This window comes from Phenylobacterium sp., assembly GCF_041919955.1.
In the GTDB taxonomy this organism is placed as follows: domain Bacteria; phylum Pseudomonadota; class Alphaproteobacteria; order Caulobacterales; family Caulobacteraceae; genus Phenylobacterium.
This window is the reverse complement of sequence record NZ_JAYRSU010000001.1, coordinates 113,095-167,259: the sequence shown is the minus strand read 5'-3', so window position 1 is coordinate 167,259 and position 54,165 is coordinate 113,095. Positions and strand designations below refer to the sequence as shown.

At 68.8% G+C, this 54,165-nt stretch carries 55 protein-coding genes, 1 other RNA gene and 1 pseudogene (2 of these 57 cut by a window edge); 35 read left to right on the top strand and 22 right to left on the bottom strand.

Going from position 1 to position 54,165, the window contains the following annotated elements; all coding sequences use genetic code 11:
• Both ACE3T2_RS00780 and ACE3T2_RS00775 read left to right on the top strand, forming a co-directional pair.
• Window positions 1-127, top strand: partial view of a hypothetical protein gene (locus ACE3T2_RS00780; RefSeq protein ID WP_374653672.1) — the 3' portion only. Its footprint begins 119 nt before the window's first position; 127 of the gene's 246 nt are visible here — the last part of the coding sequence; its start codon lies beyond the left edge, outside the window; its stop codon occupies window positions 125-127.
• Between the two features lie 4 nt (window positions 128-131).
• Complete coding sequence (locus ACE3T2_RS00775; RefSeq protein ID WP_374653670.1) at window positions 132-578, top strand: GNAT family N-acetyltransferase; 447 nt, start codon at window positions 132-134, stop codon at window positions 576-578.
• Here ACE3T2_RS00775 and ACE3T2_RS00770 read toward each other — a convergent pair.
• From ACE3T2_RS00770 to ACE3T2_RS00760, 3 genes are read right to left on the bottom strand one after another with little or no spacing between them, the layout of a single operon-like run.
• Window positions 575-1,033, bottom strand: a complete 459-nt coding sequence (locus ACE3T2_RS00770; protein ID WP_374653668.1) for a hypothetical protein — start codon at window positions 1,031-1,033, stop codon at window positions 575-577. The genes ACE3T2_RS00775 and ACE3T2_RS00770 overlap by 4 nt on opposite strands.
• Window positions 1,030-1,650 (bottom strand): glutathione S-transferase family protein, encoded by a 621-nt coding sequence (locus ACE3T2_RS00765; protein WP_374653666.1) that lies wholly within the window; start codon window positions 1,648-1,650, stop codon window positions 1,030-1,032. The genes ACE3T2_RS00770 and ACE3T2_RS00765 overlap by 4 nt, the downstream gene beginning before the upstream one ends.
• Before the next feature lie 14 nt (window positions 1,651-1,664).
• Window positions 1,665-2,942 carry a NupC/NupG family nucleoside CNT transporter gene (locus ACE3T2_RS00760; protein WP_374653664.1) on the bottom strand — a complete coding sequence of 426 codons (1,278 nt, stop codon included), beginning with the start codon at window positions 2,940-2,942 and terminating at the stop codon, window positions 1,665-1,667.
• Window positions 2,943-3,135: 193 nt separating this feature from the next.
• Between ACE3T2_RS00760 and ACE3T2_RS00755 the strand changes: the two genes are divergently transcribed.
• Together ACE3T2_RS00755 and ACE3T2_RS00750 are read left to right on the top strand one after the other, a co-directional pair.
• Complete coding sequence (locus ACE3T2_RS00755) at window positions 3,136-3,555, top strand: organic hydroperoxide resistance protein (protein ID WP_374653662.1); 420 nt, start codon at window positions 3,136-3,138, stop codon at window positions 3,553-3,555.
• Window positions 3,552-4,025 carry a MarR family winged helix-turn-helix transcriptional regulator gene (locus ACE3T2_RS00750; protein WP_374653660.1) on the top strand — a complete coding sequence of 158 codons (474 nt, stop codon included), beginning with the start codon at window positions 3,552-3,554 and terminating at the stop codon, window positions 4,023-4,025. Before ACE3T2_RS00755 ends, ACE3T2_RS00750 begins: the two co-directional genes overlap by 4 nt.
• Here ACE3T2_RS00750 and ACE3T2_RS00745 read toward each other — a convergent pair.
• From ACE3T2_RS00745 to ACE3T2_RS00735, 3 genes are all read right to left on the bottom strand, one after another.
• Entirely contained in the window at window positions 4,022-5,449 is a 1,428-nt protein-coding gene (locus ACE3T2_RS00745; protein ID WP_374653658.1) for an APC family permease, read from the bottom strand. The genes ACE3T2_RS00750 and ACE3T2_RS00745 overlap by 4 nt on opposite strands.
• Before the next feature lie 94 nt (window positions 5,450-5,543).
• Entirely contained in the window at window positions 5,544-5,864 is a 321-nt protein-coding gene (locus tag ACE3T2_RS00740; protein ID WP_374653656.1) for a DUF6665 family protein, read from the bottom strand.
• A gap of 40 nt (window positions 5,865-5,904) precedes the next feature.
• A complete protein-coding gene (locus ACE3T2_RS00735; protein WP_374653654.1) occupies window positions 5,905-7,977 on the bottom strand; it encodes a S46 family peptidase in 2,073 nt (690 codons plus the stop codon).
• Window positions 7,978-8,143: 166 nt separating this feature from the next.
• Between ACE3T2_RS00735 and ACE3T2_RS00730 the strand changes: the two genes are divergently transcribed.
• The 6 genes and pseudogenes from ACE3T2_RS00730 to ACE3T2_RS00705 all read left to right on the top strand — a co-directional run bounded on the left by ACE3T2_RS00730 (window position 8,144) and on the right by ACE3T2_RS00705 (window position 15,123).
• Window positions 8,144-9,286 (top strand): ABC transporter permease, encoded by a 1,143-nt coding sequence (locus ACE3T2_RS00730; RefSeq protein ID WP_374653652.1) that lies wholly within the window; start codon window positions 8,144-8,146, stop codon window positions 9,284-9,286.
• Window positions 9,283-10,015, top strand: a pseudogene (locus ACE3T2_RS00725) (ABC transporter ATP-binding protein); the annotation flags it as partial. The gene ACE3T2_RS00730 and the pseudogene ACE3T2_RS00725, both read left to right, overlap by 4 nt.
• A gap of 31 nt (window positions 10,016-10,046) precedes the next feature.
• Window positions 10,047-11,012 carry an HlyD family secretion protein gene (locus ACE3T2_RS00720; protein WP_374653650.1) on the top strand — a complete coding sequence of 322 codons (966 nt, stop codon included), beginning with the start codon at window positions 10,047-10,049 and terminating at the stop codon, window positions 11,010-11,012.
• A gap of 99 nt (window positions 11,013-11,111) precedes the next feature.
• Entirely contained in the window at window positions 11,112-12,017 is a 906-nt protein-coding gene (locus tag ACE3T2_RS00715; protein ID WP_374653648.1) for an SDR family NAD(P)-dependent oxidoreductase, read from the top strand.
• Between the two features lie 166 nt (window positions 12,018-12,183).
• Entirely contained in the window at window positions 12,184-13,614 is a 1,431-nt protein-coding gene (locus ACE3T2_RS00710; RefSeq protein WP_374653646.1) for an MFS transporter, read from the top strand.
• A gap of 90 nt (window positions 13,615-13,704) precedes the next feature.
• Window positions 13,705-15,123, top strand: a complete 1,419-nt coding sequence (locus tag ACE3T2_RS00705; RefSeq protein WP_374653644.1) for an MFS transporter — start codon at window positions 13,705-13,707, stop codon at window positions 15,121-15,123.
• Window positions 15,124-15,130: 7 nt separating this feature from the next.
• Here the strand turns inward: ACE3T2_RS00705 and ACE3T2_RS00700 are convergent, their stop codons facing one another.
• Window positions 15,131-16,240, bottom strand: a complete 1,110-nt coding sequence (locus tag ACE3T2_RS00700) for an Mrp/NBP35 family ATP-binding protein (RefSeq protein WP_374653642.1) — start codon at window positions 16,238-16,240, stop codon at window positions 15,131-15,133.
• 122 nt (window positions 16,241-16,362) lie between these two features.
• Here ACE3T2_RS00700 and hflK point away from each other — a divergent pair, with 122 nt between their 5' ends.
• From hflK to ACE3T2_RS00680, 4 genes are all read left to right on the top strand, one after another.
• Window positions 16,363-17,562, top strand: a complete 1,200-nt coding sequence (gene hflK, locus ACE3T2_RS00695) for an FtsH protease activity modulator HflK (protein ID WP_374653640.1) — start codon at window positions 16,363-16,365, stop codon at window positions 17,560-17,562.
• The gene (hflC, locus tag ACE3T2_RS00690) at window positions 17,559-18,449 is read left to right on the top strand and encodes a protease modulator HflC (RefSeq protein ID WP_374653638.1); all 891 of its coding nucleotides are present in this window, start codon (window positions 17,559-17,561) and stop codon (window positions 18,447-18,449) included. The genes hflK and hflC overlap by 4 nt, the downstream gene beginning before the upstream one ends.
• A gap of 4 nt (window positions 18,450-18,453) precedes the next feature.
• Window positions 18,454-18,993, top strand: coding sequence for a GNAT family N-acetyltransferase (locus ACE3T2_RS00685; RefSeq protein ID WP_374653636.1), 540 nt, complete (start codon window positions 18,454-18,456; stop codon window positions 18,991-18,993).
• Window positions 18,994-19,063: 70 nt separating this feature from the next.
• On the top strand, window positions 19,064-19,864 hold the full coding sequence (locus tag ACE3T2_RS00680) for a S1C family serine protease (protein ID WP_374653634.1): 801 nt from the start codon (window positions 19,064-19,066) through the stop codon (window positions 19,862-19,864).
• Here ACE3T2_RS00680 and ACE3T2_RS00675 read toward each other — a convergent pair.
• Together ACE3T2_RS00675 and serB are read right to left on the bottom strand one after the other, a co-directional pair.
• The gene (locus tag ACE3T2_RS00675) at window positions 19,848-20,513 is read right to left on the bottom strand and encodes an HAD family hydrolase (RefSeq protein WP_374653632.1); all 666 of its coding nucleotides are present in this window, start codon (window positions 20,511-20,513) and stop codon (window positions 19,848-19,850) included. The genes ACE3T2_RS00680 and ACE3T2_RS00675 overlap by 17 nt on opposite strands.
• Before the next feature lie 49 nt (window positions 20,514-20,562).
• Window positions 20,563-21,456, bottom strand: a complete 894-nt coding sequence (gene serB, locus ACE3T2_RS00670; RefSeq protein ID WP_374653630.1) for a phosphoserine phosphatase SerB — start codon at window positions 21,454-21,456, stop codon at window positions 20,563-20,565.
• Here serB and miaA point away from each other — a divergent pair.
• Window positions 21,455-22,384: a tRNA (adenosine(37)-N6)-dimethylallyltransferase MiaA gene (gene miaA / locus ACE3T2_RS00665; protein WP_374653628.1), complete on the top strand. Its 930-nt coding sequence runs from the start codon at window positions 21,455-21,457 to the stop codon at window positions 22,382-22,384. The genes serB and miaA overlap by 2 nt on opposite strands.
• Before the next feature lie 172 nt (window positions 22,385-22,556).
• The gene (locus tag ACE3T2_RS00660; RefSeq protein ID WP_374653626.1) at window positions 22,557-24,353 is read left to right on the top strand and encodes an acetolactate synthase 3 large subunit; all 1,797 of its coding nucleotides are present in this window, start codon (window positions 22,557-22,559) and stop codon (window positions 24,351-24,353) included.
• 21 nt (window positions 24,354-24,374) lie between these two features.
• Here ACE3T2_RS00660 and ACE3T2_RS00655 read toward each other — a convergent pair whose 3' ends face one another.
• The 4 genes from ACE3T2_RS00655 to ACE3T2_RS00640 all read right to left on the bottom strand — a co-directional run bounded on the left by ACE3T2_RS00655 (window position 24,375) and on the right by ACE3T2_RS00640 (window position 27,003).
• A complete protein-coding gene (locus ACE3T2_RS00655) occupies window positions 24,375-25,394 on the bottom strand; it encodes a hypothetical protein (protein ID WP_374653624.1) in 1,020 nt (339 codons plus the stop codon).
• 285 nt (window positions 25,395-25,679) lie between these two features.
• The gene (locus tag ACE3T2_RS00650; protein WP_374653622.1) at window positions 25,680-26,039 is read right to left on the bottom strand and encodes a SnoaL-like domain-containing protein; all 360 of its coding nucleotides are present in this window, start codon (window positions 26,037-26,039) and stop codon (window positions 25,680-25,682) included.
• 152 nt (window positions 26,040-26,191) lie between these two features.
• Window positions 26,192-26,668 (bottom strand): SRPBCC domain-containing protein, encoded by a 477-nt coding sequence (locus ACE3T2_RS00645; protein WP_374653620.1) that lies wholly within the window; start codon window positions 26,666-26,668, stop codon window positions 26,192-26,194.
• Entirely contained in the window at window positions 26,665-27,003 is a 339-nt protein-coding gene (locus tag ACE3T2_RS00640) for an ArsR/SmtB family transcription factor (RefSeq protein ID WP_374653618.1), read from the bottom strand. The genes ACE3T2_RS00645 and ACE3T2_RS00640 overlap by 4 nt, the downstream gene beginning before the upstream one ends.
• Before the next feature lie 130 nt (window positions 27,004-27,133).
• Between ACE3T2_RS00640 and ilvN the strand changes: the two genes are divergently transcribed.
• Window positions 27,134-27,682, top strand: a complete 549-nt coding sequence (gene ilvN, locus ACE3T2_RS00635; protein WP_374653616.1) for an acetolactate synthase small subunit — start codon at window positions 27,134-27,136, stop codon at window positions 27,680-27,682.
• An 11-nt stretch (window positions 27,683-27,693) separates the two neighbouring features.
• Window positions 27,694-28,569 (top strand): hypothetical protein, encoded by an 876-nt coding sequence (locus tag ACE3T2_RS00630; RefSeq protein WP_374653614.1) that lies wholly within the window; start codon window positions 27,694-27,696, stop codon window positions 28,567-28,569.
• On the opposite strand, the gene ACE3T2_RS00625 is transcribed toward ACE3T2_RS00630, so the two are convergent.
• Window positions 28,553-29,206, bottom strand: a complete 654-nt coding sequence (locus ACE3T2_RS00625) for an aquaporin (RefSeq protein WP_374653612.1) — start codon at window positions 29,204-29,206, stop codon at window positions 28,553-28,555. The two genes, ACE3T2_RS00630 and ACE3T2_RS00625, sit on opposite strands and share 17 nt — an antisense overlap.
• Before the next feature lie 201 nt (window positions 29,207-29,407).
• On the opposite strand from ACE3T2_RS00625, the gene ACE3T2_RS00620 reads away from it, so the two are divergent.
• Window positions 29,408-29,845 (top strand): universal stress protein, encoded by a 438-nt coding sequence (locus ACE3T2_RS00620; protein WP_374653610.1) that lies wholly within the window; start codon window positions 29,408-29,410, stop codon window positions 29,843-29,845.
• A 3-nt stretch (window positions 29,846-29,848) separates the two neighbouring features.
• Here the strand turns inward: ACE3T2_RS00620 and ACE3T2_RS00615 are convergent, their stop codons facing one another.
• Window positions 29,849-30,433, bottom strand: coding sequence for an inner membrane-spanning protein YciB (locus ACE3T2_RS00615; protein ID WP_374653608.1), 585 nt, complete (start codon window positions 30,431-30,433; stop codon window positions 29,849-29,851).
• Between the two features lie 150 nt (window positions 30,434-30,583).
• Here ACE3T2_RS00615 and ssrA point away from each other — a divergent pair.
• The 11 genes from ssrA (at window position 30,584) to flhA (ending at window position 42,480) form a co-directional block, all read left to right on the top strand.
• Window positions 30,584-30,947: a transfer-messenger RNA gene (gene ssrA, locus ACE3T2_RS00610) on the top strand.
• Between the two features lie 106 nt (window positions 30,948-31,053).
• The gene (locus ACE3T2_RS00605; RefSeq protein ID WP_374653606.1) at window positions 31,054-31,545 is read left to right on the top strand and encodes an SspB family protein; all 492 of its coding nucleotides are present in this window, start codon (window positions 31,054-31,056) and stop codon (window positions 31,543-31,545) included.
• Between the two features lie 10 nt (window positions 31,546-31,555).
• The gene (locus tag ACE3T2_RS00600) at window positions 31,556-32,023 is read left to right on the top strand and encodes a PaaI family thioesterase (protein WP_374653604.1); all 468 of its coding nucleotides are present in this window, start codon (window positions 31,556-31,558) and stop codon (window positions 32,021-32,023) included.
• Window position 32,024: 1 nt separating this feature from the next.
• Window positions 32,025-32,798: a C13 family peptidase gene (locus ACE3T2_RS00595; RefSeq protein WP_374653602.1), complete on the top strand. Its 774-nt coding sequence runs from the start codon at window positions 32,025-32,027 to the stop codon at window positions 32,796-32,798.
• 109 nt (window positions 32,799-32,907) lie between these two features.
• Window positions 32,908-35,094 (top strand): serine hydrolase domain-containing protein, encoded by a 2,187-nt coding sequence (locus ACE3T2_RS00590; protein WP_374653600.1) that lies wholly within the window; start codon window positions 32,908-32,910, stop codon window positions 35,092-35,094.
• Window positions 35,095-35,246: 152 nt separating this feature from the next.
• Window positions 35,247-36,890: a flagellar basal-body MS-ring/collar protein FliF gene (fliF, locus tag ACE3T2_RS00585; protein WP_374653598.1), complete on the top strand. Its 1,644-nt coding sequence runs from the start codon at window positions 35,247-35,249 to the stop codon at window positions 36,888-36,890.
• 8 nt (window positions 36,891-36,898) lie between these two features.
• Entirely contained in the window at window positions 36,899-37,912 is a 1,014-nt protein-coding gene (fliG, locus tag ACE3T2_RS00580) for a flagellar motor switch protein FliG (RefSeq protein ID WP_374654043.1), read from the top strand.
• Entirely contained in the window at window positions 37,912-38,556 is a 645-nt protein-coding gene (locus ACE3T2_RS00575; RefSeq protein WP_374653596.1) for a flagellar assembly protein FliH, read from the top strand. Before fliG ends, ACE3T2_RS00575 begins: the two co-directional genes overlap by 1 nt.
• A 5-nt stretch (window positions 38,557-38,561) precedes the next feature.
• Complete coding sequence (gene fliN, locus ACE3T2_RS00570; RefSeq protein WP_374653594.1) at window positions 38,562-38,900, top strand: flagellar motor switch protein FliN; 339 nt, start codon at window positions 38,562-38,564, stop codon at window positions 38,898-38,900.
• A 30-nt stretch (window positions 38,901-38,930) separates the two neighbouring features.
• Entirely contained in the window at window positions 38,931-40,298 is a 1,368-nt protein-coding gene (locus tag ACE3T2_RS00565; protein WP_374653592.1) for a sigma-54 interaction domain-containing protein, read from the top strand.
• Between the two features lie 85 nt (window positions 40,299-40,383).
• Window positions 40,384-42,480 carry a flagellar biosynthesis protein FlhA gene (gene flhA / locus ACE3T2_RS00560; RefSeq protein WP_374653590.1) on the top strand — a complete coding sequence of 699 codons (2,097 nt, stop codon included), beginning with the start codon at window positions 40,384-40,386 and terminating at the stop codon, window positions 42,478-42,480.
• A 7-nt stretch (window positions 42,481-42,487) separates the two neighbouring features.
• On the opposite strand, the gene ACE3T2_RS00555 is transcribed toward flhA, so the two are convergent.
• Complete coding sequence (locus ACE3T2_RS00555) at window positions 42,488-43,549, bottom strand: tetratricopeptide repeat protein (protein WP_374653588.1); 1,062 nt, start codon at window positions 43,547-43,549, stop codon at window positions 42,488-42,490.
• Between the two features lie 53 nt (window positions 43,550-43,602).
• A complete protein-coding gene (locus ACE3T2_RS00550; RefSeq protein WP_374653586.1) occupies window positions 43,603-44,106 on the bottom strand; it encodes a GNAT family N-acetyltransferase in 504 nt (167 codons plus the stop codon).
• Between the two features lie 225 nt (window positions 44,107-44,331).
• Between ACE3T2_RS00550 and ACE3T2_RS00545 the strand changes: the two genes are divergently transcribed.
• Window positions 44,332-44,718 carry a DUF4282 domain-containing protein gene (locus ACE3T2_RS00545; protein ID WP_374653584.1) on the top strand — a complete coding sequence of 129 codons (387 nt, stop codon included), beginning with the start codon at window positions 44,332-44,334 and terminating at the stop codon, window positions 44,716-44,718.
• Here the strand turns inward: ACE3T2_RS00545 and ACE3T2_RS00540 are convergent.
• From ACE3T2_RS00540 to ACE3T2_RS00525, 4 genes are all read right to left on the bottom strand, one after another.
• Complete coding sequence (locus ACE3T2_RS00540; RefSeq protein ID WP_374653582.1) at window positions 44,715-45,743, bottom strand: endo-1,4-beta-xylanase; 1,029 nt, start codon at window positions 45,741-45,743, stop codon at window positions 44,715-44,717. The genes ACE3T2_RS00545 and ACE3T2_RS00540 overlap by 4 nt on opposite strands.
• A 38-nt stretch (window positions 45,744-45,781) precedes the next feature.
• On the bottom strand, window positions 45,782-46,198 hold the full coding sequence (locus ACE3T2_RS00535; RefSeq protein WP_374653580.1) for a flagellar export protein FliJ: 417 nt from the start codon (window positions 46,196-46,198) through the stop codon (window positions 45,782-45,784).
• Window positions 46,195-47,532, bottom strand: a complete 1,338-nt coding sequence (gene fliI / locus ACE3T2_RS00530) for a flagellar protein export ATPase FliI (RefSeq protein ID WP_374653578.1) — start codon at window positions 47,530-47,532, stop codon at window positions 46,195-46,197. The genes ACE3T2_RS00535 and fliI overlap by 4 nt, the downstream gene beginning before the upstream one ends.
• Window positions 47,533-47,616: 84 nt before the next feature.
• The gene (locus ACE3T2_RS00525; protein ID WP_374653576.1) at window positions 47,617-48,747 is read right to left on the bottom strand and encodes an SDR family oxidoreductase; all 1,131 of its coding nucleotides are present in this window, start codon (window positions 48,745-48,747) and stop codon (window positions 47,617-47,619) included.
• A 322-nt stretch (window positions 48,748-49,069) separates the two neighbouring features.
• Here ACE3T2_RS00525 and ctrA point away from each other — a divergent pair, with 322 nt between their 5' ends.
• Together ctrA and ACE3T2_RS00515 are read left to right on the top strand one after the other, a co-directional pair.
• Window positions 49,070-49,765 (top strand): response regulator transcription factor CtrA, encoded by a 696-nt coding sequence (gene ctrA / locus ACE3T2_RS00520; protein ID WP_374653574.1) that lies wholly within the window; start codon window positions 49,070-49,072, stop codon window positions 49,763-49,765.
• Window positions 49,766-49,883: 118 nt separating this feature from the next.
• Entirely contained in the window at window positions 49,884-52,274 is a 2,391-nt protein-coding gene (locus ACE3T2_RS00515; protein ID WP_374653572.1) for a M20/M25/M40 family metallo-hydrolase, read from the top strand.
• Window positions 52,275-52,278: 4 nt separating this feature from the next.
• On the opposite strand, the gene ACE3T2_RS00510 is transcribed toward ACE3T2_RS00515, so the two are convergent.
• Window positions 52,279-52,884: a YceI family protein gene (locus ACE3T2_RS00510; RefSeq protein WP_374653570.1), complete on the bottom strand. Its 606-nt coding sequence runs from the start codon at window positions 52,882-52,884 to the stop codon at window positions 52,279-52,281.
• Window positions 52,885-53,080: 196 nt separating this feature from the next.
• Here ACE3T2_RS00510 and arsC point away from each other — a divergent pair, with 196 nt between their 5' ends.
• Window positions 53,081-53,440 (top strand): arsenate reductase (glutaredoxin), encoded by a 360-nt coding sequence (gene arsC / locus ACE3T2_RS00505; protein WP_374653568.1) that lies wholly within the window; start codon window positions 53,081-53,083, stop codon window positions 53,438-53,440.
• 134 nt (window positions 53,441-53,574) lie between these two features.
• Window positions 53,575-54,165, top strand: partial view of a peptidoglycan DD-metalloendopeptidase family protein gene (locus ACE3T2_RS00500; RefSeq protein ID WP_374653566.1) — the beginning only. It continues 768 nt past the right edge of the window; the window shows 591 of its 1,359 coding nt (coding positions 1-591); its start codon is at window positions 53,575-53,577; its stop codon lies off the right edge, out of view.

Here is a 54,165-nt window from a genome sequence, read left to right as displayed (position 1 = left end):
CGGCGCGCGCAAGCCGACCGCCGCGACCCAGGTCGCCGACCTCTCCATGGAGATCGTCATGTGCATCTTCGCCGCGCTGATGGCCTCGTTCGGCGCGCGCAACATCTGGCGCGCCCTCAAGGACTAGGCCGATGCCGGCGCTCTCGGCTCTCACGACCGCCGACATCGCCGAGGTCATGCGCATCGAGCGCCTGCCCGGTTACGACGCCTTCGTCGGCGCCTTCACCGCGGATGAACACGCCGCTGAGCTCGCCTCGCCGGACGCGATCTATCTGGGCTTTCGTGAAGGCGCCGGTCTGGCGGGCTTCGTGATCCTGCAGGCGTTTCGCGAACCCGTGGTGCTGCTGCGCCGCATCGCGGTCGCGCAGACCGGCCGCGGGACCGGAACCACCCTCTTCGGCGCCGCAGTCGACTGGATCTTCGCCAATACCGCAGCCGAGGGCGTGAAGCTTCACGTGCGCACCGGCAACGACCGCGCCCGCCACATCTATCTGCGTGAGGGCTTCTCAGTCTTCGCCAGCGACCAGACCGGCGACCAGCTCTCGGTCACACGCCAGGTCTGGGCCACCCGAAGCTAGGGGACGATGGACGCCTCGATGCGGCCGACGCCGTAGACGCTGCGCCAGGCCTTTTTGTCGCCGCCGGAGACCAGCCGCCAGGGCCCTTCCTTCTCGGGCAGGGGCGCGCCGTCGACCCTATCGGCCAGGATCACCACGTCGTCGTGGAAGTCGCGGTCGAGCTCGGCCAGCGAATAGACCGCCTTGAAACCATCCCTGCCCTGCACGACCACGAAGGCGCGCAACGGGTCGCCATGCAGCTTGGCCCCCACCGGCATGCCGCCGGCGCGCAGTACATAGGACAGCACCGGCCCTTCATAGGACTTGGCGCCCGCCTTCACCGTGTCGCGCGGCAGGGCGGCGAGGTCGCCCTCGCCCAGCACCTTCGCGGCCCCGCCGGGCGCGACCACGGTCAAGTCGGCTGCGAAGCCCGCAGACGGCGCCAGCAGGGCCAGGGCCAGGAACAGCGCCCTCATTGCATGCTCGCCTTGGCCGCCGGCCGCGCACGCATCGCGCCCGCCCAACGGTGCAGATTGGCCAGATCCTCCGGGATCGGCAGCTTGATCATCCGCGTGAAGTCGATGCCGATGAAGGCGACGATGTCGGCGATGGTCAGCCGGTCGGCCGCCAGCCACTCGCTCTCGCCCAGCCGCCGATCCAGCACCCTCAAGCCCTTCAGCCCGACCTCGCGATTGTATTCGCCCACCGGCGGGTTCGGCGCTTCGAGCGCAGCCAGGGCCGGGTGGGTGTGGCGCACCGCCATCATGAACGGGTTGGCGACCAGCATCTCGGCGCGGCGCAGCCACATCTCGACGACGGCGATCTCCTCGGGCGTGCGGCCGAACAGGTTCGGCTCGGGATAGCGGTTTTCCAGATAGCGGCAGATGGCGATGGACTCGGTGATCGTCGTCCCATCGTCCATCTCCAGCGCCGGCACATTGGGCAGGGTCGTGCGCGCCAGATAGTCCGGCTGCTTGTGCTGGGCCTGCATGAGATTGAGCTGGACGATCTCCAGATCGTCCACGCCCTTCTCGGCGATGAGCCAGCGGACACGCCGCGGGTTCGGGGCCTGGGCGGTGTCGAAAAGTCTCATCGCGGCGCCTCGCTCTATTGGCCGAACAGTTCCCTGGGCATGGCGCCGACCAGCGCGCCGGTCATGCAGGTGGCGAGGAAGCCGGCGATCAGCGCCTTCCACACCATGCCGATGATCTCGTTGCGCCGCTCGGGCATCAAGACGCCCATGCCCGACACGGTTATCCCGACTGACCCGACGTTAGCGAAGCCGCAGAGCGCATAGGTCATGATCATGCGGGTGCGCTCGCTCATCTCGGCCACTGGCACGGCGCCCAGCTGGATGAAGGCGATGAACTCGGTCAGCATCAGCTTCACGCCCAGCAGGTAGCCGGCCTTCAGCGCCTCGTCCCAGTGCACCCCCATGGCCCAGGCCAGCGGCGCGAACACCACGCCCAGGATTCGCTCGACCGTCAGCGGCTCGCCCATCACCGGCGGGAACACCGAGAGCAGCCCGTTGCCGATGGCCACGAAGGCCACGAACACGATCAGGATCGCCGAGATGTTCAGCACGACGGTCAGGCCGTCCATGGTGCCCTTGCTGATCGCATCGATGGAGCTGTCGTACTTCAGCAGCGAGCCGTAATCGGCGTAGAAGCCGCCCTGGCCCGGCTTTTCGGGCACCATGATCCGCGCCAGCAGGATGCCGGCCGGCGCCGAGATGATCGAGGCGACCAGCACGTGGGCCGCAGCGTTCGGCAGCACCGCCTTCAGGATCGTCGCATAGGCGACCATGGTCGAACCCGCCACGGTCGCCAGCCCCACCACGATCATCAGGAACAGTTCCGAGCGGGTCAGCTTGTCGAGATAGGCGCGGATCACGATCGGGCTCTCGATCATGCCCAGGAAGATATTCGCCGCCACCGCCAGAGCCGAAGCGCCCCCCAGGCCCATGGTCTTCTGGAACAGCAGGCCGAACGCGCGGGTGATGAGCTTCAGGATTCCCCAGTGCCAGAGCAGGGCGGAAAGCGATGAAATCACCAGGATCAGCGGCAGGACCTGGAAGGCGAAGACGAACAGCGCTCCGGTGTTGGTCACCTGATAGGGCTGGTCGCCGCCGCCCATGTAGCCGAACACGAACTGCGTGCCCTTCGCCGTCGCCGCCGCCAGGCCGTCGACGCCGTCGTTCACCGTCTGGATCAGCCCTTGCGCGCCGGGCAGGCCGAACAGCAGCAGCACCAGTCCGATCTGCACGGCGATCGAACCCAGGGCCAGCTTCCACGGGAACGCCTTCTTGTTCTCCGATAGCGCCCAGCAGACGGCGATGACGAATCCCAGCCCCGCCAGGCTCTGGGCGTTTTCAGCTCGGAACATTCATGGCCCCCGAACCGCTCCCCAGCGGTCCAAAATTCTACAAACCGCGCGGACTCTCGCAGTTTTTCTCGCTGCAATTGTCACGGCGGGACGGGCCTAGGCAAGCGCCGCCGTCGCGACCGGCCGCCGCGCCCCTTGACAATGTCCGGCAGCTCTCCATTTAATTGTGCACAATTTAATTTGGAGCAATCAAATGAGCATTCTCTACGCCACCCAGGCCCGCGCCGTCGGCGGCCGCGCCGGCCACGTCGAATCCCAGGACGGGCTGCTGAGCCTCGACCTCGCCCTGCCGAAAGAGCTGGGCGGCAAGGGCGGCGGGACCAATCCCGAGCAGTTGTTCGCCGCCGGTTACGCCGCCTGCTTTGAGAACGCGGTCCGCTACATCGCCGGCCAGCAGAAGATCCCGCTGAAGGGCGCGGCGGTCACAGCCACCGTGGAGCTGCATCCGCGCGAAGGCGGCGGCTTTCAGCTGGGCGTGGCGCTCGACGCCGAGACCCAAGGGCTCGACCAGGCTGCGGCCGAGGCGCTGGTGGCCGCCGCCCACCAGGTCTGCCCCTACTCCAACGCCATTCGCGGCAACGTCGATGTTGCGATATCTGTAACGGCGCAATGACGACCAAGACCGCCCGTCCGAAGACGCCGGCCGCAACCGCGGCCGGCGACCTGCTGGCCCTCGACAACCAGCTCTGCTTCGCGCTCTACGCGGCCAGCGGCCTGGTCACCCGCGCCTACCGGCCGCTGCTGGAGCCGCTGGGCCTGACCTATCCGCAGTACCTGGCCATGCTGGTCCTGTGGGAGCAGGCGCCGCGGACCGTCAAGGCCCTCGGCGAGGCGCTAGACCTCGATTCCGGGACCCTGACCCCTCTGCTTAAGCGGCTGGAGGGCGCCGGCTATGTGACCCGCACCCGCGACGCAGACGACGAACGGCGCGTGCAGATCGCCCTCACTCCTGCCGGCGAGGCTCTGAAGACCAAGGCCGCCGAGGTTCCCGCCGCCCTCGCCTGCCGGCTCAACCTGCCGGTAGAGGAGATCGTCGCCCTGCGCGCGACCCTTCAGGACCTGGCCAGGCGAATGAAGACCTAGCGGCTCTCTCCCCGCAGCGCGAAGCGCGTCGGATCGCGTCGCCTCTGCCGGTGGACGGCCAGCAGGCCCGCCATCGCCGCCAGCGGAATCAGGCCGGGCAGCGCCAGCGACAGGATGCCGGCCTTGCCGGTCAGGAGGTCGAACCGGATCGCTCCCAAGGCCGACACTGCCGCCAGCGCCAGCCCGGCGGCGAGCGCAGTGGCCACGACCAGCCGCGGCCGGGCCGCAAGCTGCGGCCGGAGCTTGAAGAACCGCGCGACCGCGAAGGCGGCGATCGCCATCAACACCAGCACCCCGAGCGCGCCCACATTGGATAGCCACGCAAACAGCTCCAGCAGCGGGTCGCGCCCCAGCGCCGCAAATAGAGCGAGCAGGCCCAGCGCCAGCGTGCTCTGGACCAGCGAGCCGAGGTGCGGGCTGCCATGCCGCTGGTGCGCGACGCCGAGAGCAGCCGGCAGCAGACCTTCGCGCCCCAGGGCGTAGGCATAGCGGGCCGCGGCGTTGTGGAAGGCCAGCAGGCCGGCGAACACGCTGGTCACGAACAGCACGCCGAGCGTCTGGGTCAGCCAGCCGCCGACATAGGCGTCGGACAGCGTGAAGATCAGTCGGGTCGGATCGGCCAGCCCCTGCAGCACGCCCATCAGCTCGCCCGCCCCCACGCCTTCGACCATGGCCCAGGTGGATAAGGCGTAGAAACCGCCGACCAGCAGCACCGAGACGTAGGTCGCAGCCGGGATCGTGGTCTCCGGCGAGCGGGCCTCCTCGCTGTAGATGGTGGTCGCCTCGAAGCCGACGAACGAGGCGAAGCAGAACAGCAGGGCGATGGCGGGCGAACCGGCGGCGAATGCGCCTGGCGTAAAGGGCGCGAGGCCCAGGCCGGCCGCCCCGCCCTCGCGGACGATCGCCACGTCCAGGATCAGCACCGAGACGTATTCCAGGATCACCAGCACCGACAGGATCTTGGCCGAGAGGTCGATCTGCCGGTAGCCCAACACTGCGATGATCGCCAGCGCCGCGAGCGACCAGGCCCACCAGGGCAGGTCCAGGCCATAGCCGGCGAACAAGCCGGCGCAGGCCGCGCCGAACAAGCCGTAGAGCCCTATCTGCATCGCGTTGTAGGCCACCAGCGCCACGAAGGCCGCCGCTCCCCCCGCCGTCTCGCCGAGACCGCGGGCGGCGAAGGCGTAGAAGGCGCCGGCGTTGCGCACGTGACGCGCCATGGCGGCATAGCCGACCGAGAACAGCAGCAGGATCGCCACCACGACCAGATAGGCCGCCGGCGTCCCCGCCCCGTTGCCCAGCAGCATGCCCAGCGGAATGCCGCCGGCCACGGCGGTCAGCGGCCCTGCCGCCGAGATCACGAAGAAGGTCACCGCCGCGACGCCCAGCCGCCCCTGGCGCAGTCCCCCGCCCTCCTCGCCCATCCGGCCCCTCCCAAGGCTTCTCGATTTTAGTGTTAGATCAAACTACTTCGGACGCAGCAAGCCGCGCGCCTGTTCGATCTCGGGAGTTGGAGGCCTAGCTCGCGCCGAGCCGCGCCAGCACCTCGCGCGGCATGGCGTAGTGCTCGATCGCCGGGCGCTGGTTGCGAATGCCGCAGGCTTCGCGCTGGATGAAATAATGCCAGACCGCCTTGGCGGCGGCCTTCACCAGTTGAGCCCGGTCGCCCTCGCCGCCGACGGCGTCGAAGTCTTTCAGCGCCTGGAGCGCGACCTCGACCTTGCGGCCGGCTACGCCCAGGGCGTAGCCGCGCTCCTCATGGATTTCGTAGTCGAGAATGCTCGCCCCGGTCTGGAAGGTCAGTCCGAACGAGCTCTGGGGCATGCGTAGGTTGGACATGGGCGCGAGTATGCCGCGCCCATGTCCGGCGCCCAAGCGCCTACTTCCCGGTCAATTCCTTCACCAGGGCGGTGCGGCCATAGACCTTGTCCAGCGCCTCGGTCGCGGCCGAGGTCGCCACCACCACCGTGCGATTGATCGCGCCGTCATAGCCGAAGGCCCCGCCCAGCGAGTGGATGTTGCCGTCGAACGCCGCGCCCAGAACCTCGGCCCTGGCGTTCACCACCGGCGAGCCGGAATTGCCGCCGATGATGTCGTTGGTGGTGACGAAATTGTAGACCGTGCTCGGATTGACCTTGTCCTTCGCCGCGATCCAGCGCGGGGCCAGTTCGTAAGGCTCGGCGCCCGTGGCCCGTTCGTACAGGCCGGCGAAGTTGGTCGTCGAGGGAACCGCCGTCCCGCGATAGGTCCACCCGGCCACCTTCCCGTAGGACAGGCGCAGGCTGAAGGTGGCGTCCGGATAGACCGCGTCGCCATAGGCTGCGAACTTGGCGCGAGCCACCCGCTCGGCCGCCGCGTCGGTCGGGCCCTGGACCTCGGTCTCCCACGCCTTGCGCACTGCTCGAGCGGCCGGATCGTTGCGCAGGACCAGCTGGATCATCGGATCGTCCGAGGCCTGGATCGCCGCCAGCCCGCCGTCCCAAAGCGCCTTGCGCGCCGCCGGGTCGCCGAGCTTCGAGTTCGCCACCGCCCGCTTGGCCAGGCCCTCTGGGCTCTCCTTGCCGAGCAGCGTCTTCACCGCCGCATCGTCGGGGGTCAGGTATTCGCGCGTCTTCGACAGCCAGAAGCCGAGATAGGTCTCCTCCAGCGCCATATCGACCGGCTTGGCGTCCAGCAGCTGCTTCTCCTGCAGCGGCAGGCGCGTTTCGGCGTACTCCGGCAAGCGCTCGGCGCTTGGTTTGCCGCGTTCCTGGGCCGCCCGCACCAGAGTTTTGGCGTAGTCGTAGAGCTTGGAATAGCCCGCTCCGCCCTCGATCTGGCGATAGCGCAGGTAGTTGTTGGCGTAGGCCTGCTGAGCCTTCGCGATGTCGCCCCACGGATCGCCGATGTCAGCGGCCAGCTTGGCGTCGCCTGCGACCTTGGCCTTCAGCTCGGCCTCCTGGACGCGCTTGGCGTCCATGAACGCCTTGTCGTTCAGCGCAAATTGCTGGCCGAAATAGACCTTGAAGCTGTTCTCGACGCCGAACAGCGGGTCGGTGGCGACGCGCTTCTGCTCGGGCCCCTCTTCCGAGAACCGGATCAGCCGGCCCCGCAACTCCGACCGCTGCAGTTGGCCGACCGGAATGGTCAGGTCGCGCAGCGTCTCCAGCTGGCTGACCGTCATCAGGCGGTTGGTCGAGCCAGGATTGCCTGAGACGAACGTCGGCTCGCCCTCGTGCGGCGCACGGCTGACCCAGGTCAGGTGCTGGGGCGTGACCGCGGGCTTGCCGTTCTCGTACAGGCGCACGAAGCCGATATCGAGATTGTAGCGGGGGAAGTTGAAATTGTCGGGGTCGCCGCCGAAGAAGGCCGTGGCGAACTCGGGCGCGAAGACCAGCCGCACGTCCGAGTACTTCCGATACTTGTAGAGCTTGTACTGACCACCGCGGTAGAGGCTGATGACCTGGCAGCGCACCGCGCCGTCGCCGGCGCAGCCCGCCTGTTCGGCCGCCGCCATGGCGCCGTCGCGAGCCTGCACGAAGGACTGGCCGGACTTGCCTGCGGTCGCGCCCAGCACGTCCTTGGTGACGTCGGTGATCGACATCAGGATCTCGGCCTGCATGCCCGGGCAGGTCCGCTCCTCCTCGCGGGTGGCGGTCAGGTAGCCGTCCTTCACGAAATCTCGTTTGTCGGACGACAGGTCCTGCACGCACTCGACCACGCAGTGGTGGTTGGTGAACACGAGACCCGACTTCGAGACCAGCGAGGCGGAGCAGCCGGTTGTCAGGCGCACCGAAGCGGCCTGGACACGGTCCAACCACTTCTGGTCGAGCTTGAGGCCATAGGCCGAATTGACCTTGGCGAGTGGGAAATTGTCGTAGGTCCACATGCCTTCGTCGGCGAGAGCGGGCGCTGCGGAAAGGGTGACGGAAGCGGCGATAGCGACGCCGGCGAAAGGACGCGAACGGATCATCTGGAAATGGAAATCCTAATAGGCACGGACGTTACTCCGCCCGCCGGAATGTAACTCCGTAACACCCAGGTTTGCGGCCGAACAGAGGCATGCGCCGCCGCCTTACCTCGATTTAACTAGGCTCTTGGCCGCGTCTGGCCGACACCCTGCGATGCAGGAGGGCACCATGTCTCTGGCTCTGGCGACACTGATCTTCGAATGGCGGCGCTATCTGGCGGCGGTGATCGCGCTCGCGTTCTCGGGCCTGCTGATCCTCGCCCAGGTCGGCATGTTCACCGGCATGATCCAGGCCGCCACGGCCACCATCAATCGCTCGCGGGCGGACCTGATGATCATGCCCGCCAAGTCGGAAAGCCTGATCAATTCCGGCCCTTCCAGCCTGCCGCGCCGCATCGGCCCACAGCTCTACCTCAACCCTAACGTGGCCGAGGTCGCCAGCTTCGACGGCGGCGGCGGCCGCTGGACCAACCAGCCCAAGGACGGCCAGAAGCAGGTCACCACCTATGTCCAGGTGAACATGGTCGACACCGAGCCGGGCGCCCTCACCCTGCCCGTCGACTACCCCGAAGAGGTCCGCCTGGCGCTGATGGAGCCGAACGCCATCGCCATCGACCGCTCGGCTCTCGGACGGCTGGGTGTAAAGCTTGGTGATACAGCGACGGTCAACGGCAAGGCCGTGCGCGTCCGCGCCCTGCTCGACAACTATCCCGACATCAACCAGGCCTCGATCGTGGTGTCGCGCGACACCCTGCGCCGTCTCGGCATGATGGAGAAGGGCGAGAAGACCGGCCCGCTCATGGTCCGAGTGAAGGACCCGTCCCAGGCCGCCATGGTCCGCGACCAGCTCAATGCAGGCGCGAAAGGCGCCTATCGCGCCTGGACCCGCGCCGAACTTGCCGAGGCCAACGAAGGCGCGCTGATGAAGGAACAGATCATCGGCGTCTTCCTCGGCTTCTCGGTATTCCTGGGTTTCCTGATCGGGGTCGGCATCACCTCCCAGACCCTGCGCGGCGCGATCCTCGCCAACATCAAGGAGTTCGCCTCCCTCAGGGCGCTGGGCGTCTCCATGGGCTCGCTCAGGCTGATCGTGCTGGAGCTGTCGTTCTGGGTCGGCGTCGTCGGCCTTGGCGCCACGGCCCTCTTCACCTTCCTCGTCTCGCTGCTGGCCAAGAGCGGCGGCCTGCCGATGGGCTTTCCGCCGGCTTGGGTCGCGGCGGTTGCGGTGCTGCTGATGGCGATCTCGCTCGCTTCCGGCCTCATGGCCCTGGGCATCCTCAAGAAGAGCCAACCCGCGGACCTGCTGCGATGACTGCTCACACCATCAATCCTATCGCCCTCCAGGGAACCGGCCTGGTCAAACGCTTCAAGACCGGCCGCACCCACATCGAGGTGCTGAAGTCTGTGGACTTCGACTGCCGCCACGGCGAGATGACCATGGTCATGGGCCCCTCCGGTTCGGGCAAGTCGACCCTTATCGCGGCGCTCTCGGGCCTGCTGCGTCCCGACGAGGGCAAGGTTATGGCGCTGGGCGAGGACCTCTGGGGTCAGCGCTCAGGGAAGATCGACAAGTTCCGCCTCGACCATTGCGGCTTCATCTTCCAGGGCTTCAATCTGTTCGGCGCCCTCAGCGCCCTGCAGCAGGTGACGACGATCCTGAAGTACAAGGGCTTTTCGCCGGCCGAGGCCAAGGAGCGCGCGGCCGTCGCGCTGACCGAGGTCGGCCTGGGCGCGCGGCTAAACCAGCGTCCTGCCGAGCTGTCGGGCGGCGAGAAGCAGCGCGTGGCCATCGCCCGCGCCCTGGCCAAGGAACCGCGCCTGCTGTTCGCCGACGAGCCGACCAGCGCGCTCGACGGCGAGAACGGCCAGATCGTGATCAAGCTGCTGCAACGCGCAGCCAAGGAGCACGGCGCGGCGGTCATCTGCGTGACCCACGACCCGCGGCTCGAGGCCTACGCCGACCGCATCATCCACATCGAGGATGGTCGCATCCTCGACGATCGCCGCACCGCCGAGGCGCACGCCGGCGCCCACGACAAACACCCCGAGCTCGTCGGAGCCTGAAGAGACCTATGTTCGATTTCGTGAGATCCCACCGCATCAAGATCGCGGTCTTCGCAGCCCTTCTGGTGCTGGGCGGCGGCGCCTTCGTGATGTCGAGCCAGGCCAAGGCCAAGAAGGAAGCCGAGGCCAAGGCCGCCGCGGCCGCCGCGCCCAAGAGCCCCTTCGTCGCCGTCGCCAACGGCAAGGCCGACGTGGAAGGCGGAATGATCCAGGTCGCCGCACGGCGGGCCGGCATCGTGCGCGAGGTCTATGTCCAGGAAGGCGACAGGGTCGCGAAGGGCCAGATCCTCGCCCGCCAGGAAGACGACGAACCGAAGCTTTCCGCCGCCCGCGCGGCCGCCGCCGTCGAGCAGGCCAAGGCCCAGATGGCCCAGTACCAGGTCCAGTTGACGACCGCCGAGCGCGAGCACCGCCGCCTGCAGGGCCTGGTGTCCACCAACTTCGTCGCCGCCCAGAAGGTCGACCAGGCCGCCGACAAGATCCGCGAGGCCCAGGCCAACATCCAGGCCCAGCGCGCAGCCATCGCCACCGCCCAGGCGGCGCTGGAGGAGGCCCGCTACAATCAGGAGCTCACAGTCATCCGCGCGCCCACCGACGGGCGCATCGCCCGCCGCTACGCCAATCCCGGCTCCGGGGCCTCCACCCTGAACGTCTCCAACATGTTCGATCTCGAGCCGGACGCGCCGCGCATCGTTCGCGCGGAGATCGCCGAAAGCTCCCTGCCCCACGTCGCCATCGGCCAGACCGTGCAGATCGCCCCCGAGTCCGAACCGACCAAGGTCTATGCCGGCAAGGTCCTGCGCCGCGCGGCCGTCTTCGGCGCCCGCAAGCTGCAGTCGGACGATCCGACCGAGCGGGCCGACGACCGCGTGGTCGAGGTGGTGGTCAGCGCCGACACCGCGCCCTTCCTGATCGGCCAGCGGGTGCTGGTGAAGTTCATGCGCGGCGGCGCGGCGGCCCTGGCGGCGCGCTGAGATCGCACGGCGGCGGGGAAAAGACCCTGTTGACGCCACCTCTCCCGCGCCGCACAAACCGCGGCGAATTTCAAACCCCTGTTTGGATGGGAGACTTCCATGGCGGACATCCGCTTCGACGGCAAAGTCGCGATCGTCACGGGCGCGGGCGGCGGCCTCGGCCGTCAGCACGCCCTTGAGCTGGCCCGCCGCGGCGCCAAGGTCGTGGTCAACGACCTGGGCGGTTCGGTCGACGGTTCGGGCGGCTCGTCCGCCGCGGCCGAAGCGGTGGTCGCCGAGATCAAGGCCGCCGGCGGCGAAGCCATCGCCAACGGCTCGTCGGTCACCGACGACGCGGGCGTCGCCCTGATGGTCAAGCAGGCCATGGACGCCTGGGGCCGCATCGACGTCCTGATCGCCAACGCCGGCGTGCTGCGCGACAAGTCGTTCTCCAAGATGGAGCTCGCTGACTTCGAATTCGTGATGAACGTCCACCTGATGGGCACCGTGAAGCCCACCAAGGCGGTCTGGGAGATCATGCGCGAGCAGAACTACGGCCGCATCGTCGTCACGACGTCGTCGTCGGGCCTCTACGGCAACTTCGGCCAGTCGAACTACGGCGCGGCCAAGCTCGGCATCATCGGCTTCATGAACACCATCAAGCTCGAGGGCCAGAAGAACAACATCCACATCAACGCCATCAGCCCGGTCGCCGCCACCCGCATGACCGAGAACCTGATGCCGGCTCCGGTGCTGGAGAAGCTGAAGCCGGAATACGTGACGCCGGGCGTCGTCTACCTCGCCTCGGAGGAGGCCCCGACCGGCGCGATCCTGACCGCCGGCGCCGGCGCCTTCGCCCTGTCGCGCATCTACGAAACCGAGGGCGTGTATCTCGGCGAGGACGGCCTGTCGGTCGAAGAGGTCCGCGACAACTGGGCCAAAATCTCCGACCCGGCCGGCCAGCAGGCCTACATCAACGGCGGCGAGCAGAGCGGCAAGTTCTTCCGCAAGCTGCAAGGCGGCTAAGGCCTACGCGCCATAGGTGCAATTTCGACGGGCGGCGTTTCCTTGGGGAACGTCGCCCGTTTTGTTTCTACGAATTCACTTGCCCGGTCCTAGGTGATCGCGCGTAACCTACCGGCTCGGCCAGCGCCCGTCAGAGGCGCGGCTCGCGATAGGGAGAATTCAGACCTTGCCTCAGGCCCCCACGGCGCCGCGATCCGGACGCCTGCCGCTTTCCACCGCCATGGCCTTCGCGGCCACCAGCCTGCCGATTTCGGCGGTCGCCATCGCGGTTTCCGTCTACCTGCCCCGCCATTACGCCAGCCACCTGGGCGTCGACCTCGCCATCGTCGGCGCGGCCTTCTTCCTGGTCCGCATGATCGATATCCCGATCGACGGCCTGCTGGGCTGGGGCATGGACAAGACCCGCTCGGCCTGGGGCCGCTACCGTCTCTGGACCATCCTCGGCGCGCCGGTGCTGATGGCCGGGATCTACTTCCTGTTCCTGCCGCCCCAGGACGCCAGCCGGACCTATCTGATCGTCTGGCTGCTCATCATGTACCTGGGCAACTCGATCCTGACCCTCTCGCACGTGGCCTGGGCCGCCACCCTGGCCCCGCACTACAACGATCGCTCCCGGCTATTTGGGGTCATGACTGCGATCGGCGTGCTGGGCGCGGCCGCGATCCTCGGCATTCCGATCATCAACGAGGCGCGCGGCGCGGCGGATTCGGGCAACGTGGCCACCATGGGCTGGTTCATCTTCCTGCTGACCCCGCTCGCCGTCGCCCTGGTCATCTGGCGCACGCCCGAGAAGATCGCACCGGAGGTCGCCGGCCACAGCTTCCGCCTGCGCGACTACGCCGCCCTGGTCGCACGCCCGTCCTTCGCCCGCATCCTGCTGGCCGACCTCTGCCTGTCGCTCGGCCCGGGCTGGATGAGCGCGCTTTATCTGTTCTTCTTCACCGACAGCCGCGGCTTCACCACCGGCCAGGCCTCGATCCTGCTGGCGGTCTACATCCTGGCGGGTTTCGCCGGCGCGCCGCTGATGGGCCGGCTGGCGACCAAGATCTCCAAGCACCGGGCGGTGATGGTCGCCACCACCGGCTACTCCCTGACCCTGATCTCGCTGATGGCGATCCCCAAGGGGAACATGCTGATCGGCGTCATCCCCCTGTTCGTCGCCGGCTTCCTGGCCGCGGGGTTCAACGTGCTCACGCGCGCCATGACCGCCGACGTCGCCGACGAGGTGCGCCTGGAACAGGGCAAGGAGCGCTCGGGCCTGCTCTACGCCATGACCGTCATGACCACGAAGATCGCCGGCGCCTTCTCCATCGGCCTGACCTTCCTGGTGCTCGACGCCGTCGGCTACATCGCCAAGGAGGGCGCGAAGAACACGCCCCAGGCGATCCACAACCTCGAGCTCGCCTATCTGATCGGGCCGGTGGTGTTCGTAATGCTCGGCGGCGCCTGCATGATCGGCTACCGCCTGGGCGCCGAGCGTCACGCCGAGATCCGCCGCCAGCTCGACGAGCGCGACGCTCTCTACGACGAGGACCCCGGCCTGGAGACCATCACGGTCGAAGCCGCCAACCCCGTTCCGGCTCAAGCCGGCCAGTAACCCCAGCTTGCGGCGGCCCTCATTTAGGGCCGCCGTTTTTCCTTCTCCGCCCCGCACATTTCAAAAGGGGCCAGACATTTTGAGGCGATCATGGCGAATTCCGCCCCCGGCAGCGCGCGGCTGCCCCTGCCCGTCGTTATGGCGTTTTCATCCACGGCCCTGCCGATCGCCGCCATCGGCCTGGTCATGGCCGTCTATCTGCCGCGCTTCTTCGCCGGCCAGATCGGGCTGTCGCTCGCTGCGGTCGGCGGCGCCTTCACCATTGTGCGTCTGATCGACATGGCCATCGATCCGCTGCTGGGCATGGCCATGGACCGCACGCGCACCCGCATCGGGCGCTATCGTCCATGGCTGCTGATCGGCGGCCCGATCGTCATGCTTGCGGCCTACATGCTCTTCATGGCCCACCCGGGCATCACCGAGCTCTACCTCGTCGGCTGGCTGCTGGTGCTCTATCTGGGCGTTTCGATCCTCACCCTGTCGCAGGCGGCCTGGGGCGCTTCGATCGCCACCGACTATCACGACCGTTCGCGCGTCTACGGCGTGATCCAGGCGGTCGGCGTGGTCGGCGCGGTGCTGATCCTGCTGCTGCCGCTGGCGCTTGGAAAGCACGGCGAAGGCGCGAACGGCGTCCACGCCATGGGCTGGTTCTGCATCCTCGCCATTCCCGCCGCCCTGGCCCTCTGCACCCTGATCACCCCTGAGCGCGTCGCCCCTGAGACCGATGTCGCCAAGGAGCGCGTGACCCTGCGCGACTACTGGGACCTCATCCGTCGCCCGGAAATGGCCCGCCTGATCTTCGCGGACCTGTTCATGGCCCTCGGCCCGGGCACCACCGCGGCGCTCTACCTGTTCTTCTTCCACGACGCCCGAGGCTATACCGGCCAGCAGACCGGCGTGCTGTTGGTGTTCTTCATCGGCGCGGGTCTGGTCGGCGCGATGTTCTGGGGCTGGCTCGCCCAGAAGATCGGCAAGCACCGCGCCCTTATCGTTTCGGCGCTGGCCTACGCCGCCACACAGTCGGCGCTGATGATCATTCCGCCCGCCACCATGAGCCTGGCCATCCCCGGCATGTTCTCGGTCGGCTTCGTCTCCTCGGCCTTCGTGCTGATCGTCCGCGCCATGGTCGCCGACGTCGCCGACGAGGTGCGCCTGGAGACCGGAAAGGAACGGGTCGGCCTGCTCTACGCCCTGGTGACCACGACCCAGAAGATCGGCACCGCAATCACCGTCGGCATCAGCTTCATGGTTCTCGACCTCGTCGGCTACAACGCCGCCGAAGGGGCCGTGAACACGCCCCAGGCGATCCGCGGGCTGGAGCTCTGCTACGTCTTCGCCCCGATCATCCTGGTGTTCTTCGGCGGGGCCGCCTTCATCGGCTGGAAGCTCGACGCCAAGCGCCACGCCGAAGTCCGCCGCCAGCTCGACGAGCGCGACGCCCTGGCCGCGGAAGCCGGGCTGCTGGACGCCGTCAGCGGCGTCGGCGTCGCGACCCAGCCGCCGCGGTAACGGCGCGCTAGACCAGCGCCTTGGCCGCGGCCAGGAACGCCTGGGCCGCCGGGCTCTGCGGGTCGGTCGCGGTCATCGGCCGGCCCTCGTCGCAGGCCTGGCGCAGGGCGACTTCCAGCGGGATCTCGGCCAGCACCGGCACGCCCAGCTTTTCGGCCTCCGCCTTGGCCCCACCCGACCCGAAGATCGGGATCGGCGCGCCGGTGGTCGGATCGCTGAAGAAGGCCATGTTCTCGATCACGCCCAGGATTGGCGTCGCCGTCTTGCGGAACATCGAGGCGGCGCGGCGCGCGTCGATCAGGGCGATCTCCTGCGGGGTCGAGACGATCACCACACCGTCGATCTTCATCTTCTGGATCAAGGTCAGCTGGATGTCGCCGGTGCCCGGCGGCAGGTCGACCACCAGCACGTCCAGCGCCGCCGCCTCGCTGCCCCAGGCCACGTCGTTCATCATCTGGCGGACCGCCGAACTGGCCATCGGCCCGCGCCAGATCATCGGCGCGCCCTCGTCGACCAGGAAGCCGATCGACATCACCTTCAACCCCCAGGCCTCCAGCGGCTGCAGCTTGCCGTCCAAGAAGGCCGGCTCGCCGTCGACCCCCAGCATCCGCGGAGCCGAGGGACCGTAGACGTCGGCGTCCAGAAGACCCACGCGCAGCCCCAGGGCCGCGAAGGCGGCGGCCAGGTTGACCGAGACGGTGGACTTGCCGACCCCGCCCTTGCCGCTGGCCACCGCAATGACCCGCCGCACATGGTCGGGTCTTGCGGCGTCGGTCGGCGGAGCCGCCGCGGCCTGCGGATCGGCCGCCACCCGCGCGCCTTTGCGCACCCGGGTGACGCCCTCGCCCGGCGGCGTGGACGGATGCTCGGCGGTCAGCACGACCTGGGCCTTTTCCACGCCCGGTACGCCCGAAAGTACGGTCTCAGCCGCATCCCGCACGGGCGCATAGAGCGCGGTCTCGCCGGCCGGGACTTCCAGCATGAAGCCCGCCCGGCCTTCGCGCAGGGTCAGGCCGCGGACCAGACCCGCGCTCGACAACCCCTTGCCGGTCTTCGGGTCAAGCACGCGATCCAGGGCGGAAAGCACCGCGTCGCGGTCTGGGATCGTGGTGCTCATACGGGCCTTTGTCTTGCTTTAACCGGAGTTGGGCCACATATCCGGCTGACAGCGCCGGTTTACAAGCCCAGGCACGGGCGAACGACGCGGCCGCGCCGAGACGAAAGCAAGACGACGCGACCATGCCTTGGAATGACAATGCGAACCCCGGACCCTGGGGTTCGCCGCCGCCCAACAACGACGGGAACGGCGACAAGAAGCCCCGCCGGCCCCTGGGCGGCGGAAACGGCGGCGGCGGTCCTCGCGGCCCGCGCCGGCCCGAAGGCCCCGAACTGAACGCCGCCTTCGAGAAGCTGCAACGCCAGATGCGCGACTTCTTCGGCGGCCCCGGCGGCGAGGGCGTGCGCCCGGCCGCCATCGCTGCGGTCGCCGGCGTCGGCTTCGGTCTCTGGGCGCTGTCGGGCGTCTACATCGTCCAGCCGAACGAGCAGGCCGTGGTCACCACCTTCGGCGCCTATTCGCGCTCGGAGGGCTCCGGCATCCGCTATCACCTGCCCGCGCCGATCGAGCGCGTGGAGAAGGTGCCCGTCACCACCTTGAACCGCATCGACATCGGCGGGGTCGGCGACGCCGACGTGCCCGAGGAAAGCCTGATGCTGACCGGCGACGAGAACATCGTCGACCTGGACTTCAGCGTCACCTGGCGGGTCGCCGACGCCAGCAAATACCTGTTCACGCTGCGCGATCCGGACGTATCGGTTAAGGCCGCCGCCGAAAGCGCGATGCGCGAGGTGGTCGGCAATTCCGAACTGCAGCCGATCCTCACCACCGGCCGCGGCAAGGTCCAGGCCCAGACCGCCGAACTGATGCAGAAGACCCTGGATTCCTGGGGCGCGGGCATCAGCGTGGTCGAAGTTCAGATCCGCTCGGCCAACCCGCCGCAGGAAGTGGCCGATGCGTTCCGCGACGTGGCCAGCGCCGGCCAGGACCAGGAGTCGGCCCGCAACGACGCCAACACCTACCGCAACCGGGTGGTCAACGAGGCCAAGGGCGACGCGGCCAAGCTGATCCAGTCGGCCGAAGGCTATCGCGAGCAGTCGGTGCGAGAGGCGACCGGCGACGTGGCCCGCTTCAACCAGATCTACAACGAGTACCGCCGCGCGCCCGGCGTGACCAAGGAACGGCTCTACATCGAGACGATGCAGCGCGTGCTCGCCAATTCGAACAAGGTGGTCATCGACGGCAAGGGCGCCAGCGCCCCGATCATTCTGCCGCCTGACGTCTTCCGCCCGCGCACCTCGCCGCATCCGCAGGCCGAAGCGGCGCCGGCGCCTGCGCCGGCCGCAACGACTCCCGCGCCGCCCCAGGGAGCCGCCCGATGAACCGCAACCTTCCCGTTCTCGGCATTCTCCTGGCCGGCCTGCTGATTGTGCTGTCCCAGGTCTTCTTCGTGGTCGACCAGCGCAAGCAGGCCGTGGTCGTGAAGCTGGGCGACCCCGTCCGGGTCATCAACGCCCCCGGCGAGGGCTCGCCCGGCCTGAAAGCCAAGCTGCCCTTCATCGAAAACGTCGTTTTGTTCGACAAGCGCAACCTCGCCATCGAGGCCGCCCAGGAAGAGATCACCGCCGCCGACCAGCAGCGCCTGGTGGTCGACGCGTTCGTCCGCTACCGCATCTCCAACCCGCTGCAGTACTACCGCACCCTGCGCGACGAGCAGACCGCCAGCGACCGGATCGAGCGCCTGGCCAACTCCTCGCTGCGCCAGATCCTCGGCTCAGCGACCTCGAACGACATCATCTCGGGCCGCCGCAACGAACTGATGGCCCTGACCAAGGCCGACGTCGCCGCGCGCGCCAAATCCTCGCGCCTGGGCATCGAGATCATCGACGTGCGCATCAAGCGCGCCGACCTCCCGGCCCAGATCCAGCAGTCGGTCTATCGCCGCATGCAGACCAGCCGCCAGCAGGAGGCGGCCCGCATCCGCGCCCAGGGCGAGCAGGAAAAGCGCGAAATCATCGCCGGGGCCGACAAGGAAGTGGCGATCACGCTCGCCACCGCCCGCGAGCAAGCCGAAACCACCCGTGGTGAAGGCGACGCCCTGCGCACGCGGCTCTTCGCCCAGTCGTTCGGCAAGGACCCGGCCTTCGCCTCGTTCTACCGCTCGATGCAGGCCTACGAGTCCTCGCTCGGCCAGGGCGACACGACCATGGTGCTCTCGCCCGACAGCGCCTTCTTCAAGTACTTCGAACGCGGCCCCAACGCCCGCTGACGTCGTGCCGAAGCTCGTCCTGCCGGCCCTCGCCTACGCGCCGTCCTTCGTGGCGGCCCTGCGCGAGGGCTACAACCGCGACACCCTTCGCCCCGAGACGCCTGAGAGCATCGCGGTGGTCGAGGCCGATCTGGCGTCGTTCGTCGAGAGCCAGCTCACGCCGCCGACCACCGTCACCCTGCCGGACGGCAGCCAGGGGCCGGCGGTTCCCTTCACGACCCTCTGGTACGTCGAGGGCGACGAGTTCCTCGGCGCGATCAGCATCCGCCATCACCTGAACGAGAACCTGGAACAGGTCGGCGGCCACGTCGGCTACGTCGTGCGCCCCGCCGCGCGCGGCAAGGGGTACGCCAGCGCCATTCTGGCCGAGGGCCTGGGTTGGATCCGCGCCAACCTGCCCCTGACGCGCGTGCTGCTGACGGTCAACAAGCTCAACCCCGCCTCGATCCGGGTGATCGAGAAGAACGGCGGCGTCTTCACCCAGGCGGTCCCGCACCTGTGGCATCCCGGCGAAACGGCCCTGCACTACTGGATCGACCTTTAGGTCGCACCCGCCCCAGGGAACCAAGCTGCGCCTTAGCCGCTTTGGCCTCATTCGAGTCTAGGCCGAGCCCATGCGCACCCAACAACTTCTCTACATCGCCGCCGGCGTCGTCGTCTTCATCATGCTCCTGCTGGTCGGCTGGGGCTTGACGCACAAGTCCGGGGACGGCGGCGGAAACGGCCGTTCCGCCGCCGGTTTCGTCGGCGCGGTCGAACGCGCTCAGGCCGCCACTGTCATGATCACCGTCTCGGGCTCCGGCGCGAACGAGGCGCCGCTGCAAATGGGGTCGGGTTTCGTCGTCTCGTCCGACGGCCTGATCGTCACCGCCGCCCATGTCACCGGCGGCCTGCCAGTGTTCAACGCCGTGTTCGCCGACGGCTCGGTGGCCCGCGCCGAACTGGTCGCCGCCGACGCCGCCGCGGACGTCGCCATCTATCGCGCCACCCCCGGAAAGCCGCTGACGTTCCTGTCCTTCGCTGACAGCAACCAGGTGAAGGCGGGTCAGGCGGTCGTGCTGATGGGCGCGCCCTACGGCCTTGTCGGGACCGCGACCTCCGGCATCGTCTCGGCTGTCAACCGCCAGATCGGCGCGCCGGTGAACGAGGAAGATCCCTTTGCGGCCGGGGCGCTCAGCGGCCCGGTGAAGTCCTTCATCCAGACCGACGCGGCCCTCACAGCCGGCGGTTCGGGCGGCCCGCTGCTGAACGGCGCGGGCCAGGTGATCGGCATGGCCAGCGCGCGCGAATCCCGCGGCGAGCCCGGCGCGGGCCTCGCCTTCGCCATTCCCTCGAACGTCGTGAAAGCCGTGGTCGACCGCGCCCGGCAGGCGCCCCCCGCGGGCCAGGCCCCAGGGCCTACGCCGCAGCCCTGATCAGCGCCTCGACCTCGTGCAGGTCCCGGGCGATGCGGATGCACAGGTCGTGCATCTCGTCGGTCGGGTCCAGCAGGTCCGGGATCATGATGGTCATCATGCCGGCCGAGGCTGCGGCCCGCACGCCGTTGTGGCTGTCCTCCAGCGCCAGGCAGTCGGCGGGGTGGACGCCCAGGGCCTCGGCGGCTCGCAGATAGGGATCCGGGGCGGGCTTGGCGTTGGCGTAGTCGCCGGCCGCCAGGATGGCGTGGAAGCGATCCAGCAGGCCGTGGCCGCCGATGTGGTGCTTGACCGACTCGTGCCCGGAAGAAGTCGCAATCGCCCGCGGCAGGGAGAGCACGTCCAGCAGGTCGAGGATCTCGCGCACCCCGGCCTTCAGCGCCACCTCGGCGGCGACCAGTTCGCGGAAGCGGGTGATCGAGGCATCCTTGAACGCCTCGGGATCGAACCCTTCGCCGTAGTGGGTCTGCAGGATCTGCGCGTTGGCCGGCCAGGACAGGCCGATCAGGCTCAGGAAGAGCTCGTTGGGGAAATCCAGCCCGTCGGCGATCGCCGTGGCCGTCATCGCCTCGCGATAAACGGCCTCGGTGTCGACCAGCAGGCCGTCCATGTCGAAGATCACGGCTTTCGGGACGCGCGGCAAACTCATGGCGCTGCTTCTAGCGAGGCTTCGTGACCGGTGGAAATCAAACCCCGCTTCAGTCCGTTACGAACTCCTCGGCGCGATAACCCTGGAAGTAGAGCAGCGCCGTCAGGTCGGCGTGGTCGACCTTTGCGTCAGCCTGCGCGGCGACGATCGGCTTGGCGCGATAGGCCACGCCCAGGCCCGCCGCTTCGATCATAGCTAGGTCGTTGGCGCCGTCGCCGACCGCCAGGGCCTGCGACAGTTCGATCCCCAGGCCGGCGGCCTCTTCCCTCAGCGCCGCCAGCTTGGCCTCGCGGCCGAGGATCGGCTCGCCGACGGTTCCGGCCAGGGCCTCGCCCGCCTCGATCAGGGTGTTGGCGCGGTTGTCAGCAAAGCCCGCCGCCTGCGCCACGCGCGAGGTGAAGTACGTGAAGCCGCCCGAGACCAGCACCGCGCGCCCGCCGTTAGCGCTCATGGTCCGCACCAGGGTCCGGGCGCCGGCGTTCAACCGTACGCGCTCGTCATAGGCCCGCTGCAGGTCGCCCAGCGGCAGTCCCTTCAGCATCGCCACCCGCTCGCGCAGGGCGCCCTCGAAATCCAGTTCGCCGCGCATGGCCCGCTCGGTGATCTCGGACACCTTGTCCTTCACGCCTGCGAAATCGGCCAGTTCGTCGATGCACTCGCAGCCGATGATGGTCGAATCCATGTCGGCGATCAGCAGGCGCTTTCTGCGACCGTCCCACGGCTGGGCGCAGAGATCGACGCGGGTCTGCGCCAAGGCGGCCTCGGCGGCCGCGCGCACCTGCGCGACGCCCTCCCCCTCGACCAGCAGGTCCACGGCGCCGGGGCCGAGCGGCCTCGGCTCCTTGACGCGGGCCTGCGCGCCTGCGAGCGCTGGACCAAGAAGGGCGACGGCCTGCGAGGCGGCGTCTGAATCGGGACCGACAAGGGTAAGGGCGATCTGCATGGAGCCCCGCATCTGGCTGATCGCCGGGCCGACCGCAAGCGGCAAGTCGGCGCTGGCCCTGCGCCTGGCCCGCCAGATCGGCGGCGAGATCGTCAACGCCGACGCCTTGCAGCTCTACGCGGACCTGCGCCTGCTCACCGCCCGCCCCTCGCCGCAGGAGGAAGCCCAGGCCCCGCATCACCTGTTCGGCGTCGTTGACGCCGCCGAAGGCTGGTCCGTCGGCCGCTGGCTGCGGGCGGCCCTGGCCGCCGTCGCCGACATCCAGGCGCGCGGCCGCCCCGCAGTGCTGGTCGGCGGCACCGGCCTCTATTTCCGCGCCCTCACCCACGGCCTGGCCGAGGTGCCGCAGGTGGCGCCGGCCGTGCGGACTCAAGCCGCCGCCGAGTTCGAGGCGATGGGCGAGGCCGCTTTCCGCACGCGCCTGGCCGCCGCCGATCCCGCCGCCGAGGCGCGGATCAATCCGTCCGACCGCCAGCGCCTGACCAGGGCCTGGGAGGTGTTCGCCGCCACCGGCCGCGCGCTTTCCGACTGGCAGGCCGCCACCGACCCGGCCATCCCCGCGGGAAGCTGGAACGCCGTCGCCCTCGATCCGCCGCGCGAGGCGTTGTTCGCCCGCTGCGACGCGCGGCTGGAAGTCATGGTCCGGGAGGGCGCGCTGGACGAGGTCGCCGCCCTCGCCGCCCGCGGCCTCGCCCCCGACCTGCCGGCCATGAAGGCGGTCGGCTATCGCGAACTCGCCGCCGCCCTGGCCGGCGAGGTTCCGCTATCGGCGGGTTTGGAGAACGCCCAGCGCGAAACCCGCCGATACGCCAAGCGCCAGGCCACCTGGCTGCGTGGCCAGATGGCCGATTGGCCACGCCTTTCCGCCGTCGAGCACGAAAGCCAATGGAGGCAGTTTCTTGCGCTCTACCCCGCCTTGACGGGCTGAACGGGGCATGTCATGACCTCGGGCACTTCATTCGGAGAATGCTCGTGCGTGAGCTTCTTGTAATCCCCGTGCGGCCCCTCGCGGACTGACCTCGCTGTCAGACCGTCAAAGGTCGCACGCCCAGGCCCCTCGAGGGCCTTTTTTATTGCCGAAAATCAAGGCCCTAACCCAGATGACCGCTCATCAGACCATTGAAGCCCCCGCCTCGACGCAGATCATGACCGGCGCCGAGATCGTGGTCCGCGCCCTGATCGACCAGGGCGTCGAGGTGCTTTTCGGCTATCCGGGCGGGGCCGTACTTCCGATCTATGACGCGCTCTTCGAGGAGAGCCGGCTGCAGCACGTCCTGGTCCGTCACGAACAGGGCGCGACGCACATGGCCGAGGGCTATGCGCGCTCGACCGGCAAGCCGGGCGTCGTCCTGGTCACCTCGGGCCCCGGCGCGACAAACGCCATCACCGGCATCGTCGACGCCCTCATGGACTCGATCCCGATGGTCGTCTTCACCGGCCAGGTCGCCACGCACCTGATCGGCACCGATGCATTCCAGGAGTGCGACACCATCGGCATCACCCGGCCGATCACCAAGCACAACTACCTGGTCAAGGATGTCGACGACCTGCCGCGGATCATCCACGAGGCGTTCCACATCGCCACGTCCGGACGCCCCGGCCCCGTGGTCATCGACATTCCCAAGGACGTCCAGTTCGCCAAGGGGACCTACCAAGGCCCGGGCGAAGTCGTCCACGCGCACAACTACGCCCCGCGCACCAAGGGCGAACCGGCCAAGATCGCCGACGCGGTGGCGATGATCGCCGGCGCGCGGCGCCCGATCCTCTACACCGGCGGCGGCGTCATCAACGCCGGCCCGAAGGCGGCCGAGCTGCTGCGCGAGTTCGCCGCCCTGACCGGCGCGCCCGTCACCTCGACCCTGATGGGCCTGGGCGCCTTCCCGGCGTCGGATCCGGCATGGCTGGGCATGGTCGGCATGCATGGCAGCTTCGAGAGCAACAACGCCATGCACGACTGCGACGTCATGGTGGCGATCGGCGCGCGCTTCGACGACCGCGTGACCGGCCGCCTCGACGCCTTCGCGCCCGGCTCCAAGAAGATCCACATCGATATCGACGCCTCGTCGATCAGCAAGAACGTCCGCGCCGACATCGGCATCGTCGGCGACGCCGCCAGCGTGCTGGAAGACATGATCGCCGTCTGGAAGCAGCGGAACCTGTCGACCGACAAGGCGGCCCTGGACGACTGGTGGCGCCAGATCGAGGCTTGGCGCGCGCGCAAGTCGTTCCGCTATCGGCCCGACGCCAACCTCATCAAGCCGCAGTACGCCATCGAGCGCCTGTACGAGCTGACCAAGGACCGCGAGACCTACATCACCACCGAGGTCGGCCAGCACCAGATGTGGGCCGCCCAGTATTACCACTTCGACCATCCGAACCGCTGGATGACCTCCGGCGGCCTGGGCACCATGGGCTACGGCCTGCCGGCCGCGGTCGGCGTGCAGATGGCGCACCCCGACGCGCTGGTCATCGACATCGCCGGCGACGCCTCGGTGCAGATGACCATGCAGGAAATCTCGACGGCCATTCAGTACGGCCTGCCGATCAAGGTTTTCATCCTCAACAACGAATGGATGGGCATGGTGCGCCAGTGGCAGCAACTGCTGCATGGCGAGCGCTACAGCCACTCCTATTCGGCCAGCCTGCCCGACTTCGTGAAGATGGCCGAGGCGTTCGGCGGCCTCGGCATCCGCGCCGAGCATCCGGACGAACTGGACGACAAGATCCGGCAGATGATCGCCAGCCCCCTGCCGGTGATCTTCGACTGCCGGGTCACCAAGGAAGAGAACTGCTTCCCGATGATCCCGTCCGGCAAGGCCCACAACGAGATGATCATGGCCGAGGAAGCCCGCGACCTCGGCTCGATCATCGACGACGCCGGCAAGCGGCTGGTCTGACGAAGGTTTCGGCGTCGAGGGTCACTCGACGCCGAACACCTCGGCCACAGTCTCTTCCACGCTTGGAGCGCGACGTGCGCCTTCGATGCTGCTCAGCGCCCGCTCCAGCTCCCAGCCGCTGCGCCCGACGTGCACGCCCATCAGGGCCAGCTCGGAGATGATCTCCTCGCGCAGCGCCTCGGGCACCGCCCGGTTGCCGGCGATACGCGCCTGTTCCAGCCGCCAACCGAAGATGTGGTCGCGGGTGATCTCGACCATCGCCCCCGGCTCGCCCATCCACTCGTAATAGGCGCACCAGCCGGACGCCGCGTAGGGGGTCTGATCGGCCAGGCAGTTGCGATAGCGGCGCGCGGCCTCGACGAACTGGGCCTTGGTCGTCAGCGGCCGCAGGCGCGGCCCGCCGTTGTGCGGCGGCGCGGCCGGCTCGGGGCAGAGATCGGCCTTCACCGCCTCGAACAGCGCCTTAGGCTGCGAATGGCGACGCCATCGCGCCGCCGCCGCGTCCGCCCGGGCGCGGCCCGACTGGAAGGTCAGGGCCTCGTAAGCCTCGGCCAGCAGGGCCAGCTGGCGCGGATCCAGCTTGGCCGCCAGGCCGGCGACATCGCTGAGCGAGGGCGGCAGGGCCGCCAGCCTCTGCACCAGATCCGGCTCGATCAGTTCGGCGTGGCGCAGCACCTTGGCCGCCTTCGGATGGGCCAGCACCGCCAACAGGTCGCGATAGGCGCCCGCCGACCAGGCGCCCTCGCCCATGCGGCCCAATGCTCGCGCCAGCCCCGCCGGCGGCGCGCCGGCCGCCGCCGCGATGGCCTGCGGCAGACGTCGCGACAGGATCGCCTCGGCCTGGGCCGCGACATCACGGCCGAGCGCGAAGGCCAGGCACAGCAGGTGGCGGCGCGAAGCCTCGGCGGTCAGAAACGGCGCATGCGGCGAGGGCCACAGCCGCGCGATGCGCAGCGCGAACTCGCCCGAAAGGTGGTGCAGGAGGGACGTCGGTTCCGCCCCGGCCGGAGTCGGGACCACGCCCGTAGTCCGGTAAAACATGGAAAGCTCCCAGAGATGCGCGAGGCGCCTCTGGCAGCAGCTCGCGAATTAGATGAAGCGCGCGACGCGATCTCGGCCGAGACGCGCGCAAGCATTGGTTCCGCGCCAGCGGACCCTGCTTGTGATGCTCTCGACGATCGTCATTCGAACGGCTTCTCCTCTGCGAGGCGGATCGTTTCTCATGAAACGAACGGAGTCGGCAAGCGGCCGGGCGCCAGATTGTCGCACCCGCCCGCCGCCCTGTGGCCGCGGCGCCACGCCAGGCCTCGCGACCGCCCACGCAGGTCAGCTGCCGTAGAAGAACCGTTCCTCGGCGATCTTGCCGTCCTTGACTGTGTAGACGCCGACCTCGTCCATTTGCATCCGCTGGCCGCTTTCCTTCTGGGTCAGGTCCATCTTGAAGCGGACGACGAACTGGTCGCCGTTCACATACGGGCCCTGGACTTCCGAGGAATGCACCTCATGGGCGTTCGCCCACCACTCGCCCTTGCCTCGGACGGCGTCCTTGCCGCGCACCTGCGCCATGTCGCCGGGCATGGCCTCGACGCTCAGGACGTCGTCGGCCCAGTACTTCTCGCCCGCTTCGTCGAACTTGCCTGCCTTGCACAGGGCGACCAGATCGTTGGCGATGTCTTGCGTGCTCATCTTGCAGCTCCGGGGTTAGGAGACCGGCCGCGCCCGCGGTCCGGAGGTAAATCCCGCCCATCAAACAGCGTTCGGCGCAAGCGAAATGTTTATGATTTGTTCTTGGTGGCCAGAGGCGGCGCCCAAAGGACGCCGCCCCGCTCCGCTCGGCCTCAGGCCGCCTTTTCCAGCAGTTCGTCCAGCCGATCCCAACTGTCGTTGGCGCCGGTCTCCATGCCGGTCGACAGCATGCCCGCGCGGTCCTCGAAACTCTCGAAGCGCTGGACCGTGGTGATCTTCGTCCGCCCGTCGCCGATGTCCTCCATCTCCAAGGTCTCGACGATCACCTTGTCCTCGAACATGCCCTCCATGCCGAAGGTCTGCACGATGCGGCGGCCCGGCGTCATCTCCAGGCACTCGCCCTTGAAGGTGAAGACCTGACCGTCGGGCGACTTCTGGGCGATCCGCCAGGGCTCGCCCGGAGCAGCGGCCAGGCGGCACTCGATCACCTCGAACCCGCGCGGTCCCCACCACTGCGCCAGCTGCTTCGGGTCGGTGTGGGCCTTCCACACCAGCTCGACCGAGGCGTCGAATACGCGGGTCATGACAATGATCGGCTCGTTATCGGGAGCCTCGACGCTCGCCCTCATGATGTCTCTCCTTCGCTCTTCATTTTTTGCAGGTGGTCTCCGAGACGGTCGAAGCGGCCGTCCCAGAGCTGGCGATAGAGGCCAAGCCAGTCGTCGACCTGGCGCAGTGCGTCGGGCGCGATGCGGCAGGGCCGCCGCTGGGCGTCGCGCCCGCGAGTGATCAGCCGCGCCGTCTCCAGCACCTTCAGATGCTTGGAGATCGCAGGGCCGCTCATCTCGAACGGTTCGGCCAGTTCGCCGACGCTCGCCTCGCCCAAGGCCAGCCGCGCGAGGATCGCCCTGCGGGTCGGATCGGCCAGGGCCGAAAGGGTCAGGCTCAGGTGGTCGGCGCGCATGTAAATAACCAGTCAGCTATCTAACTTATTGGTTATATAAAAGCGCCAGGAAGGCCCGTCAAGCGCGCAGCCGCTTGCCCCCCGCGGCGGCTTGTGACACCTCGTTCCCGACGACCTTTCGAGAGCCCGCATGCCTGATCCCCAGCCCGCCTCCGTCTACGACCTCAGCCATGCCGAGGAGGCCGAGAACCTGGCCACCTTCGCGATCCTGGTGGACAACGAGCCGGGGGTGCTGCACCGGCTGGTCGGCCTCTTCGCCGCCCGCGGCTACAACATCGAAAGCCTGACCGTCGCCGAGACCGACCGGCGCGCCCACACCAGCCGCGTGACCATCGTCACCCGCGGCGCCCCGCACGTGCTCGAGCAGATCGAGGCCCAGCTCCAGAAGATGGTCGCCACCCGCCACGTCCAGGACGTGACGCGCGATCCCAACGGCCTGGAGCGCGAGCTGGCGCTGGTGAAGGTCAAGGGAACCGGCCCCGACCGGGTCGAGGCCCTGCGCATCGCCGACATCTTCCGCGCCAAGGTGCTGGACACCACCATCGACAGCTTCATCTTCGAGATCACCGGCGTGTCGTCCAAGATCGACAAGTTCGTCGAGCTGATGCGCCCGCTCGGCCTGGTGGAACTCTCGCGCACCGGCGTGCTTTCCATCACCAGGGGCGCCGACGCCATGTGAGGAGGACCGGTGTGGTCCGCTTGACCGCGACCCTGCTGACCCTCCTCGCCGCTCCAGCCCTGGCGCAGTCGCCGACGCCGTCCCCGCCGGCAGCGCCGGTGCTGGATTGGCCTTGGCCCGCCCCCGACCCCAAGACCTGGTGGGACGACAAGCGTCCTGTCCCGGAGGAGGCCGCCGACCCGCTTGGCGGTCGCCGGCTGGGCCGCAGCGAGCGCCTGCCCGCCGTCGCCAACGGCTACGATCCCCTGCTCTATCGCCTCTGGGGCCTGCAGCCGCTGCAGAACCAGATCCTGCGGGGCGAAGAGATGATCGTCGAGGTCGCAGTGCGCCCCTCGACCTCAGCCCGCCAGACCCTGGTGCGCGCCACCGTCCGCCGTGACGGCAAGGCCTTCGTGCAGGCGCGCGCGGGCCTTGGCTGCTGCGAGCCCGGGATCGCCCGGCGCGTCGGCTTCGACGTCGAGGCGCCGGCCGGGACCGCCGAAAAGCTGCTGGCCCTGCGCGCCGATCCGCTCTGGAGCTCGCCGCGCGAAGTGCGCGTGGACGAGGGCTCGGGCGCGGCCGACGTTCTCTGCGTCGAGGGCACGTCCTACGACCTGACGCTCGCCATGCCCGGCGGGGTCCGCACCGTGCGGCGCGCCTGCGACACGGCCGAGATCGGCCAGGCGGCGGACGTTCTGGAGACCGTGCTCGGCCTGGCGCTGGGCCACGAGCCGCGCATCGACGTCATCTATCCGGGCGGCGCGAGCTTCGCCTCGGCCCGTGCGGCCTACCGCAGCCTGCTCGCCGGCGGCGGACGGCTGAGGGCCGCGCCCGATGCGCGGCCCCAACCACCAGCATTTCCGCCGCCTCCGGCCGGCGAGGAGCCAGGCCCTAGCTCAGCACCTTGAGCCGATAGAGGGCGCCGCCGATCAGCGCGCCGACCAGCGGCGCGACGATGAACAGCCAGAGCTGCGCGATCGCCTGACCGCCGACCAGCACCGCGGGCCCGAAGCTGCGCGCCGGGTTCACCGACACGCCGGTCACCTGGATGCCGACGATGTGGATGGCTGCGAGGGTGATGCCGATCGCCAGACCTGCGAAGCCGGCCGGCGCGCCGGCCGAGGTGGAGCCGAGGATCACGATGACGAACAGGGCGGTCATCACCACCTCGAAGATCAGCGCCGCCTGCATCGAGAAGCCGCCGCCATAACCCGGTCCCCAGCCGTTCTGGCCCAGGCCTCCGGCGGTCCCGGCGATCGCCGCCAGTATGCCGGCCCCGACGAGGGCGCCGAGGAACTGGGCGATCCAGTGCACCACCATCTGTCGCGCGCTCATCCGCCCGGCGACGAACATTCCCAGGCTGACAGCCGGGTTCACATGGCACCCCGAAATCGACCCGATCCCGTAGGCCATGGCGACGATGGCGAAGCCGAAGGCCAGCGCGATGCCGAGCTGTCCGACGTGCTCGCCCCCCAACACCGCCGCGCCGCATCCGAAGAGCACGAGCGTAAGCGTACCGATGAACTCAGCTACGAACTTCTGCATGAGATGCCTCCCGTGATGGACGAAGGCTAACTCATGGTTGAGAGTCGAGATAGCGCACTCCACATCCCCATGGCCGGGCCGGACAATTGTTGATCGGCGGCGGAACACGGCGCCGCTCTAGGTACTTTCGCGGAGTTGGATTTCGTCGCCGCGGATGGGACCACTGGCGCATCGGGAAACCGCGCCACGGAAGGAGATACGATGTACAAGCACCTGCTCATCACCACCGATGGATCGGACGTCGCCCAGAAGGGCGTCGACCAGGGCATGGCCCTCGCCAAGGGCCTGGGCGCGGAAGCGACCATCCTCACCGTCACCGAATCCTTCCCGATCTACGCCGCGGCGAGCGGGTACATCCCCCCCGAACTCGCCGACTACGACAACATCCAGAAGGAGTTCGCCGCGAAGGTGCTCGGCGCCGCGAAGGCTGCGGCCGAGGCGGCCGGCGTCAAGGCGACCGTCCTGCACGTTCCCAACGGCCAACCGGCCGAAACCATCATCGAGACCGCCCAGTCGCGCGGCTGCGACATCATCGTCATGGCCTCCCACGGGCGCCGCGGCCTGGGCCGCCTGGTGCTGGGCAGCCAGACCTCCGAAGTGCTGGCCCACACCAAGCTCCCGGTGCTGGTGGTCCGCTAGGGCCTAGGCGGCGACCCGCGCCGCCGCGTCCTCCGCCGCCCGAGCGTTGCGCACCGCCACCGAGCGGAACACAACGTACTGGGCGGCGAACAGCACGATCTTCGAGGCCGGCGACCAGATCGCCATCGCCCGCGCCACGCTGGCGGCGTCCAGCGTCAGGGCCAGCGCCAGGTTCAGGACCGCGCTGGCGAACATCAGCCCCGACCAGACATAGCCGGCCGCGATGATGAAGCCTGCCGGAATGCGGCCGTCTGCGGCGGGCGGCATGTAGCGGGCCATCCAGCCGCGCTGGAGCATGGCCGCCCCGACCGCGGCGTAGACGATCGTCGGCTTGATCAGGATGAAGCGCGCGTCGTGGGTGAACAGCGTCGCCCCGCCCATGATCACCACCAGGGCCAGGCTCATCCATTGCAGGGCGGAGATCTGCCGGCCGCGGGCCTTGGTGACCGCCAGCTGCGCGACGCCCAGCGCCATGCCCACCGCGACGGCGATCGCCACCTGCCCGGTGGCGGCCAGCACTCCATAGAAGACCAGCGTGGCGGCCAGGTCGATCAGGATCGGGCGGGCGGCGTGAAAGAGCGGATGCATGGCGTGACCTCTGAGTGAGAACCTGCGCAAAGCCTATTTCCACAGGCGTTTGGCCCGTTAGCCCGCCGACGAAGGGGCCGTGGCGATTGGCGAATTGCGGCTGTCCGTCCGCGCTTCGCGAACGGCGTCGGGCCCGTCCGCGCTCGGAAGGTCCTTCAAATGCGGCGTGCGACCGCCTATATTGGACGCGTCGGGGCTCGCCCCGACTATGGAGATAAACGCGCACGAAATAAGCGGACTGGACCCGGGTGCGATTCCCGGCGGCTCCACCAATCTTCACCGGTCGTTATCGCCGGAAAGCATGGGGCCGATCAGCATCGACAGACGTGTAAAGGTGTTGCTTTCTCTCGGCTTGGCCCACCGTTCCGGGCTTTAAACTAACTGCGAACGATAACTTCGCTGAAGAAGTCCGTCTGGCTGCATAAGCGGTCCGATAGATTTCGACCTAAACTCCTAGCGTCTTAGCAGCGCTAGGCGGGGCCGGGAGGGGGCCTTGCAACAGAACCCCTCCACTTTCCCTGAAAAATCCGCCCGATATGCGCCCCCTGCGACGAGAGCCGCCTTGCGCCCTGTCGCCGAACCGCTACCCTTCGGCCCGCGTTCAGTACCCCGGAGTTTCGATGGCCCAGGACCCGCCGGCCCAAGACCAGATGCACTACGAAGCCATGGCCCAGGAGGCCCTGCGCGGCGTGGTCAAGGCTGCGCTGAAGCGCGCAGCCGCGCCCGAGGGCCTGCCTGGGGCGCATCACTTCTACATCACCTTCAAGACCGAGGCGCCCGGCGTCTCCGGCCCCAACGATCTGCTGTCGAAGTACCCGGACGAGATGACCATCGTCCTGCAGCACCAGTACTGGGACCTCGCTCCGGGCGAGACCTTCTTCTCGGTGACCCTGAAGTTCGGCGGCCAGTCCAAGCGCCTGTCGGTGCCCTACGCGGCCGTGACCCGTTTCTACGACCCAAGCGTCCAGTTCCTTCTGCAGTTCGAGGCGCCGAGCGCGGTGACGAACCTCCCCTCGGCCGCTGCAGCGGCGCCGGAACCTGCGCCCGACGCGCCGGAACGCGACCCCGACGCGCCAAACGTCGTCTCGCTCGATACCTTCCGCAAAAAGTGACCTCCGCCCGATGACCGATGTGGCCGCCGAGTCCGAGGCGCTGACCGACGAGGCGATCCTCGCCCGCTTCCAGCGCACGAAGAACCAGCCCACCGGATCCCAGACCCTGGGCTTCCGGCTCGTCGCGGTCAGCCAGGCCGACAAGTCGGTCGAGGTGGAGTTCGACGCCAAGGCCGAGTTCCTGCTTAACCCGATGAAGCAGATCCAGGGCGGCTACCTTTGCGCCATGCTGGACGAATGCATGTCGGTGGCCTGCATGGTCGCCTCGGGAATGACCCACGTCGCCCCCACCGCCGAGATGAAGACCACCTTCTTCCGGCCCGCGATGCCCGGAAAGCTCAAGGGGATCGGCAGGGTCGCCAAGTGGGGGCGCACCATCGCCTTCACGGAGGGCGAGATTTACGACGCCGATGGCCGGCTCCTGGCCAAGGGCACCGGCACCGCGGTCCCCACTCCCTTCCAGCGCTACAAAAGCTGACATGTTCGGGCGCGCTGGCATCGTCGGCGCGTTCATCGTCCTGGTCCTGGGGTGGACCGGGAGCGCCCTCGCGGCCAGCCCCTTTGACGACTGGGCCGCAGTGGTCGTGGCGGGCGATTTCCACGGCGCCCGCGGCGGCCCGACCGAAGCCTTCGACAACGCCCGCCGCGACGTCTCCAAGGAGCTCCAGCGCCTCGGCTTTTCGCCGCAGAACATGCGCCAGTTCTCGGTGCGGCCCGACCGCTACAAGGATGCCCCCCTGAAGGCGGAGCCGAGGGCGATCTACGAAACCCTGAACGACCTCTCGACCCGGGCGCGCTCAGGCTGTCTTGTCTATTTCACCTCGCATGGCGCGCCGCAGGGCGTGCTGATCGACGACCAGATCCTCACGCCCGGCGTTCTCGGCAGGATCCTGGACGCGACGTGCGAAAACCGGCCGACCATCGTCATCCTCTCGGCCTGTTTCTCAGGCGTCTTCGTGCGTCCGCTGGCCCACCCGAACCGCATGATCCTCACCGCCGCGCGGCCCGACCGGACCTCGTTCGGATGCAGCGAAGACAGCGTCTATCCGTTCTTCGACGACTGCCTGCTGAAGTCGAGCCCGACGGTGAAGGACTTCGCCGCTCTCGCCGGCTCCGTCCAGTCGTGCGTGGCCCGCCGAGAGCTCGCCGAGGGCATGGAGCCGCCCTCCGAGCCCCAGTTGTGGATCGGCGGGGAACTTCGCCCGATCCTGCCGCTTTATGTCTTCCCGACGGGTCCGCCGAACGGCGGGTAGGCGTCGTCTCCAGGGCCGGATCGTCGCAGGCGTCGAGCGCTCTAGCGCCTCGCGCGCGCGGCGCCCTAAAAGGGGACTCGTGGGGCAACTGGGGCAGCGGATTTCGTCCATGCGTTTGAACTTCAAGGGCGTCTTCGCCGTCGCTTTGGCCTGTCTCGCAGGCCCGGCCCTGGCCCAGGACGCCGCCGCCCCGGCCGCTGCAGCCCCTGCGCCGCCGCCCGCCGACCAGGCGCCTGCCGCCAATCCGCGCGGACCCATTCCCTATACCAGCCTGCGCCGCCCGGCCTCCGCCCGGCCCGCGGCCGCGCGCCCGGCAGCGACCGCGACCGCGACGCCGGCCGCCAACCTCGCCGCCACCACGCTCGGCGCCACGCCTGCCCTGCCTGTCACCGCCGCCGGCGCGCGGCTCGCCGCCGACCAGCCGATCCCCACGGCGGAGCTGGAGACCTTCGTCGACGGCGTCGTCCGCGGCGCCATGGAGCGCGACCACATCGCCGGCGTCACCGTCTCGGTGGTGCAGAACGGCCAGGTGGTGCTGAAGAAGGGCTACGGCTTCGCCAGCCTGTCGCCGGCGCGCAAGGTCGATCCCGACAAGACCCTCTTCCGGGTGGGCTCGATCTCCAAGACCTTCACCTGGATCGCCCTGATGAAGGAGATCGAAGCCGGCCGCATCCGCCAAGACGCACCCGTCAACCTCTACCTGCCCGAGCGCCTCCAGGTCCGCGACCAGGGCTACCGCACGCCCGTGCGGGTCATCAACCTGATGGACCACTCCCCGGGCTTCGAGGACCGCGCCCTCGGCCACCTGTTCGAGCGCAACTTCAACCGCGTGCGTCCGCTCGCCGAATACCTGCGCCAGGAACGTCCCAGCCGCGTGCGCGCGCCAGGCGAGGCCAGCGCCTATTCGAACTACGGCGCGGCCCTGGCCGGCGAAGCGGTCTCCTATGTCTCCGGCAAGCCCTTCGAGCGCCTGATCGAAGAGAGCATTCTGCTTCCGGCAGGCATGACCTCGACCAGCTTCCGCGAGCCCCACCCCCAGAAGGCCGGCCTTCCTGCGCCCCTGCCTGCGCGTCTGGCCGGCGACCTCTCGGAAGGCTATCGCTGGACCGCAGGCGGCTTCGCCGCGCGGCCGTTCGAATTCATCAGCCAGGTCGCGCCGGCCGGCTCGGCCTCGTCGACCGCCGCCGACATGGCGCGCTACATGCAGCTGCTGCTGAACGGCGGGACGCTGGATGGTAAGGTCGTCTACGGCCCGCAGGCGGCCCAGGCGTTCCAGACTCCAATCCGCAAGACCCCGCCCGGGATCAACGGCTGGCGTCACGGCTTCATCGCCTACGCCCTGCCCGGCGGCCGCACCGGCTTCGGCCATGCTGGCGCGACCCTGTCGTTCCTGTCCAACATGGTCGTTTCGCCCGACCTGAAGCTCGGCGTCTTCATCAGCACCAACACCGAGACCGGCGGCGAACTGGCCATGACCCTGCCCGGCCAGATCATCCAGCAGTTCTACGTCGCGCCCGAGCCCTTCCCCCGCGCCGGATCGCGCGAACTGGCCCAGCGCGCCGGCGATTTCGCTGGCTACTACCTGGGCAACCGCCGCGCCTATGGCGGACTGGAAGGCATGATCGGCCTGGCCATCAACGGGGCCCAGGTCGCGGTGACGCCGGAAGGCCTCCTGGTGGTCAGCGCCGGCGACAAGACCCGCACCTACACCCCGCAGGGCGACGTCTCGCGCGGCGTATTCGTCTCGACCAGCGGCGCCGACCACGTCGCCTTCCGCATGGAAAACGGCCGCGCCCGCGCCTTCCAGACCGGCATGGGCGAGCAGACCTTCGAGCGCGCGGGGTTCTGGAAGCAGCCGGCCACGATCCTGACCCTGGCGGCCCTGACCGGCCTGGCGGCCGCCGCGACCATCGCCGGCCTCTTCCTGCGCAATCGCCGCGAGTTCCGTGAGACCTCGATTCAGCGCCAGGCCAACCTGCTGCAGACCGCCCAGGCGGTGCTCTGGCTGACGGCGATCGTGCTCTTCGTCATCTGGACCGTCGGAACTTCGGACATCGCCAACGTGATGTACGGATGGCCGGGCGCCCCGCTGCTGATCGCCTCGGCCTGCGTGCTGGTCGCCGCAGCCCTTTCGGCGGGCGGGCTGATCATGCTGCCCGCCATATGGCGCGGCGGCCGCCGCGTTGATTCGTGGACCGCCCTGCGCAAGGCCGCCTATTCGTTTACGGCGCTGCTCTACGGGGCATTCTCGATCCTGCTCGGCCTGTGGGGCGCGCTTAGCCCTTGGAGTGGTTGATGTTTTTCAACCATACCGATGCAAATTCTTCTGCGAAATGAGGCGCTAAGACGGCAAATGTAAACGCGTCGTTTACCAAGCACTGGGTAAATCCTGCCTAGCGGCGGGCGAGTAAAAGGTTCGTCCCGCGTACCCTGGGAAGGACGTCCGCGTTGAACAGCTTTGTCGCCGCCTTGCAGAGGTTCGGGATCGGCCGCCTTGCGGCGATCCTCGGCATCGGCGTCGGCGTGGCCGCAGCCCTGATCGCCCTTACGATGAATTTCGGCGAGCCCAAGGCCCTGCTCTATTCGAACCTGGACCTCAAGGAGGCCGGTTCGATCACCACGGCCCTCGACCAGGCCGGTGTGAAGTACGAGGTCAAGGGCGACGGCTCGACCATCATGGTGCCGCGCGACAAGGTCGCCTCCACACGGCTGATGCTGTCCAGCAAGGGCCTGCCGACCTCGGGCTCGGTGGGCTATGAGATCTTCGACGAGGCCAACGCCCTCGGCCAAACCGACTTCGTCCAGCAGCTCAACCGTCAGCGCGCCCTGGAAGGCGAGCTGGCGCGCACCATCCAGAGCCTGGACGGCGTGACCTCGGCCCGCGTCCACCTGGTCCTGCCCAAGCGTCAACTGTTCGAGGAAGAGGGCGAGCAGCCCTCGGCCGCGGTGACCATCCACGTCGGCGGCCGCAATCCCTCCAGCGACCAGGTTCAGGCGATCCAGAACCTCGTCTCCGGTGCGGTGCCGAACCTCAAGCCCGGCCGGGTGACGGTGGTGGACCAGCACGCCAAGACCCTGTCGAGCGGCGAGGACGGCTTCGGCGGCCAGGCCGCCGACGGCCGCCGCAACGAGGTTGAGCAGCGTATCGCCAAGACCGTGACCAAACTGGTCGAGGGCGTAGTCGGCCCCGGCAAGGCCCGCGTCAACGTCACCGCCGACCTGAACCTGGCCCGCGTCACTGTCCAACAAGAAACCTTCGACCCGGATGGCCAGGTCGTGCGCTCCGAGACCACCAACGAAGAAAACTCGCGCGAGAACCAGCCCGACGCCAACGGCGCGGTCTCGGCCAGCGCAAACATCCCGGGCGGCGCCGGCGCCAACGGCGAGACCACGAACCAATCGGCCAGCGGCCGCACCGAGTCGACCACCAACTATGAAATCTCCAAGACCGTCCGCACCGAGGTTCAGGAGCCGGGCGACATGAAGCGCCTGTCGGTCGCCGTGGCCGTCGACGGCGTCACCGCCGCCGCGGGCAAGGACGGCAAGCCCGGCGCCTACACGCCGCGCACGGCCGAGGAGATGCAGCGGATCGAGCAGCTGGTCCGCACCGCCGTCGGCTTCAACGCCGACCGCGGCGACCAGGTGACGGTCGTCAACGTCCGCTTCCCGCAGGCCGACGCCGAAGGCGGGGTCGAGACGGCCAACCCGCTGATGGGATTCGACAAGAACGACATCATGCGCGCGGTCGAACTGGCCATCCTCGGCCTGGTCGCGATCCTGATGATCTTCTTCGTGGTCCGACCGATGCTGAAGCCGCCGGCCGGCGGCGTGCCGGCCCTGGCCGGCGGTCCGGCCGTCACCCGCGTGGTGACCACGCCCGACGGTCAGCAGATGCAGATCCAGGTCGACCCTGCGACCGGCCAGGCGCTCGCCCTGCCGAACCCCGGCAACGAGCTCGAGTCCCGTATCGATATCGCCCGCATCGAAGGCCAGGTGAAGGCCTCGTCGGTCAAGCGCGTGTCCGAGTTCGTCGAAAGCCATCCGGAAGAGTCGGTGTCGCTGCTGCGCACCTGGCTCCATGAAACCTCGTGAACGCGCGCGTGAAGGCCATAACAGATCCTGCCCGGCTGACCGGGCCCGAACGCGCCGCCGTGGTGTTGCTGGCGCTCGGCGAAGAACACAAGACCATCTGGGAGCACCTGGACGAGGAGGAGATCAAGGAAATCTCCCAGGCCATGGCCAGTCTTGGCACCGTGTCTTCGGCCGCGGTCGAACAGCTGCTGGTCGACTTCATCTCCGGCATGTCCGGCGCGGGCGCGATCATGGGCTCCTTCGAGCAGACCCAGCGCCTGCTCCAGGCCTTCCTGCCGCCCGACAAGGTCGACTCCCTGATGGAGGAAATCCGCGGTCCCGCCGGCCGGACTATGTGGGACAAGCTGGGCAACGTGAACGAGGCGGTGCTCGCCAACTACCTCAAGAACGAATACCCGCAGACGGTCGCGGTCGTGCTGTCGAAGGTGAAGGCCGACCACGCCGCCCGCGTGCTGGCCGCGCTGCCCGAGGATTTCGCGCTCGAGTGCGTGACCCGCATGCTGCGTATGGAGCCGGTGCAGCGCGAAATCCTCGACAAGATCGAGCAGACCCTGCGGACCGAGTTCATGTCGAATCTCGCGCGCACCTCCAAGCGCGACAGCCACGAGATGATGGCCGACATCTTCAACTCCTTCGACCGCCAGACCGAAGCGCGTTTCATCGCCGCCCTGGAGGAGCGCAACCGCGAGAGCGCCGAGCGCATCCGCGCGCTGATGTTCGTGTTCGAGGACCTGTCCAAGCTCGATCCGGGCGGCGTCCAGACGCTGCTGCGCAACGTCGAGAAGGACCAGCTGGCCCTGGCCCTCAAGGGCTCGTCCGACAGCCTGCGCGAGATGTTCTTCTCCAACATGTCCGAGCGCGCGGCCAAGATCATGCGCGAGGACATGGAAGGCATGGGGCCGGTGCGCCTGCGCGACGTCGACCAGGCCCAGATGGCCATGGTCCAGGTCGCAAAGGATCTGGCCGCCAAGGGTGAGATCATGCTGGCCGGCGCCGGCGGCGATGACGAGTTGATCTACTGATGACCGGGTCGCCCCATCAGAAGTTCGGCTTCGACACGGTGTTCGACAACGCCGGCGGCGCCTATTCGCCGCCACGGCCCAAGCGGCTGTTCACCGCCGACGAGGTCGAGGCCCTGCGCGCCCAGGCCTTCGCCGAGGGCGAGCAGCAGGCCTTGGGCTCGATGGCCGCGCTCCAGGCCCAGGCCCTGGCCCAGATCGCCGCGATCGTCGGCCAGGCGCTGCCCAAGCTGGCCAGCGTCGCCCACGAACATCGCGAAGGCTCGGCCGAGCTGGCCCTGGCCTGCGCCCGCGCCATCGCCGACGCCGCCCTGGCCCGCTTCCCCTACGCTCCGATGCAGGCGGCGTTGGAGAACCTGGCCCGCGAGATCGAAGCTTCGCCCCGGCTGGTGGTCAGCGCTCCGCCCGAGCTGGCCGAGGGCGTGCAGGCCGCCCTGGCCGAGACCGCCCAGGCGATCGGCTATGCCGGCGCCATCCAGGTGCGCGCCGCCCCGCTGGGCGAGGCCGCCTTCTCCATCGACTTCGGCGACGGCGCCGCGGCCTTCGACCCGGCCGCAGCCGCCGAACGCGTCGCCGCGGCCCTGAACGCGGCTCTCGCCGCCGAGGGCCTGCACGCCGAACCCCTCATTCCCGGAAGCGAAAGCTGACCGCCATGGCCGACAACGACCTTCAACTCGACGAATTCGGTCCCTCCGACACCCCCATGGCCGAGATGGGCATGGAGATGGTCGACAAGAGCGCCACAGATCTCGCCCCGGTCTTCGACGTGCCGGTGTCGATCTCGGCGGTGCTGGGCCGCGCCACTATGTCGGTGGCCCAGCTGCTCCAGCTCCAGTCGGGCAGCGTCCTCGACCTGGACCGCAAGGTCGGCGAGGCCATCGACATCTACGTGAACAACCGCCTGGTCGCCCGCGGCGAGGTCGTCATTGTCGACGACCGCCTGGGCGTGACCATGACCGAAATCATCAAGGACGGCGACACCCAGGGCTGATCGCCCTGAAGGTCCCCAGGAGATAGTGCTATGCGGCTTTTGGTCGTCGGAAAACTGAACGGACAGCTCTCCACCGCCGTGAAGATGGCGATGACGGCGGGCGCCAAGGTCAGCCACGTCGAAACCATCGAGGCGGCCACCCACGCCCTGCGCGCCGGCCAGGGGGCCGACCTGCTGCTGGTCGACTACGACCTCGACATCGCCGGACTGATCGCCTCCAACGAGGCCGAGCGCATCCGCGTGCCGGTCGTCGCCTGCGGGGTCGACAACGACGCGCGCAAGGCGGCCGACGCCATACGCGCCGGAGCCAAGGAATTCATACCCCTGCCGCCCGACGCCGAGATGATCGCCGCCGTGCTCTCGGCCGTCTCCGACGACGACAAGCCCATGGTGGTCCGCGACCCGGGGATGCAGCAGGTGCTCGCCCTGGCCGACCAGGTCGCCCCGTCCGAGGCCTCTATCCTCATCACCGGCGAGAGCGGCTCGGGCAAGGAAGTCATCGCCCGCTACGTGCACCAGAAGTCGCGCCGCGCCACCCGGCCGTTCATCTCCGTCAACTGCGCCGCCATCCCCGAGAACCTGCTGGAAAGCGAACTGTTCGGCCACGAGAAGGGCGCGTTCACCGGCGCCGTCGCCCGGCGCATCGGCAAGTTCGAGGAGGCCAACGGCGGCACCCTGCTGCTCGACGAAATCTCCGAGATGGACGCGCGCCTGCAGGCCAAGCTGCTCCGCGCCATCCAGGAGCGCGAGATCGACCGCGTCGGCGGCGCCAAGCCGGTGAAGGTCGATATCCGCATCCTCGCCACCTCGAACCGCGACCTGGCCCAGGCGGTCAAGGACGGGACCTTCCGCGAGGACCTGCTCTATCGCCTCAATGTCGTGAACCTGCGCCTGCCGCCGCTGCGCGAGCGGCCCGGCGACGTGGTCGCCCTCGCCGAGTTCTTCATCCGCAAGTACGCCAAGGCCAACGGCATGCCCGAGCGGCCGCTGTCGGCCGAGGCCAAGCGTCGCCTGGCCGCCCATCGCTGGCCCGGCAACGTGCGCGAGCTCGAGAACGCCATGCACCGCGCGGTGCTGCTCGCGACCGGCGCCGAAATCGAGGAAGGCGCCATCCGCCTGCCCGACGGCCAGCCGCTGGCCGCGCCCGATCCCGCCGCCCGCACGGCCCAGGCCGCGGTCGACGTGGCCGAGGCCGTCACCCGCACCTTCGTCGGCCAGACCGTGGCCGACATGGAGCAGCGGCTGATCCTCGACACCCTGTCGCATTGCCTGGGCAACCGCACCCATGCGGCCAACATCCTCGGCATCTCGATCCGCACCCTGCGCAACAAGCTGAAGGAATATTCCGAGGCGGGCGTCTCCGTGCCCGCTCCGCAGATGGGCGCCAGCGCGGCCTGAACAGGCCCCGCTACGCCATGAGTCTCCGCGGCCCCGGCCGCCCATTGCCTGACCTCGCCCCCGGCCGGGCGAGGAGGATCCGAAGATGACCGACGCGACGCTGCCATCCTCGAACCGCCCCACGCCCCGCGAGATGCTGGGCTGGCTGATGAAGGGCGAGGTGGCCCTGGCGCTTGGCGTCGTCGGCATCGTGATCCTGCTGATCCTGCCGATCCCGGCGTTCATGCTGGACCTGCTGCTGGCGATCTCGATCACCTCGTCGGTCTTGATCCTGATGACCTCGCTTCTGATCAAGAAGCCGCTGGAATTCACCGCCTTCCCGACCGTCCTGCTGGTCGCCACCCTCTATCGCCTGGGCCTGAACGTCGCTTCGACCCGCCTTATCCTCGGGCACGGCCATGAGGGCGCGCACGGGGCCGGCAAGATCATCGAAGGCTTCGGCAAGCTGATGATGGGCGGCAACTTCGTCATCGGGGTGATCGTCTTCGCCATCCTGGTGATCGTGAACTTCGTCGTCATCACCAAGGGTTCGGGCCGGATCGCCGAAGTCGCCGCCCGCTTCACCCTCGACTCCATGCCCGGCAAGCAGATGGCCATCGACGCCGACCTCTCGGCCGGCCTGATCGACGAGGCCGAGGCCAAGAAGCGCCGCAAGGAGCTGGAACAGGAATCGACCTTCTTCGGGGCCATGGACGGCGCCAGCAAGTTCGTGCGGGGCGACGCGGTCGCCGGCCTGATCATCGTGGCCATCAACATCATCGGCGGCATCCTGATCGGCGTGGTCCAGCACAAGGTGCCGCTGGCCCAGGCCGCCTCGTCCTATACGATCATGACCATCGGCGACGGCCTGGTCAGCCAGATCCCGGCCCTGATCATCTCGATCGCCGCCGGCTTCCTGGTGTCGAAGGCCGGCGTCGACGGCTCGGCCGACAAGGCCCTGGTCGCCCAGCTGGCCATGAACCCGATCAGTCTGGGCATGGTCTCGGCCTCGGCCGGCGTCATCGCCCTGATCCCGGGCATGCCGATCATCCCGTTCGCGGCGCTGGCCGCCGGCGCCGGCTTCCTCGCCTGGCGCAGGTCGCAGGAGGCCGCCGCTCCGCCGCCGGTCGACATCGTGCCGGCCGACGCGGCCCCGGCCCAGGACCAGGAAGAGCCGATCGCCCAGTCGCTGGCCATCGACGAGATCAAGATCGAGCTGGGCTACGGCCTGCTGCCCCTGATCAACGACCTGGAAGGCCGCCGCCTGACCGACCAGATCAAGGCCTTGCGCCGCACGCTCGCCCAGGACTTCGGCTTCGTGATGCCGGCGGTGCGCATCCTCGACAACATGCGCCTGCCCTCCCAGGGCTACATGATCCGCATCAAGGAGATGGAAGGCGGCGGCGGCGAGGTCCGGCTCGGCTCGCTGATGGCTATGGATCCTTCCGGCGGCCAGGTCGAGCTGCCGGGCGAGCACATGCGCGAGCCGGCCTTCGGCCTGCCAGCCACCTGGATCGACGAATCCCTGCGCGAGGAAGCCACCTTCCGCGGCTACACCATCGTCGATCCCGCCACAGTGCTGACCACGCACCTGACCGAGATCCTCAAGGAGAACATGCCCGACCTGCTCTCCTACGCCGAGGTCCAGAAGCTGCTGAAGGAACTGCCGGGCGAGCAGAAGAAGCTGGTCGACGATCTGATCCCCAGCGTCGTCACCGCCACCACCGTCCAGCGCGTGCTCCAGGCCCTGCTGCGCGAACGGGTCTCGATCCGCGACCTGCCGGCCATCCTGGAAGGTATCGGCGAGGCCGCTCCGCACACCTCCTCGATCACCCTGCTGGTCGAGCACGTCCGCGGCCGCCTGGCCCGCCAGCTCTCCTTCGCCTATCGCGGCGACGACGGCGCCCTGCCCATCGTCACCATGTCCGGCGAGTGGGAGAACGCCTTCGCCGAGGCGCTGATCGGGCCGGGCGACGACAAGCAGCTGGCCCTCGCGCCCTCTCGCCTGCAGGACTTCATCCGCGCCGTGCGCGAGACCTTCGAGCGTGCAGCCCTGGCCGGCGACAGCGCCGTGCTGCTGACCAGCCCGCAGATCCGGCCCTATGTCCGCTCGATCATCGAGCGCTTCCGCGGCCAGACCCCGGTGCTCAGCCAGAACGAGATCCACCCCAAGGCCCGCCTCAAGACGGTGGGCCAGATTTGACCAAGGGTCAGGGCGCGCTCGCCCAGGCGGGAAGCGCCAAGCCGTCATAGTCCCGATGGACGATCGGGTTCAGCTTGAGCGCCCGGGTGATGTCGGCGCGGGCGTCCGCCTCGTTTCCCGACCGCAGCTTGATGGCGCCGCGCAGGAACAGGATATCCGGCGCGTCCGGTTGGAGCGCGTCGGCCCGCTCGAGATCGGCGCTGGCGCCGCTCACGTCGCCGGCCCGCAAGCGCGCGTAGGCCCTGGTGTGAAAAATCCCGGCGTTGGTCGGAGCGTTGGCCAGCGCCGCGTCGCAATCGGCCGCCGCCTGTTGCAGGTCGCGGCCGGCGATGGCGCGCAGCCAGCAACGGTTGTTGAGCACGTCCGGCCGGCCGGGCTCGAGCTCGACAGCCTTGTCGGCGTCCTCCATGGCCAGGTCGTACTTTCCGAGCTTCAGCCGCGCATAGGCGCGGTCGCGGTAGGCCTCGGTGTACTTTCGCACCGTGACGATCGCCTTGGTGTAGGCGCTCTCGGCCGCGGCGTAGTCGCCCATCAGCAGCAGCGTGTCCCCACGAACGACCTGCGCCCGCGGCTCGGTCTTCAGACGATAGGAGTGGTCGGCCGCCCGCAGCGACTCCTCGTATCGCCCCATTTCCCGATAGGCGATTGCGAGGTTTATCAGCGTGAGGGACGCCAGCGGCTGAAGCTTCAGCGCGGCCTGATAGTCGGCGACGGCGCGTTCATGCTGGCCCATGCTCATGAACAGGTTGCCGCGGTTCGTGTACGCGCTCTTCCCCGCGCCGAGGGCGAGGGCCGCGTCATAGTCGGCCATCGCCCGGGCCTGGTCGCGCCTCTGCGCGTAGATGAGACCTCGATTGACGTAGGCCGCGGCCAGCTTCGGATCGAGCCGGATCGCCTCGTTGAGATCGGCGATGGCCCCATCGACATCGCCCGCGTTCAACAGCCGCGTCGCCCGGTTGTTGAGAAAGACGGGATCGACCTCGGCCCAGGCGGCGGGTGCAGCAGCCAGACTCCCGACAAGCGCCAAGCCCGACAGCGCCCGACGCCACTTTCGATACTTCGCTTTCATCGACGCCCCCTTGCAACCCCAGGCAGCATCGTCAGCGTCACGCCGTGGTCAAGCTATACCAGCGGCTTGGCGAAAATCAGCTTGGCCGCGGGTTCCTCGACGAACCTCTGTCCGGTGTCGACGAAGCCGATCTTGCGGTAGGCTTCGATGGCCGGCTGGTTGCGCTCGTTCACCGCCAGCATCAGTTGCGGCTGCACCGGCCGCTCGCGGGCGAACCAGTCCTCCAGCAAGCTGATACAGCGGCGGCCGACGCCCTTGCCCTGGAACCCCGGGCGGACGCGGAAATTGTGCAGGGTGACGGTCCCCGGCGGGGCCCATGGCGGGCGGCGCACGCCCTCGCGCAATACGAAGAACCCGACGACCTCGCCGCCCGGCTCGACTACGGCGAAGCCCTGTTCGGAACCCACCGCCTCGGATTCGTTGAGGCGGCCGAACACCTCGTCCAGGCTGCCGGCGAACGCTTCCTGCTCGGGCGGCAGGCCGATCACCTCGACCATGTCGCGATCCGCGCCCGAGATCGGCTCAAGTCTCCATTCGGCGGCTTGTGTCGTGCTCATGGGCGAAGGCTAACACGCATTCGGCGACCTTTGTCATCCGACCCGCGCGCGGGACGCGCGTTTTTCGGCCCAACTGATTGAACCGGGGGCGGATTTTTCCAGCATTCCGCATCTGGAGCCGCGCCGCCGGCTCGCCGTTCTCCCTAACGGGCGTTGCAGGCGCGCCCGGGCGCTGATAGCGATTTGCCCCTGACGCGGCATCCGCCGCGAAGCGTTGGATTTCGAATGCGGCGACCTGCTTCCCCGACCCGGCGCGGCCCGGGCAGCGCGATCTTCTGGGATCTGCTGACCTTCGAGCGGCTGATGACCAACCAGGTCATCCACCTGATCTACTGGGCGGGCCTCGGCGTCATCGCGTTGATCGCGTTCGGGACCGTGGGCGCGGCCGTGGGCGTGGCGCTGCGCGAGGAGAGCTGGATTGGCGTGATCCTGGCTATTCCGGTGCTGGTGGCCGGTCTTCTGGTCGTCGGCGGCCTCGTTCTGCTGTGGCGCTCGTTCTGCGAACTCTACGTCGCCCTCTTCCGCCTCAGCGACGACCTGCACGCCCTGCGCCAGGCGGCCGACGCCGCCGACCAGGCCCCCGCGCCGCGCGCGCCCGGTCCGCTGAACTAACGCAATCCCCCCGCCCAGGCCGCCGCCGCCGACTTGGGCCGCCCCGCATCGTCGAACAGCAGGGGCGTGTCGGCCGCGTCCTCTCGCTTGAGCCAGGAATCCTTGTCGCGCAGCCCCCAGTGGGTAAAGGCGAAGCGTTGCTGCGCGGGCAGGCTCGAGAACGCCTCGGCGGCCTCCGCATAAACGCGCGCCTGGCCGGCCGCCAGCTTGGCCGGGTCGCGGATCAGTCCCTCGGCGCGGCTCAGCGAGACGTCCATCTCCGACAGGTGGATCGGCAGGCCCAGGCTGGCCAGGTCCTTCAGCGCCGCAGCCAGTTCCCCGGCCTTCAGGTCGGCGGCGACGTGCGTCTGGGTCCCGAGTCCGCCTAGCGGCGCGCCCGCCTTCAACAACGCCTCGGCAAGCTTGAGAAAGGTCGCGCGCTTCTTCGGCAGGTTCTCCAGATTGTAGTCGTTGAGGAACAGCACCGCCTCGGGGTCGGCCTCTCGCGCGTGCTGGAAGGCCAGCGTCATGTGTTCCAACCGGCCCAGCCGCTGCGACCACAGGCTATCGCGCCAGCCCTCGCCGTCCTCGGCCACCGCCTCGTTGACGACGTCCCAACCGACCGCCTGGCCCCGATAGCGGCCCACCACGGCGTGGATGTAGTTGCGATAGGCGCCGTCGAAGGCGATCCGGCCCGCGTCCAGCCGTTCGAAGGCAGGCGGGCTCTGGGCGTACCAGACCAGCGTATGACCGAAGAACCTCAGGCCGTGCGTGCGCGCGAAAGCGGCGATGCGGTCGGGCGCGTCGAAACGGAAGGAGCCATCGTCCTGGACGATGTACTCCATCTTCATCTCCCACTCGGCCGTGAGTTGGGAGACCTGGGCCGCGACCAGGGCGGCGAAGCCGGGATCGTCGAGTTGGACCGCCTGCACGCAGGTCCCCACCGGAAACGCCGCCAGCGACTTGAGCGGCGGCAGGTCGACCGCCGCGGCCTGCGCCGCGCCCTGCCGGTCGCAGGCGGCCAGCGCCAGGGCCGAGGCCAGCATCGCCCTGCGCGAAACCTCGCCTCTGCCGGGGATGGAGATCAGCGACTTCCGCCCGCTGCGCGGCGCAGGCCCAGTTCGTCGAGCGCGGCGGTCTCCAGCCGGGCCGCTTCCTTGCGCTGGGCCAGGCGGATGTTCTCGGCCACCTGCTCGTATTTCTTCTGCTCCTCGAAGGCCAGCGCCAGTGCGTCGCGCGCGCCGGCCTCCTCCAGAGCGATACGGTCGATGTCGACCTGCACCATGGCCTTGCGGGCGCGCAGGCCTTCCCAGAACCCGACCTGGTACCAGCCGGCCTCCGCGTCCTCGCGGGCGCGCATGGCCTCGGCCTCGCCCTCGGCCTCCAGCAGGGCCAGCTTCATCTCCGCGCCCATCCGGCGCTCGGCGATCTCCGCCAGCCGCTTCTGCAGCACCTCGACCTCGTAGGTCGACAGCTTGATCAGCGATTGAGCCCAGCTCATGCGGCGTCACCGTTCAGAATGTTGGCCAGCAGGTCGAAGCTCTCCTCCAGCCCCGTCGCCTCGTCCTTGTCCTGGGCGAGGAACCCCTCCAGCGAGGGGTTGAGAGCGATGGCCCGGTCGACCTGCGGATCGGCGCCGGCGCGATAGGCGCCGATGCGGATCAGTTCTTCCATGTTGGCGTAGGCGGCCAGCGATTGGCGCGCGGCCTTCACGATCTCGCGCTCGTGCGGAAGGTGGCAGCCGGGCATGGTCCGGCTGATCGACTTCAGTACGTTGATCGCCGGGAAGCGGCCACGCTCGGCGATCGCCCGCTCCATCACGATGTGACCGTCCAGGATCCCGCGCACCGCGTCGGCGATCGGCTCGTTGTGGTCGTCGCCGTCGACAAGCACGGTGAAGATGCCGGTGATCGGTCCCGCCGTGGTGCCGTCCGGCCGGATCGGCCCCGGACCGGCCCGCTCCAGCAGCTTGGGCAGTTCTGTGAAGACCGTGGGCGTATAGCCCTTGGTGGTCGGCGGCTCGCCGGCGGCCAGGCCGATCTCGCGCTGGGCCATGGCGAAGCGGGTGACCGAGTCCATCATGCAGAGGACTTCCAGGTCCTGGTCGCGCAGGAACTCGGCGATGGCGAGCGTCATGTAGGCCGCCTGCCGCCGCTTCAGCGCCGGCTCGTCCGAGGTCGCCACCACCACGACGGCGCGCTTCAGGCCCTCCTCGCCAAGGGTTTCCTCGATGAACTCGCGGACCTCGCGGCCCCGCTCGCCGATCAGCCCGACCACGACCGCGTCGCAGTCCGACTGCTTGGCCAGCATCGACAGCAGCACCGACTTGCCGACGCCCGAGCCGGCGAACACGCCCAGGCGCTGGCCGCGGCAGCAGGTGGTGAAGACGTTCATCGAGCGCACGCCCAGGTCCAGGCGTTCGCCCACCCGCCCGCGGGCATGGGCGGCCGGCGGCGCGGCGCGCAGCGGATAGGCGGCGGTGCCCTGTGGGAGCGGCCCCAGGCCGTCGATCGGCTCCCCGAACGCATCGACAATCCGGCCCAGCCAGGCGGTGGTCGGCCGCACGGCCGAGCCCTGCGGCTCGATGCGGATCTCGGCCCCGGGCGCCACGCCCTCCACCGGGCCGAACGGCATCAGCAGAGCGCGGGTCTCGCGAAAGCCCACGACCTCGGCCGCCAGCGGCTTGTCCGCCCGCCGCTCGATCTCGGCGCGGGCCCCGACCGCCAGGCGCGTCAGCCCGCCGCGGGCCTCGATGAGGAGGCCGTTCACGGCTGCGACGCGACCGGAGACGGTCAACGGATCAATCCGTTCGACAGCGGCGACGAGGCTACGCAAGGACGAGGTTCCCGAGGGTCAGATTCGACCGCCCGCAGAGTCCGCCCGGCCCCGTTAACTCCTGGTGAAGATTCCGCGCCCGCGTCAGCGCAGCGCGGCGGCCAGTCTGGCCGCCTGGCGCGGGTGTTTGAGGGCCAGTTTGGCCGCTGCGACGGGCTGGCGCATCGCCGCCCGCGTCACAAGCGGGCGGGCCGCCCTGGCGAGCAGCGGCCGGACGTTTCGCGCCAGGCTCCCGCGCCCGACGACGGCCGCGATCCCGACCACCGCCAACGCGCCCAGGCCGAGCGCCAGGCCCGGCCGCTTCTGCGCCTCGGCATAGAGGCTGAAGCCGCGCCCTCGCATCCGCTCGCTATCGGTCAGGCCGTCGACTCCGGCGGTATAGAGATTGTCATGCTGCGACGGCGCGTTCCGCCCGCGCATCAGCGGCGCGGCAAATCGCGCCACCAGGCCCGGCGCGACGGCCGACCCTGCGGCCATGGGCCTCGCCGCCCCACCGACCGAAAGCTCCCGAATAGGATGCGTCGCGGCATGCAGGATCGCATCCGCCACGACCTCGGGCGCATAGCGAGGCGGCGGCAGGCGCGCCGCCTTCTCCATGAGATTGCGAGCATGGTCGGCGAAGGGGGTGGCGACGCTGGCCGGCTTCACCAGGGTGACGCTGACCGGCAGACGCTCGCGGATCAGTTCCATCCGCAGGGCATCGGTGAATCCTTTCACCGCGTGCTTGGAGGCCGCATAGGCGCCCTGCAGCGGAACCACGGCGTCCGACAGCACCGAGCCGAGGTTGATCAGGGCGCCGCCGCCGCCTCGCTGACGGACGTGTTTCACCGCCTCCAGCGAGCCGTTGACCACTCCGAAGTAGTTGGTCCGGAAGAGCTGCTCGTGATCGTCGGACGTCGTATCCTGCAATTCGCCGAACAGCCCGACGCCGGCGTCGTTCACCCAGGTGTCGATCCGCTCGAAGCGGGCGATCGCGGCACGGGCCAGCCGTTCGACCTCCGCAGGATTTCCGACGTCGGTCGGCACGGCGTAGGCGCGCCCGCCCTCGGCCTCGATGTCCTCGCAGACGGCGCGCAGAGCCTCGCCGTTGCGCGCCGCCAGCACCACCGCTGCGCCGGCCTTGGCGGCCTTGCGCGCCGTGGCCAGGCCGATGCCGGACGAAGCCCCCGTGATGACGATGACCTGGTCTGCGAGCGGCTTCAGTTTCACGGCCATGATACGTCCTTCGGCTGGGGCGAGACTCCCCAATGAACGAGCGCCTTCCCCAGGCGTTCCCCGATGGTCATGACGTTAAAATCGGCGGCTCGCCGCAGCCGGTGTTCGCCCGACAAGTCCAATCACAAAAGATTCAACCCGCGTGCGACTCCGTGCGCGGGCGCAACGCTTGTCGGCGAATCCCGAACCGGATTAACGATTCGCTCGAAGGCGTTTCACCATTAACCGGTCATAAATTAACTCGCTGGCAAGTTAACCGCGAGGATCGAGGCGGACTGCCTGAAGAAGTTGGGCTTGAGCGCTGCCGTTCGAGGAGGAACCGATGCGCGTACTATTGATCGAGGACGACAGCGCCACGGCGCAGAGCATCGAGCTGATGCTCAAGTCGGAAGGCTTCAACGTCTATACGACGGACCTGGGCGAGGAAGGCGTCGATCTCGGCAAGATCTACGACTACGACCTGATCCTGCTCGACCTGAACCTGCCTGACATGAGCGGCATGGACGTGCTGCGCACGCTGCGGGTCGCCAAGATCAACACCCCGATCATGATCCTGTCCGGCACGGCCGAGATCGACACCAAGGTCAAGACGTTCGGCGCCGGCGGCGACGACTACATGACCAAGCCGTTCCACAAGGACGAGCTGGTGGCCCGCATTCACGCCGTGGTCCGCCGCTCCAAGGGTCACGCCCAGTCGGTCATCAAGACCGGCGACATCACCGTCAACCTCGACGCCAAGACCGTTGAAGTGAACGGCGTGCGGGTGCACCTGACGGGCAAGGAATATCAGATGCTGGAGCTGCTCTCGCTCCGCAAGGGCACCACGCTCACCAAGGAAATGTTCCTGAACCACCTCTATGGCGGCATGGACGAGCCCGAGCTGAAGATCATCGACGTCTTCATCTGCAAGCTGCGCAAGAAGCTTGCGGCCGCCGCCGACGGCAAGCACCACATCGAAACCGTCTGGGGCCGCGGCTACGTGCTGCGCGACCCGCACGAGGCCGCCGCCGCCGCCTGAATGGCGCTGAGCGACGACTGAAATCATAGACGCCCGCCGCTCCTTCCGGCGGGCGTTTTCTTTTTGCGTGAGTTCCGCGCTAGGCTCCCGGCAAAAGTGTTCGCGGGGAGGCGGAGACATGGGACGCTCGATCGCACTGATCCTGTGCCTTGCGGCAGGTTTCTTCCTGGCCTGGGCCGGAGAGCGCACGCCTGAACCGTCGCCGGGGAACGCCCCTGCGGCCGCCTTCTCCGCCTCACGCGCCATGGCCGATGTCGAGGCGATCGCGTCGGTCCCGCACCCCATGGGGAGCGCCGCCAACGCCGCGGCCCGCGACCACCTCGTCGCCCGGATGACCGCGCTCGACCTTTCGCCGCAGGTGCAGCGCGCCGAGGTTCTGCGCCATGAGCCCCAGGGCAAGATCTCCTGGGCCGCCGGCGGAACTGTCGAGAACATCGTCGGCGTCCTGCCAGGGGCGGATCGCGCCGCTCCGGCCGTCGCGCTGATGGCCCACTACGACAGCGTGCCGGGCTCGCCGGGCGCGGCCGACGACGCGGCCGGGACCGCAGCCGCCCTGGAGATCGTCCGCGCGCTGAAGGCGCAGGGAACCCCGGCCCGCGACGTGATCGTGCTGCTGACCGACGGCGAGGAGAGCGGCCTGCTCGGCGCCCAGGCCTTCTTCGACCAGCACCCGCTCGCCAAGCGGATCGGCTTCATGATCAACATGGAGGCGCGCGGCGGCGCCGGCCGCGCCCAGATGTTCCAGACCGGCTCGGCCAACGCGGGCACGATCGGCCTGCTCCAGCGCGGCTCGGTCAGCCCGGCCGCGACCACGCTCACCGTCTTCCTCTACGAGCAGATGCCCAATGACACCGACTTCTCGGTGTCCAAGGCCGCGGACGTCGCCGGCCTGAACTACGCCTTCATCGCCGGCCAGTACGACTATCACGCGCCGACCTCGACCCCAGCCAATCTCGACAAGGGCTCGCTGCAGCACATGGGCCAGGAGGCGCTGGCCGCCACGCGCGAGGCCGCCTTCGCCAAGGCCCTGCCCGCCAACGGCCCAAACCTCGTCTATGCCAATGTCTACGGCGACAAGATCCTCGCCTACCCGCCCGCCGCGGGCTGGCTGCTGCTGGCGGCCATCGCGGTCCTGATCGCCGTGGGCGCCTGGCGTGCCCGCCAGGCCAAGGCCCTGGCTCTGGTCGACATCGCCAAGGGCGTCGGCGCGGCCCTCTACGCCATCGCCCTGGCGGTGGTCAGCCTGAAGCTCGCGCGCCTGGCCACCGGGGCCGGCTTCGGCTTCCTCGAGCAGCACTACCTGCTGGCCCAGGCTGGACGGTGGGAAACGGCGGTGGCCCTGCTGGGCGCCGGGGCCCTGGTCCTGGCCGCCGCCGCCGCGGGCCGTGGACGCATGCGTCTCGCCGGCGCGGTGCTGGTCCTGGCGCTGGGCGCGGCCTCGTCGGCCTTCGGACACACCGACATGATCGCGTTGGCCGTGGGCGGGTTCGGCGCGGCGCTCGCTCTCGTCTCCTTCGGCCGCCCCGCCGGCGTCGCCGGCGCCTGGGCCGGTGTGCTCGCGACAGGCTTCCTCGCCGCTTGCGGCCTGCAGGCGGCCGCGCCGACCACCGCGATGTTGGTCGCCTGGCCGCTGGCCCTGGCCGCGCTCGCCGCCGCTCTCACCGCCTTCGCCAGCCGCCGCAAGCTGCCGTCGCTGATCGTGCTCGGGGCCATCGCGGCCGCCGGTCTCGGCTGGCTGCTCGCCTTCGGCCACGGGATCTATCTGGGCCTCGATCAGCCCGAGTTGCTCGCGGTCATCGTCTGGATCGCCGCCCTGCTGCTCTGGCCCCTGGCCCAGCCGGCCGAGGATCAGAAAGGCGCGCGCACCGCGGCTCTCGCCATCCTGCTGCTCGGCGCCGCCGCGGTCACGGCGATCCGCATCGACCCGCCCTGGACCGCGCGCTACCCGCAGCCGACCCATGTCGCCTATTATCTGGAGCCGACACGCACCCTGCGCATCAGCGACGCGCCCGCCCTGCCGGACTGGACGCGCCAGGTCCTGGCCGCCGACGGCGGTAAGATCGAAAAGGTCAGTCTGCCCGCCCTGCGCCGCAAGGAGGTCTGGGCGGCGTCCGCCGCCATGACCGCCGCACCTGCCTTCACCGCGGCCTTCGCACCTACGGCCGACGGCGCGCACGAGCTGGTCCTGACGCCGCCGCCCGGAACGCGCACCCTGATGCTGAGATTGACGTCGGACGCCGCCCTGACCGATCTGACGATCAACGGTCGTCCTGCGAAGATGCTGGGCGAGCCGGGCTCCAGCGCCCGCATCGCCTGGGAAGCGCCGGCCCCAGGCCTCACGCTTCGGTTCCGGAGCCGCGCGCCCGGGTCGATCCAGGCCGACTATGCTGCGGTTCTCTCGGAATTGCCGGCGGGCCTGAAGCCTCTGCCGCATCCGCCGTCCGGCCTGGCCGGGTTCGGCAATTCGGGCGCCGCCTTGGTCGGCGGCGCCCGCAAGTTCGCCTGGTAGAGGCCTACTTGTTCTCGAAGGCGGCGGTGATCTTCAGATCCACTTCGTCGCCGACGACCGGGACCACGCGGCCCAGGCCAAAGTCGCTGCGCTTGATCTTGGCCGTGGCGGAGAAGCCCACGGTCGGGGCCTTGCTCATCGGGTTGGAGCCGGCGCCGGTGAACTTGGCGTCCAGCACGACCGGCTTGGTCACGCCGTGCAGCGTCAGGTTGCCGGTGATCTTGGCGGTCTGACCGCTCACTGCGACCGAGGTCGACTCGAACTTCGCGGTCGGGAACTTCTCGACGTCGAAGAAGTCGGCGCTCGACAGGTGCTTGGTGAAGCCGGCCGAGGTGGTGGTCATGCCGCTCATCGGGATCTCGATGGACACCTTGGCGTCCTGCGGCTTGGCCGGATCGAGGGCGAGCGTGCCGCTCATCGAACCGAACATGCCGTACAGGATCGAGAAGCCCATGTGGTCCACCGACCAGACTACCTGGGTGTGGTTGGCGTCGACCTTGTAGGTGGCGGCGGTGACGCGCGAGACGTCCGGCGCCCCGGGGGTCTGGGCCAGGACGGGGGTGGCGATCATCACGGCCGCCAGGCTGGCGGCGGCCAAGAGCTTCTTCATCTTGAGGTTCTCCAAGTTTTTCACGGGCCCAGTCCGTCCTAGATCAAGGCGCGCCCCGCCTCCGTCAAGGACCGTGCTGAAACTCGTTCGCATCTTCCAGGGGTGGCGCGCGCCCAGCGGAACGCGGTATTGGCCTCCGACCGCCATGCGGGCGCTGTCCGCCACGGTCCTGGTGAAGCTTGCGAAAGGACGCCGCATGAGCGCTCAAGACGGGGTCGTCATCTATCACAACCCTTCCTGCGGAACGTCTCGCAACACCCTGGCGCTGCTGCGCGAGAAGGGTGTGGAGCCGACGGTCGTCGAGTACCTGAAGACCGGTTGGACGCGCGAGCAGCTCGAGGACCTGACCGCCCGCATGGGTGTTTCGCCCCGTGAAATTCTCCGAGATCGGGGCACGCGGGCCGACGAACTGGGCCTGACCGACCCATCGACCTCGGGCGAGGCGATCATCGCGGCCATGATCCTCGATCCGATCCTGGTGAATCGGCCTATCGTGTCCACGCCTAAGGGTGCGGCTCTGTGCCGTCCTGCCGAATTGGTCCTGCGTCTGCTCTAACAGGCGTCGCCGCCGGAAAAGCTTACCGGCGATTAACCATAATCGGTAGACAACGGCTAAGCCGTTCGCCAGCTATCTAGCGCCTTTTCCATGGGCCGACGGACGTCCATGGGCATCGCGAGTACGGGGGCACGATGCAAGAGTTCGATCCGCGACGCCCGACTTTCCGCCTCACGCCGCGCTTGGCCATCGGCCTGGCGGGGATCGCGGCCCTGGCCGTCGGCTGGAAACTGGCCGCCGACAATCCGCCGGCCCAGGCCAAGGCGCCGATGGACTCGGCGACCATCACCGCCCTGCAGCATGCGGCCTTCACCCAGTCCGAGGCCCAGCCCGGTTTCGCCCGTCCGCAGAGCGTGCCGGTCAAGGTGCTGCCGGGCGAGACGCTGGAGTCGGCCGTCGAGCGCGCCGGCGTTCCACGCGACGAGGCGCGCCGCGCCGTCGAGACGCTGGCCGAGGCCATGGACACCGTCCACATCAAGGCCGGGATGGCCTTCGACGCGGCCGTCGCCCGTCCGCGCGGCGAGCGCGGCCCGGCCAGGCTGATCGGCCTGTCGCTGCGCACGGGCCCCGCCCAGTCGATAACCCTGTCGCGCGCCTTCGACGGCGCCCTGCGCCTGCGCGAGATGGAGGAGAAGATCCGCGACGAGGAGATGGTCGCCCGCGGCGAGATCGACGGCTCCCTCTACGAGAGCGCCTCGCGCATGGGCGCGGACCCGTCGCTGGTC

Bases quoted from the DNA above. Each gene is read 5' to 3' on its own strand.
- ACE3T2_RS00700 (WP_374653642.1), bottom strand. From the start codon at position 16,240: ATGAGCACCACGATCCCAGACCGCGACGCGGTGCTTTCCGCCCTGGAT.
- ACE3T2_RS00730 (WP_374653652.1), top strand. From the start codon at position 8,144: ATGTCTCTGGCTCTGGCGACACTGATCTTCGAATGGCGGCGCTATCTG.
- ACE3T2_RS00555 (WP_374653588.1), bottom strand. From the start codon at position 43,549: ATGAAAGCGAAGTATCGAAAGTGGCGTCGGGCGCTGTCGGGCTTGGCG.
- ACE3T2_RS00740 (WP_374653656.1), bottom strand. From the start codon at position 5,864: ATGTCCAACCTACGCATGCCCCAGAGCTCGTTCGGACTGACCTTCCAG.
- serB (WP_374653630.1), bottom strand. From the start codon at position 21,456: ATGCAGATCGCCCTTACCCTTGTCGGTCCCGATTCAGACGCCGCCTCG.
- ACE3T2_RS00650 (WP_374653622.1), bottom strand. From the start codon at position 26,039: ATGAGCACGCAAGACATCGCCAACGATCTGGTCGCCCTGTGCAAGGCA.
- ACE3T2_RS00535 (WP_374653580.1), bottom strand. From the start codon at position 46,198: ATGAGCTGGGCTCAATCGCTGATCAAGCTGTCGACCTACGAGGTCGAG.
- ACE3T2_RS00625 (WP_374653612.1), bottom strand. From the start codon at position 29,206: ATGCAGAAGTTCGTAGCTGAGTTCATCGGTACGCTTACGCTCGTGCTC.
- ACE3T2_RS00645 (WP_374653620.1), bottom strand. From the start codon at position 26,668: ATGAGGGCGAGCGTCGAGGCTCCCGATAACGAGCCGATCATTGTCATG.
- arsC (WP_374653568.1), top strand. From the start codon at position 53,081: ATGAGCGCTCAAGACGGGGTCGTCATCTATCACAACCCTTCCTGCGGA.
- ACE3T2_RS00755 (WP_374653662.1), top strand. From the start codon at position 3,136: ATGAGCATTCTCTACGCCACCCAGGCCCGCGCCGTCGGCGGCCGCGCC.
- ACE3T2_RS00595 (WP_374653602.1), top strand. From the start codon at position 32,025: ATGTTCGGGCGCGCTGGCATCGTCGGCGCGTTCATCGTCCTGGTCCTG.
- ACE3T2_RS00565 (WP_374653592.1), top strand. From the start codon at position 38,931: ATGCGGCTTTTGGTCGTCGGAAAACTGAACGGACAGCTCTCCACCGCC.
- ACE3T2_RS00620 (WP_374653610.1), top strand. From the start codon at position 29,408: ATGTACAAGCACCTGCTCATCACCACCGATGGATCGGACGTCGCCCAG.
- ACE3T2_RS00745 (WP_374653658.1), bottom strand. From the start codon at position 5,449: ATGGGCGAGGAGGGCGGGGGACTGCGCCAGGGGCGGCTGGGCGTCGCG.
- ACE3T2_RS00705 (WP_374653644.1), top strand. From the start codon at position 13,705: ATGGCGAATTCCGCCCCCGGCAGCGCGCGGCTGCCCCTGCCCGTCGTT.
- ACE3T2_RS00660 (WP_374653626.1), top strand. From the start codon at position 22,557: ATGACCGCTCATCAGACCATTGAAGCCCCCGCCTCGACGCAGATCATG.
- ACE3T2_RS00510 (WP_374653570.1), bottom strand. From the start codon at position 52,884: ATGAAGAAGCTCTTGGCCGCCGCCAGCCTGGCGGCCGTGATGATCGCC.
- ACE3T2_RS00720 (WP_374653650.1), top strand. From the start codon at position 10,047: ATGTTCGATTTCGTGAGATCCCACCGCATCAAGATCGCGGTCTTCGCA.
- ACE3T2_RS00525 (WP_374653576.1), bottom strand. From the start codon at position 48,747: ATGGCCGTGAAACTGAAGCCGCTCGCAGACCAGGTCATCGTCATCACG.
- miaA (WP_374653628.1), top strand. From the start codon at position 21,455: ATGGAGCCCCGCATCTGGCTGATCGCCGGGCCGACCGCAAGCGGCAAG.
- ACE3T2_RS00590 (WP_374653600.1), top strand. From the start codon at position 32,908: ATGCGTTTGAACTTCAAGGGCGTCTTCGCCGTCGCTTTGGCCTGTCTC.
- ilvN (WP_374653616.1), top strand. From the start codon at position 27,134: ATGCCTGATCCCCAGCCCGCCTCCGTCTACGACCTCAGCCATGCCGAG.
- flhA (WP_374653590.1), top strand. From the start codon at position 40,384: ATGACCGACGCGACGCTGCCATCCTCGAACCGCCCCACGCCCCGCGAG.
- ACE3T2_RS00675 (WP_374653632.1), bottom strand. From the start codon at position 20,513: ATGAGTTTGCCGCGCGTCCCGAAAGCCGTGATCTTCGACATGGACGGC.
- ACE3T2_RS00545 (WP_374653584.1), top strand. From the start codon at position 44,332: ATGCGGCGACCTGCTTCCCCGACCCGGCGCGGCCCGGGCAGCGCGATC.
- hflK (WP_374653640.1), top strand. From the start codon at position 16,363: ATGCCTTGGAATGACAATGCGAACCCCGGACCCTGGGGTTCGCCGCCG.
- ACE3T2_RS00750 (WP_374653660.1), top strand. From the start codon at position 3,552: ATGACGACCAAGACCGCCCGTCCGAAGACGCCGGCCGCAACCGCGGCC.
- ACE3T2_RS00765 (WP_374653666.1), bottom strand. From the start codon at position 1,650: ATGAGACTTTTCGACACCGCCCAGGCCCCGAACCCGCGGCGTGTCCGC.
- ACE3T2_RS00540 (WP_374653582.1), bottom strand. From the start codon at position 45,743: ATGCTGGCCTCGGCCCTGGCGCTGGCCGCCTGCGACCGGCAGGGCGCG.
- ACE3T2_RS00775 (WP_374653670.1), top strand. From the start codon at position 132: ATGCCGGCGCTCTCGGCTCTCACGACCGCCGACATCGCCGAGGTCATG.
- ACE3T2_RS00655 (WP_374653624.1), bottom strand. From the start codon at position 25,394: ATGTTTTACCGGACTACGGGCGTGGTCCCGACTCCGGCCGGGGCGGAA.
- ACE3T2_RS00515 (WP_374653572.1), top strand. From the start codon at position 49,884: ATGGGACGCTCGATCGCACTGATCCTGTGCCTTGCGGCAGGTTTCTTC.
- ACE3T2_RS00575 (WP_374653596.1), top strand. From the start codon at position 37,912: ATGACCGGGTCGCCCCATCAGAAGTTCGGCTTCGACACGGTGTTCGAC.
- ACE3T2_RS00760 (WP_374653664.1), bottom strand. From the start codon at position 2,942: ATGTTCCGAGCTGAAAACGCCCAGAGCCTGGCGGGGCTGGGATTCGTC.
- ACE3T2_RS00605 (WP_374653606.1), top strand. From the start codon at position 31,054: ATGGCCCAGGACCCGCCGGCCCAAGACCAGATGCACTACGAAGCCATG.
- ACE3T2_RS00600 (WP_374653604.1), top strand. From the start codon at position 31,556: ATGACCGATGTGGCCGCCGAGTCCGAGGCGCTGACCGACGAGGCGATC.
- fliN (WP_374653594.1), top strand. From the start codon at position 38,562: ATGGCCGACAACGACCTTCAACTCGACGAATTCGGTCCCTCCGACACC.
- hflC (WP_374653638.1), top strand. From the start codon at position 17,559: ATGAACCGCAACCTTCCCGTTCTCGGCATTCTCCTGGCCGGCCTGCTG.
- ACE3T2_RS00735 (WP_374653654.1), bottom strand. From the start codon at position 7,977: ATGATCCGTTCGCGTCCTTTCGCCGGCGTCGCTATCGCCGCTTCCGTC.
- ACE3T2_RS00715 (WP_374653648.1), top strand. From the start codon at position 11,112: ATGGCGGACATCCGCTTCGACGGCAAAGTCGCGATCGTCACGGGCGCG.
- ACE3T2_RS00615 (WP_374653608.1), bottom strand. From the start codon at position 30,433: ATGCATCCGCTCTTTCACGCCGCCCGCCCGATCCTGATCGACCTGGCC.
- ACE3T2_RS00770 (WP_374653668.1), bottom strand. From the start codon at position 1,033: ATGAGGGCGCTGTTCCTGGCCCTGGCCCTGCTGGCGCCGTCTGCGGGC.
- ACE3T2_RS00550 (WP_374653586.1), bottom strand. From the start codon at position 44,106: ATGAGCACGACACAAGCCGCCGAATGGAGACTTGAGCCGATCTCGGGC.
- ctrA (WP_374653574.1), top strand. From the start codon at position 49,070: ATGCGCGTACTATTGATCGAGGACGACAGCGCCACGGCGCAGAGCATC.
- ACE3T2_RS00640 (WP_374653618.1), bottom strand. From the start codon at position 27,003: ATGCGCGCCGACCACCTGAGCCTGACCCTTTCGGCCCTGGCCGATCCG.
- ACE3T2_RS00680 (WP_374653634.1), top strand. From the start codon at position 19,064: ATGCGCACCCAACAACTTCTCTACATCGCCGCCGGCGTCGTCGTCTTC.